This window comes from Paenibacillus sp. J22P15 (assembly GCF_056269345.1).
Map to the genome: position 1 here is coordinate 749,729 of NZ_JBWDNT010000002.1, position 57,671 is coordinate 807,399.

Consider the following 57,671-nt stretch of genomic DNA (forward strand, 5'->3'; position numbering starts at 1 on the left):
CTGACAGAAAAAGACTCAAACAAAATATTCCTTACTTTATTATGTTTATTCCTGTAATTTGTTATTTCCTTATATTCAAGTATGCTCCTATGGGAGGACTTGTTATTGCCTTTAAGGATTATAACTTTGCAGAGGGCATATTAGGTAGTCCATGGGTCGGATTCGGGCAATTCAAGACACTGTTTACTAACCCGCAATCATTTCAGATTATTAAGAACACGCTAGTGCTTAGCCTGATGAGTCTGTTTATCGGTTTTCCGTTTCCTATTATTTTAGCTATCATGTTGAATGAAGTACGCCGTGTCTGGTTCAAACGTTATGTGCAGACGTTAGTCTATATGCCGCATTTCCTTTCTTGGGTTATTGTATCCGGAATTGTAATAACAATCTTTGCAAATGAGGGTGTTATCAACGATCTGCTGACGGCGGAATGGATGCCGGAACCATTCGCTTTCCTATACAATAAAGGATCGTGGCTGGCGATTTTTATCGGGTCGGGTATTTGGAAAGGGGTAGGATGGAGCGCAATCATTTATTTGGCAGCGCTTTCTGCAATCGATACAAGCTTATACGAAGCGGCAAGCATAGATGGAGCAGGGAAATGGAAGAAAATATGGAATATTACGCTGCCTGGCATAACGCCGACTATTGTTATCGTTTTTATTCTTTCAGTAGGAAGCATCATGGAGGTCGGTTTTGATCAAGTTTACATGCTGCAAAATTCGGCAGTATATGATATTTCCGAAGTTATTAGCACCTATTCATACAAGATTGGATTGCTGCAGCTTCAATTCAGCCTTACCGCCGCAATGGGTTTCTTTGAATCGTTGATCGGACTTATATTGGTACTTATAACAAATTCAATTGCCCGGAAGTTCGGGCAAGGCATATGGTAAGGAGGTCCGGTTGCGATGAGAGCTTCGTTCGGTGAAAAAGTATTTTATACTTGCAATTATATCATGTTATTTCTTCTCAGTTTAAGCTGCGTTTTACCAATTATCCATATTTTCGCATTGTCACTAAGTGATGCGCAATCAGTCATTTCCAACAAAGTCGTATTCATGCCGATTAATTGGACGCTGGAGTCGTATCAGCAACTCATTTCCGGCAGTGACATTGTAAACGCATTCAAAAATAATGTCGTCATTACAGTTGTCGGTACCATGCTCAGCATGGCCTTCACGATAATGGCCGCTTATCCGCTATCTAGGAGAGACATGTACGGCAGGCGCTTCTTCTCATTGGCCATCGTATTCACGATGCTGTTCTCGGGCGGCATGATTCCAGGTTATCTTCTAATCAAGTCGCTTGGGTTGATCAATAGCTATTCCGCATTATGGCTGCCGGCGCTCGTTGGCGTATTCAATATGCTGGTACTAAAGACGTCCTTTGAAAGTATGCCAGCAGAAATGGAAGAGGCAGCCCGAATCGACGGTTGCGGGGAATGGAGATTGATATTTCAGATCGTGCTGCCATTGTCAGTACCGGTATTGGCCGCATTGACGCTGTTCTACGCGGTTGGTTTCTGGAATCAGTTTATGAGTGTACTGCTTTTTATGAACGAACCGAGCAAATATAATTTGACCGTCTTGGTGCAGCAAATGATTCGAAGCCAATCCATGATGCAAGAACTGACAAGCCTACAGCCGGAAGATATTATGAAAATGACCCCGGAAACGCTTCAATCAGCAGGCGTCATGATTATGGTAGCTCCCATGCTAGTGTTTTATATATTTGTTCAAAAGCATTTTGTTAAGGGTGTCATGATTGGAGCTATAAAAGGATAAAGAAATTAATCCATTAGGGGGATCTGTATATGTTAAAAATTTCTAAAGCAAAAAAAATGAGTGGTCTGCTGCTGGGCACTGCATTGCTGTTGAGCGCTTGCTCTTCAGGAGCAAACAACCCAGGCAACTCCGCAACGAATGCACCGGAAGCACCAGACAAAGTAGAATCAGAAAAACGCGGAAGCATCTCCGTCTCCATTTATGACCGGGGCTCAGTGCCGCCGGAGCAAGGCACCATCGACAAGAATAGTTGGACGAAGTGGGTCAACGATAATGGACCGGCCGATGTGAAATTTATTCCTGTTCCGCGCTGGGAGTCTAAGGAGAAGTTCAATGTGATGTTTGCTTCTGGAAACGCTCCAGATGTTATTTTCGAATATGACACATCTTATCGCAACGAGCTGATCAACCAGAAGCAACTAATGCCATTGAACGAGCTGATCGATGAGCATAGTGTTGAATATAAGGAATTACTCGATAAATACCCGATCATGCGTAAGGTTACGACCCGTCCCGACGGAAATATATATGAATTCGCGCGTTTAAACGGTCAGGGCATTAACCATCTATTTATCATTCGTACCGATTGGCTAGAGAAAGTTGGAATGGAAGCTCCGAAAACAACTGACGAATTGTATCAGGTGGCTGAAGCATTTGTCAAGCAAGACCCTGACGGTAATAACAAAGCCGACACATTGAGCATGAACGTAACCTTCGTGGGCGATCAAATGCTTACCAATATGTTTCAAGCTGTAAACTATAAAATTCAGGATGACCAACTCGTACCGACTTGGGAGAACAAAATAGCCAAAAATAACTTTGTTAAAAAGATGTATGATAACGGGTTGATCGATAAGGATTTTCTGACGGACAAAAATGGTGAAAAGTCTAAGCAAGATTTCATTAACGGCAAGTTGGGAATCTACGGCTCCAATGGAGGCGAGGCCTACGCTACCTTAAAGGCCCTTAGAGCCAATGATCCAAATGCGAAGTTCGCGGTAATCGGTTTGCCTGCCAGCGAGTTCGGGCAATTCGGACCGGTTGTCAACAACCCGATTCAGGCAATTGCTGCCGTAAACGCAAACACTAAAGATCCAGTCGCAGTCATCAAATATATGGATTTCCTCAACAAAAGATCAACCATGATGACACTTAATTTTGGACTGGAGGGCGAGCATTACAATCTAGATGGCGAAGGTGTTCCGATTCTCGTTGATCTGGAAAAAAGTAAAAAAGAGGTAGACTTTATGGGTGACTTACGTATGTCAACCTCTGCAGCTGTTCTTGGCGACATTAGTCACATACGTTACAAGTTGAATCTTAACGATCCTTTCGATGCGGAATATCTGGAGTTGTATACAGCTGCGGAGAAGCTTTATTTGAACCCAGACGCGCCAATGGCGGACTTTACGCATGGAGAGCATGCCCCTTCATTGCCAAAAGATCTTCAGTTGATTGTGACCAATACGTCAGAACAAATGACGAGCTACTCCCAGCAGGCACTGATTGGAGGAAGCAAATATACGGTTGAACAGGCGATTGCCGAATCCAAAGCTTTTTGGGAGAAGGCAGGCGGACTGAAGGTTGACGAGTGGTATGCCGACTGGTATGCGAACAATAAAGAGAACGCCATTCTGATGAAAGATATTTACTCAGTTAAAATTGATTAACACACGAAGCCGAACATTCGATTGAGATTTAAATCATTGGAATAGAGGGACAAAACATCCGTTGGTCCCTCTATTCCGTATGCACAGAAAAGGCATTCCGAAAGATTGAACTAAATAACATGTTTGGAGTGAGGACCAGGTATGAATTTGCATACGGAACGGGTTTGGCGGGAAATGTGGGAGCAGTTCGGCTGCATGCTCAGGTTAGAGGACGGTCTTGTGAATCTGGGCAAGCCGGGACATACGGCTGAAGGCTCCCAAGTTCAGGAAGCGCATGACGGGCGCTCCACCGCTGCGTATTATGCAATTGGTACTGCACTGGGAGTACTAGAAGAGGCGCAAGGATTGCAAATCCTCCAGTCGCTTGCTGAATTACAGATCACGGACAAGATGAGTCCGCATTATGGAGCCTTTCGTTGGTACCGAGAAGAAACAAGAGTCAACGACTCGAATGCAGCCTTCTTTATTCTAATGCCATTGGTTGTGCTACGGCTTTATATGGAAGAACAAGTTCCTGCCACTCATCGTGAGCTTCTGGATCAAATGCTGGATCACGGTGCAGATTGGTTCGAGCATGAGTTAAAGGAACCGAGCTTGTATTATTCCAATAAAATCGTGAGCGATGGCGCACTTTTGCTCGCTATTTCGAAAATCCGCAGCTTGCCACAACACTATCAAGCAGGCATAGCCTTCTTCGAGCGATGGATGGAATATACGTATCGCCGAGGCTGGGGCTGGGGCGAGAACATCAGCTTGATCTATATTCAGGTCATAATGAATGCACTTCAAATTGCCAAAGTTTCCTTGCATGCTAAGGACCATGGACTGCAGGATGGGATTCGAAGGGTGATGGACGGACTGGAGGATTACGTTCGTTTTCATGAGGGGTATGAGTTTGTGCCAACCATCCGTAGCTATAATGATCAAGGCGAGCTGCACCCAAGCAGCTTGATGTGGAGATTAGCCGGTTTGGAAACGAGCGAATCAGTCGAAGCGGAGACTGGCGGCAGTTTATGGAACGGCTTGTCTTATCTGTTATTCGAGGAGAAACTCTGGACGGAAAAGCCTAACTTGAAGCTGCCGACTTTGCGGAGTCGGACTGAACGTATCATGGATTCGAGCTATGCATATACATGGGTTGGTTTAACGGGGAGAATGGGCAGCGTGAACCGATTCCCGGTCATCGCAGGCTCCTATCAATACCCGACTTGGGGCTTAGCTTGGCAATCATATCCGGTATCGCTTGCTGTAGAAGGGCATCAGATCTCATACCTGCGCTGGTATGCTAATGAAGGTGAAAGCGTAAGAACCCATCCCGCTGCCTACCAGAAGGCGTATTTAGGACCAGCATTGTTTCGGGAATCGTGGTATCCGGATACCCAGCTCAGGTCGGTTCAGGAGAACCATGCTGTATTGGTCGTGCGCAGTATGAGCCGAATTCACAACAAAGTAAGCGAGCTTTCCGATGAGTGGGTCGTGAATCGCTGGACAGGCGAGCTGCGGACAGTACTAGGAGCAGATGGACGAGAATGGACGATCCTGCATTATCCTCAGTCGACAGTGTTGATAGCACCGCTGATCGGCATTGCATACGGTGATCTTACTCGCCGAATTCCTACACTTCATCCCGTGATGGACGGCGATACGCTTAGATTAAGGCAAGTACTTTATACCGGAGAATCGAAGCTCCTGCAGCAGCCGAGGCTGGAGTGCGGCTGGGCGATTTATTATGCGGACGGCATAAGCAGCTTAAGTGAAGCAACAGCTCTTGCAGCTAAACTGCGTCTTGTTGAGGCTTCTTATAAAGATGGAGAGGTTCCTCGAGAAAGTTATATGGAAATTAGATGTGCAACATTGTTCGAAGGAGACAGGAAGCTAGTAGAGCTTATCCTTGATCCCAATAAAATAGAAAGCGGTGAAGAGTAATGAATGAAACGATCGATCTTTCCAAGACAGAGGCTAATACCATAATCGAAAGAGTAATCGGACAGCTCAAGCATTTAAAAGGCGGCGTTGTAGAAGAAACTTGTCCGATCGGTATTATATCCATGGAGAACTGGGAATGGCCGCAGGGTGTGGGTCTGTTTTCCCTCTACTTATACTATCGAAAGACAAGCAGACAGGATATAAAGCAGTATTTAATTGATTGGTTTGACCGAAGAATTGCAGAGGGCCTTCCCTCCAAGAACGTGAACACGATGTGCCCGATGCTGACGCTAAGCTTCCTGGCCGAGGAAACCGGACGAGAGGATTATATGGAACTGTGCCGGGAATGGGCTGAGTATGCGGTGGCGGAGATGCCAAGAACAGTGGAAGGCGGCATTCAGCACGTCGTTTCAGGCCATTTAAACGAAGGCGAGCTATGGGACGATACGTTATATATGACTGTGCTGTTCGTTTGTCGGATGGGTCTGTTGCTTGAAAAGAAAAGCTACATTGATGAAAGCATTTATCAGTTCCTGCTTCATCTCAAATATTTAACTGACCGCCGCACGGGATTGTTGTTCCACGGTTGGACCTTTAACGGCCGTCATCACTTCGCCGAAGCTCTGTGGGCTCGCGGCAATTCTTGGTACACGGCAGGTCTCGTAGATTACTTGGAAATGATAGAGCTTCCTAAGCCAATTGAGCAGTTGCTTCTATCCGCATTGGAGCAGCAAGCGTCCAAGCTTGCTGAATTGCAGGCGGACGATGGCATGTGGCATACGTTGTTGGACGATCCGAATTCTTACACAGAAACGTCCGCAACCGCAGCTTTCGCTTATGGCATTTTAAAGGCAGTACGAAAAGGTTATTTGTCTGAATCCTATAGAGAGGTTGGTATGAAAGCGTATAACGCCGTCGTATCAAAGATCGATTCTGACGGCGTCGTACATGGCGTATCTTATGGCACCGGAATGGGCAGTACACTCCAACAATATCGCGACATTCCGATTTGTCCGATGCCTTACGGTCAATCGATGACACTGCTAATGTTAATTGAAGGATTGGAGCACTAGATTACAAATTGAACAGGAGTAAGGAATAGGCGTGCGCAGTGACACGCATCATCTATTTGGTGAAAGTCAAATCAAACTCATATTGTTGGCTTCGACTACGGAGGTTTGAAAGCAATCCCAAGCAGCGGGAAACAACTTATTAATTGGAGGTTTGAGATGAATAAAATCCTTATGAAAGCATTTAAATTAACAAGTGTCATTATGAGTTTATGTTTGCTCATTTCTTTGATTGCAATTTCTCCGGGGCAAGTAAAAGCAGCATCAGAGCAACCCGAAGTTGTACTGAATGACCAATTCGATGATTTAGAGGTAGGAAGCACACCTGCGGACTGGTCTCTTAACGGGAATGGTACTTTAACGGTGGAAGATAATAGTACTGCGACTGGCGGAGAAGGCAATGTCGCAAAAGCCTATCGCACGTTAGCTGAATCATTTGGGGCAAATAGAACTATAATTACATCCCTCGGGGATATCGTAACGGTGTCTGGAGACATATACGCGATGCAAACGAATGCCCTTGCATATTTCAATGTGAGATCCAATGACGGAAAAACTGTCGCAGAAATTAATATATATCATGATGGTAGGATTGTAATTAATGAGGGTACGGTAAAGGTGCTTTCTTCATATTCAGCTAAAAAATGGTATAAATTGGCATTGAAAATCAATACTGTATCAAAAAAATACGATGTTTATATCGATGGGGAATTAGTAGAGTCCCAGCGTAGTTTTAGAGACACAACAGCCACAAATGTCGGTGGTTTACAGATTGGTGTAGCGAAGTGGGGAACGCAGGGAGTCTTTTATTATGACAATATTAAAGTAGAGAGATTAGCAACTTCTTACGTACCTGTTACAGGTATAACACTAGACCAAACCAGTTTAACTCTTAATTTGCATGATATGGTACAGCTAACGCATGCCGTGCTGCCGAGTAATGCAAATAATCCCAATGTAATATGGTCTTCAAGTAATCCTGAAGTGGCTTCTGTAAGTGTAGGTGGCAAAGTGCTTGCTAAGAGCGTAGGCACGACAATCATAAAAGCGCAGACAGTAGAAGGAGCTTTTTCAGCAACCGCTGAGGTGACCGTGAAGGGTGTGCCAGTTGAAGGAATAACGATGAGTGAAGTATCCACAAACGTAACGGTAGGAACAAAAATACAGTTATCAGCGCAGTTGGTACCTGCAAATGCTTCTAATCGTAATATCACGTGGACATCCAGTCATCCTAATATAGCAGATGTTGATGGATCAACTGGATTGCTCGCAGGCGTAAGTCTAGGAACCGCAACAATAACGGCTACTACGGAAGAAGGTCATTTTCAAGCTCAAAGTACGGTTCAAGTTGTAGATCGTGTTGTACAGCAAAGTTTCTATGTAGCGCCAGATGGCAATGATTCTAACCCTGGCACTTTGGAACAACCCTTCAAAACGATCGTGAAGGCTCGCGATGCTGTTCGTTCCATAAACGCTACGATGACAGGAGATATTATCGTTTACCTGCGGGGTGGAACCTATTATCTTGCCGATACTGTTGCTTTTAACGAGGTGGATTCAGGAGCGAATGGTTATCAAATTGTGTATAAGGCATATGAAGATGAAAAACCGGTTCTAAGCGGCGGGAAGGAAATTCAAGGGTGGACGATGCATAATGCTGACCAGAATATTTACAAGGCATCCGTGGGCGGATCTCTCGAGACAAGACAATTGTATGTCAATGGAGAACGTGCCATCAGAGCTAGAAGTAATGGCGGTCTATCAAATGCAACCAAAAATGTAAACGGACATACGACAACCGATACATTCTTAGCATCATGGAAAAATATCAGTGATCTTGAAATGGTATATTTTGATAAATGGACGAACCCAAGAAGCGGGGTAGAATCTATCACAACAAACGGAAATATTGCTTCTATTAAAATGAAACAGCCAGGATGGTTTTATGCTACCAATAAAGGCTCATCATCCGCTACAACTCCGAAATATTATGAAAACGCCTATGAATTGTTAGATGCTGAGGGTGAATGGTATCTGGATCGAACAGGCGCCATTGACGGAACAGCCTATACGGTATATTACAAGCCTAAGGCGGGAGAAAATATGTCGACTGCCAATGTGGTAGCGGCCAAGCTGGAGCAGCTTGTTACGTTACAAGGCAGTTCAGTGGAAAATCCGATACTGAATTTGCGATTCGAAGGCATTACCTTTATGCATAGTACCTTCTTAAAGCCAAATGGCGATACTGGACACGCGGATGCGCAAAATAACGTCATTAGACAAGCACAGTGGGGTACTATCAAAGGAGGAGAATATATTGTTGATGCAGCTGTAGAGTTGAAATTTGCTAATTTTGTCACATTCGAAAGAACCAATTTCACTCATCTTGGCGGTAGCGGTATTAACATGTATGCAGGATCGCAGCATAATTTGATCAGGGGTTCTGTCTTCACGGACATCTCGGGTAATGGTGTTCAGGTTGGTGATTACACGGATATCAATATACTGGGAAGTGAGAATGATACACTGCATCCGGATGAGCGTTACTTGCTCAAAAACAATGATATAATAAACAATTACATTACTAATATTGGAGTTGAATATAAGTCTGCATCGGCGATTGGCGCTGCAACGCCGCAGGATATGGATATTCTTTATAATGAAATAGGGCATGTTCCATACTCTGGTATTCATCTTGGTTGGGGTTGGGTGAGTTATAAGACCGGTACAAAAAACAATCGAATCCAACATAACTATATCCATGACGTTACGAAGGAAGTGCCAGATGGCGGAGCGATCTATACATTAGGAGATCAGAAAGCTAATTCTATTAGTTCAATCATCTCTGATAACTATATTAAAAATCAAGTGAAAGTATATGGAGCATTATATTTGGATGAGGGATCGAATTACTATCAAGTTGAAAATAATGTGGTTGATAAAACGCCGTCCTGGCTTCTTGTCAAAGATGTCCGGAATACAATTAACAATACGTACACGAATGTATCCGCTTATGCAAGTCATCCTGCTCCGGGGTCTTCGAGCAAAGCTGTACCAACGAATACAGTTCTTGTAAGTGATGGCAATTGGCCGCAGGAAGCATTGGACATTATGAATAATGCAGGAATTCAAGCTGAATATCGGGATATCATTCCGCCGATAACATTACTCAGAATCACAGAGCCTGCTTCGATATCAGCCACCATAGGAACGGAAAAGACAGCGGCAGCTCTTGGATTGCCCGGAAAAGTAGCACTGGTTACCGATACGGGAAATGTGGATGCCAGTGTGACTTGGGATTTAAGCGACATTAGCTACGATCCGGCTATCAAGACGGTGCAGACCTTCACAGTACCAGGGACTGTAACCTTGCCAAGTTGGGTGTTAAATCCCAATAGCGTGCCTATGACAACAAGCGTTAGTGTATCAGTTGATAGGATCCCAACGCAGACCGCCACAGTTACCGCTTCATCGCAATACAGTGCCGATTATACTCCGGACAAAGCGTTCGATGGTATCGTAGGGCAAGCGGGCAGCGGCGAATGGGCGTCCAAGGGAGAGAAGAATCCGTGGATCCAGGTGAACTGGACGACGAGTCAAACGTTTAACAAGATTATCTTCAATGATCGGTCCAATTCAAGTGACTGGGCGCCAGGTGGAACGCTTACCTTCAGCGACGGAAGCACTATGACGGTATCAGGAATTCCGAATGACGGGAGCGATTATTCTGTAACTTTCCCTGACAAGACGGTGACATGGGTCAAATTCCAGGTATCCGGTGGAAGCGGGCCAAATGTCGGTTTGTCAGAAATGAAATTTGTGCCAGAATTTGTGCAAGCAGCACCTAAGTCTACATTGACAGGTGTAGAGCAGGTGTTCCTTGGTCAAACATTTGATGTAACGATGGGCTTGAGCAGTGTTACACAAAGTGTATACCAGCACATGTATGCGCAAGATGTGACGCTTCATTATGATTCGGAACTTTTGAAGTTTGAATCGGTTACATCGCTCAAAAACGGATTTGAAGTGATTGATCACAAAGAGGAAGTACCGGGACAAATCCGAATTGTTGCAGCTAGCGTAGCTGCAGCGCAAGACGTACTTGCCCAAGGCGATGTATTGTCATTCAAGTTTACAGCTAAAGCTGCAGCCGATACAGTGAATACGACAATCTCTGTGAGTGATGTGTTTATTGCTAACAAAGATGGGGATGAGCTCTCGATTGATGGAGCTTCAACCGAGGTTCAAATCAATATCCCAGTGGATAAATCGCTGTTGAATGCAACGATCGAGAACGCTCAGGCTAAGTATAATGCTGCCGTAGAAGGAAATAGTGACGGATTGTATGCGGCTGGCTCCAAAGCTGTTTTACAAGCGGCTATCGATGCAGCAGCTACGACAGCAAACGATTTGAATGCGACGCAGGAGCAAGTGGATACTGCCAAAGCAACATTAGCAACAGCCATAGCAGTGTTTGAAAGCATGAAAATAACTGCAGATGTTAATGGAGGAGGAATCACGGTAGGAGACTTGGCTATCGTTGCTGCAGCCTATGGCACACAACCAGGTCAAGCGGGTTGGAATGTGAAAGCGGATGTCAATAAAGACGGTAAGGTTGATATTGAGGATATGGCTATCGTAGCTAAAGCGATCCTGCAATAAAATAATTCAGAAGCAGTAATAAGGGGGAGTGTAAACTTCCCCTTATTTTTATTATCGAAAGGATGAATCAATCAATAATCAATGATCCGTAATTCACTTTTGTGTAGCTTAGCTTTGTTACTATACGTTTCCGTCTTGCCTCCGAAAGCTGCGTTCGCAGAGAAAGAGCCTGCCTTTTCACTATCAAACACGAATGCCAATCCAACGGTAAATCAAACCTTCCAAGATTATTATGACAATCCCGTCGCTCCGGAAATAATCGACATATAAGTTTCGATTGCCATGGGTAACATGCATTCCGGCTGGACCGTCAAATAAATACCGATTGGGAGTAGTGGAGCTCTACCTCTCACTATTCCTAAAAAAGTTTTTTGTCAAAGGTCTGGTGATGGGTTCAGTCAAAGAGTAACCTCCAATGCTCAGCTCTAAACTAGTATCATACTTTCATAAACAGAGGCACCTAGCATAGCGCTAGGTGCCTCTGTTGCACTTTATACAGTAGAAACCTGACATCAACCTCCAAACATTCCTCTACATTGCAAAAATACATCAGAATCACACTATATCAGCTAATCCGACCGTAATTTTCCCAATTCCATTGCACAAACTGCAATGTAGCGGAATAATTAACTGATCAAGCCCCAGTACGTTGCACAAACTGCAATGTAGCTTAACAAACGAGAGTAATGTACTAACGAAACGAAGCGCAGTGAAGCGAAGTGATGCGCTAACAGATGTTCTAACTGATGTTCTAACTGATGCACTATCTGCAACCAACCAGCAAGCGCGAAAAACCCCCAATTCATCATCTACATGAGATGACAAATCAGAGGTTGGTAGTAAAGTATCAAAAGGTAATCAGAGGTTTCGCACCTAACGTAAAGCGTGTCCCGCAGGGACGAAAGTGATCCAACGCCGATTGTTCTCACCAAGCGCATGATGAGCTGCAACGTTAGTCCAATTGCGGGTGTCCAGAGGGCGCAGCCCTTGGGGCCCTCCCTAGGCAAGGAGGGTTTGGGAGGGTTCGAAACGCCTTTGAAGGATTGGTAGAGGTTTCGCAGTGTCCCGCAGGGACGAAAGCGATCCAACACCGATTGTTCTCACCAAGCGCATGATGAGCTGCAACGTTAGTCCAATTGTGGGTGTCCAGAGGGCGCAGCCCTTGGGGCCCTCCCTTGGAAGGGAGGGTTTGGGAGGGTTCGAAACGCCTTTGAAGGTTGGTAGTATCTATCCACGTTCTCTTAAATGCTTTCTCTTCTTTGAGCTCACAACTTCATAAAGCTTATGAAGTAGAAATGCTGCATATATCGTAATGAAAGCCATTAAGAAGTAACCGTATCGTTCAAACGTAATGAATGGCAGCGAAGTAAATATGAAATATAGAATGGTTATTATCAAGATAGAAAGTTCTTTTCGTTTGCTTTTTAAAACAAAAGTCATCACCATCCCGATTATTCCGAGTAATAACAACGAGTAATGATAAATTTTCACTATGGGAGCCGAAATATGAAGTACAGGCTTCCAATAATAAGGTTTTTTGACCATATCAACTACCCGATCAATGGTGTAATGCCGAATATATCGATTACGATCCGTTTCAAATCCGTAATTTCTAATTTTTTTTGCAAGCATAACTTGAATTTCATTGGATTCAATTGTATTTTTCGCTTCGTCTAACCGCCTAAAGTCCTCTTTGAATTTTTCTTCTGCACCAGCAGGATATTTCCAATCGATCATAGCTCCTAATAAAGATGGATTACCTGACGAGAGCGTGAGCGGTATAAATTTATCAAATACAACAGCATTTCTTATCCACCAAGGGGATATGCAAATTAGTATTACTCCTGCTACAACAATAGCTGGTTTAACAAGCCCTTTTATTTTATATCCTCTATAGAGCATGTAGATCAAGAAAACGACTGGGAGTAATGCAAAGTTCGGTCTTGCATATATCCCGATACTTAGGCTTATTGCTGCGATGGCGAACCAAATCAATTTTTTCTTATCAACCGCTACAATCCCTGTATAAATAAACAACCATAAAAATAGCTGTCCGATTGATTCTGTCAAAATCAAATTTGCTGCCATATAATTAGGCGCATATAATGCAAACAGTATGATTGCAATTATTCCAATTCGTTCATGGAAAAAACGACGACAAACTTGATAAAGTAAGATCATAGTACCTGCCATCATTAGAACTTGAAGAATGCGGAATACGGTTATTCCATCCCAATAACCAAATATCTTCATACATAATGCTAATACCATCGTTAGGGCAGGCATAATGAATACAGTCGGATCCTTAATATCGTGATAAGTAAATATACCTTCATTAAGTAATGTCTCAGCACTTCGTATATATTTCACGTCATCATTATTATATTCTTCGAAATTTCCTAAATATAGCTCACTGCCTTGTTGAAACGTGATTAATGTTCCTATTGTAATGAAAAACAAAACGACTACTGCTAGAATAATGCGATAGGAAAGAGCTTCATTGCTTACTTTGTGAAAAATTTTCATTTGATTGCCCCGCTTTTCATGATAAATAGTTTAGATTAACTCCATTATAACGTGTTTAGTATGAAAAAAGTTCCAATCACATGGGAAAATGTTCCCAATTAGTATATTTGGTATCTATAAACATTCGTACAATTGCTAGAGTTCAGCTATTCATATAGTAATATGAGGTGAACTGCAGTGTACAAAAAAAAATATGCTAGTCGCAATATAAGAGGAAAGCTGCGTGTCTGCAAATACTTATCAGCTAATAAAAAGCTAAAGCAGCATGTACCGCATACCGTATCATTTAATCGAGGTCATTTGCAAATGATGCTTAATCGGTATAGCACGCTATATGTAAAGCCAGACGTGGGCTCGCTCGGAATGGGTATTTTCAAGGTGGAACGGGTGGATACGGGGTATGAGCTTTATACAATTATCAAGAAAGAACAAATTAAAACACATTATAATTCGGTTTCCGAGGTTTATGGACGAATAAAGAAAGCGAGTAAGAGTAAGCTTATTATTCAAAAGGGGATATCATTAGATCGCGTGAATGGCTGCCCCTATGATATTCGAGCGATGGTTCAGCGTAAGCCTAGAGGCAGCTGGGTTTGCACGGGCTTTATGGTAAAGGTGGGAGCACGCGGTAAAATTGTAACGAACTATTACCAAGGCGGAGCTATTTATTCGATGAAAAAACTTGGAGCAGAGCAAGGACGATCAGATGAAAAAAAGGCCGTCCAGATCGAAAGACTACGAAACATAGCACTGCAAATATCAAGAACATTAAGCAAGCGGCGTTCAGGGATGCATGAGCTGGGCATCGACTTTGCTTATGATAAACAGGAGAAGCTATGGGTGCTTGAAGTGAATTCTAATCATCCGCAATTTCACCCGTTAAAACAACTCGATCATACAGCCTATATGAAAATGAAACGTTTTGCCGCCAGTTATGGCAGACATGATGCTAAATAGAAGTGAAATGCAGATCGAGGCTACTCCTCGATCTGTTTTTTTATCATTATTAATGATTGCGCTTACTTTAATGATTGAAAAGTATCATTTTTAGTTGTTCAGTTGTCTATTAGTGCATTTGGTATCGCGATAGAATACGAGTAGAACAACAAGAGCAAGGGGGATTGAGTAGTGGCGCAACTATCCGTTAATGAACAATTATTGGAAAAACCAAAACCTAAAACTAAAAATGCGTTTCTACGTTTCGCAAAGCAATGGGATATTCAATTGATGGTATTGCCAGCATTGTTACTTATCTTAGTGTTTAGTTACATCCCAATGTACGGTATATTAATGGCTTTTCAAGATTACAGCATTTTCAAAGGTTTTATGGCAAGCGAATGGGTCGGATTGAAACATTTTGACATGTTCTTCAGCTCTCCGGAGTTTTTCAAGGTCATGCGAAATACGGTCATCATAAGCTTGTTGAAATTTTTCATAGGATTTCCGGCTCCGATTTTGCTGGCGCTTATGCTTAATGAAGTGAAAAACTTAATGTTTAAGCGACTGGTGCAAACGGTAAGTTACCTGCCTCACTTTATGTCATGGGTAATCGTTGCAGGACTCATTATGTCGATGCTTTCTACGGACAATGGAAGCATTAACATCGTACTTGAAAATATGAACTTTATCGATGAACCAATCAACTTCTTGTCACTTCCAGAACTATTCTGGTCCATCCTCGTTTCGACTGGGGTTTGGAAGGAAATCGGATTTGGCTCCATCGTATATTTAGCAGCAATAGCTAGTATTGATCCAAGCATGTATGAAGCGGCATCAATGGATGGTGCGAGCAAGTTTAAACAAATCTTCTTGATCACATTGCCTTCGATCATGCCGGTTGTCCTCATCTTCATGATTCTGGCGATCGGAAATCTACTGAATGCAGGCTTCGAAGACATTCTATTGCTTGCTGTTAACCCTGTTCTCAGGGATGTGTCGGATGTTATCGATACGTACGTGTATCGAGTCGGGATACAAAGCTCTAGATACTCATACGCAACAGCGGTTGGATTGTTCAAAGCCGTTATCAGCGTAGGACTTTTGACAATGGCTAACTTTCTGGCACGCAGAGCCGGCAGCAGCTTGTGGTAAACGATACAATCAGCCCAGAAAGGCGATGATGCAGTGATCAAACTTAGCTTCGGAGACCGCGTGATGACGGTCACCATCTACATCTTACTAACGTTATTGGCTTTTGTGACATTCTATCCATTCTGGAATGCACTAGTCATATCCTTCAACAGCGGAATAGACACCTCAATGGGTGGTGTAACCTTTTGGCCTCGTGATTGGACTTTGGAAAACTACGGTATCGTATTTAAGGATGAGCGATTGATAACTGCGTTTGCGGTTTCGATCTCTCGGACGGTTGTCGGTACAGTCGCATCCATATTTGTAACAGCTATATTCGCATACGGCCTTTCGAAGAAAGAGCTGATGAACCGCAAGTTTTACATGGTATTGTGTATCATTACGATGTACTTTAGCGGCGGACTAATTCCTTCTTTCTTGCTTATTCGTGAGCTGCACCTAATGAATACTTTCTGGGTATTCATTATTCCATCACTAGTCAGCGTATGGAACATGATCATTTTCCGCACATTCTTCCAAGGCTTGCCTGCAGGGCTTGAGGAATCGGCGAAGATTGACGGAAGCGGCAACTGGGGTATCTTTTTCCGAATTGTTGCTCCGCTTTCTGGTCCAGTTATTGCAACGTTGTCGCTTTTCACGGCTGTTTTTCATTGGAATGATTGGTTTGGTCCAAGTATCTACATTACCAATGAGAAGCTGCTTCCTATACAGACGATGCTTAAACAGATTTTGAACTCTAATATCGTATCGGATCAAATGTCGCAGCTTGATTCTGCTGCGCAGGGTCAATTAGCCAAAATGAGAACGGTAACAAGCAAGTCGTTGTCTATGGCAACGATGATGGTCGCCACGCTGCCTATCATTATGGTATATCCATTCGTTCAGAAATATTTCGTCAAAGGTGTTCTTGTAGGATCACTGAAAGAGTAGTTGGCAGTAACAGTCATGTGGTTTAGAGCGAAAGCTTTGAACATATAATAATGAGCTTGAAAGGGGATAATAAACAGATGAAGAAAAGTAAACTACTCGTCCCAATCGTCTCTGCTTTTATGGCCGTTTCTCTATTGGCAGGCTGTAGCGGTAATGCCGGTAAAACAGAAAACGGAGAAACAGGAAGCAAACCGGAGGAAAACAGCGGCAATAAGTCTGGATCGGTTTATGAACTTGGCAAGGAGCAGCTTGATTTCACCCTTTACGGCCATTATGATTGGTACACTATGCCAGCATGGGGCGGCGACATTACAAGTACTTGGATTAGAGATACAAAGAAAGTAAACGTAAAACCAATCCACTCCGGTGGTGCAGCTCCACAAAAGCTGAATACAATGATTGCAACTGGCGATCTTCCTGATGCGATCTGGCTTGAGCGCGTTGATGTTGAGAAATTGCGCACAGCTGATCTGCTTGTTCCATTCGATGACTATCTTGATAAATATCCGAACTTGAAAAAATGGTTGGGCGATGAAGGTATTAACATGCTTCGTTCGGAAGACGGCAAGCTTTATCAATTCCCTAACTGGTACACGAAACAACCTAACGGCAATGCTGGTTATGTTGTAAACAAAAAGATATACACAGAGCTAGGATCTCCTAAGCTTGAAACAACAGATGATCTTTACAGCTACTTGAAGCTCGTTAAAGAAAAATATCCAAATGTCGTTCCTTACGAGCCGCATTTAGCAAAAGATGGACAAGGTCTTGATGTATTGTACTCTGCATTCAAAGAGAACGATCAGAAGTTCCCGGGTATGCGTGCTGTGCCTAACGGTGACAAGCTGACTTCGATCTTCCTTGATCCAGAATACCGTGAAGCAATGCAGTACACTTCCAAGCTATTCCGTGAAAAATTGATTACGCAAGATGCAATGACTCAAACCGTTGACCAAATTACTGAAAAAGTAATGACTGGCCGTGTAGCTGTATTCGCAGCAGCAAGTCCGACTGAAATTGCAATGCAAGCGCATGCTGAGCTTACGAAAAACGATCCAGAAGCTGGATATTTCATGATCTGGCCGATTCATAAAGAAGGCGTTGACAAAAACAAAGTATTCCCTGGTACGTATGGTATGTTAGGCTGGAACGTAACTGTAATTACGAAAAAAGCTAAAAACCCAGAAGCCATCTTCGCTTTCTATGACTGGTTGACTGGCGCTGAAGGACAAAGCGCTTTGATGTGGGGACCTCCAGGAATCTATTGGGATGGCGTAGAATCTGACGGCGAAACACCAATTTTCACAGATAAATATACTTCTGATGCAAGTGGTCTTGCCAAGCTTCAAGCGATTACAACGAACCTGAACTGGGTTGGTAACACTGTATTCCTAGATACAACTAAAGCAAAATTTGAAGAGTCATTGCCGGTAGAGCAACAAAACTGGTCTACTCGTTACCAACGTGAAGTGACGTGGAAAACGCAATCAAATGCTACAGAATTCATTAACATCGATCCACAACCGGATACTGAAGAAGGTATTATTCGTCAACGTATCGAGGACTTGTTCCTAGAAGTTAGAGCAAAAGCATTGTTCGCTAAAGATGATGCCGAAGTACTAGCTATTCTTGATAAAGGCGAAAAAGATGCTCAAGCAGCAGGTTATGAAAAATTGCTAGCATTCAAAACAGAGAAATGGCAAGCTAATCTTGCAAAAATGAAAGCTGAGTAAACGATAGCTTTTCGTAAAAACGACGGGTATACTATGATTTTTAGTGTACCCGAGTTTTTTCGTTTTAATATGACAAGATATGCTCGATGTACGTAAAGCCTCTTCCTAACTGGAGCTGATAACATCATGTATAAAGTATTGCTAGCGGACGACGAAAAGCTGGATTTGGAAGGTATGCGTACTTTTATTCCGTGGAAAGACCTTGGTATGGAGATTGTAGCAGGTGTAATGAACGGGTTCGATGCGGTTAAAGTGCTAAATACTGAAAAAATAGATATCCTCGTTACAGATGTCCGTATGCCTAATATGACAGGACTTGAACTGGCTAGACGTGCACTCGAAATGTCGAAGGATATTAAAATTATTTTCGTAAGCGGATATCAGGATTTTAGCTATGTAAAGCAGGCATTATCGCTTAATGCTGTCAATTATGTATTGAAGCCAATGGACGATCAGGAGCTAATTGATTCTTTACTTAAGGTTCGAGATGATTTAGACCAGGAACAAGAAAGACAAAATGCATATGGACAGATGGTTCCGATCGTAAAAAATGAATATTTGCTGCAATTGCTTGAAGGGACAAGCAACGATCAGACCATAGAAGTGCTCAATCATGAATATGAGATGAGTGATTTTGTTTATCCCGGAACAGTAGCTGTAATTGAAATTGATGATCTATCTTGGAAATTAAACGACGAGACACGACCCGAGCAAGATGAGATTCAACAAGTGATATCGACCTGTAAGGAATTTGGTATTCAGCATATTTGTAAAATCAGCAAGTTCAGAGTCGCGCTTCTTATCCAGCAATTGGATGAATATAATTTGCCGCTAAGCATCGTAAATCGTGTAAATGAGCAGCATTCTTTCACTATAACCGCAGGTGTTGGTGAGCATTGCAGCTCGATGAACGAATTATCGTCATCTTATCGACAGGCAGTTGAGGCATTGGATTTAAAAATGTTCTATGGCAAAGGCAAAGTCATTGGTCATGGTGAAGTGAGAACAGCGGAGAAAGAGGATGTTAAACATCTTGATGCGAAGCTTGAATCGTTATTTGTAGCGATGTCCGGCTATGAGCTTGTTCAAATTCATGATGAACTCGACGATTTATTTCAGGTGGCCAAAAACTTGAAATCGAAGTTCACGCTGCGAAATTATGCGCTTTACATCGTCATGAAGCTCGATAATTATTTGCAAAGAACGAATGAAAACGTATTCCAGCTGCTGGGCATGGAGCTGAATAATTATGATATTATTATGCAGTTTGAAACCATCAATGATATCCATGTATGGCTGAGACGCAGAGTTTATGAAATTTCCGAGACGCTGCAGGCAAATAAACAAAAGAAAAATTGGAAGCTCATTAAACAAATGATTGATTATATGAAAGAACGTACGCACGATAATATTACGCTTCGTGATTTGGCTGAGCAATTTTCTCTTTCCCCAAATTATTTAGGACTTATATTTAAAGAGGAGACAGGAAAAAACTTCAGTGAGTATTTTATACAACTGCGTATGGAAAAATCATGCGAGCTGCTCAAAACAACAAATATGAAAATTTATGAGATAGCCGATCGCGTAGGCTATCGTCACTTACCATACTTCAGCAAACAATTTAAAGAAATGTACGGCATGACGCCATTGGAGTTCAGACGAAAATGAACATACACAAGAAGGAGCATCGTTACATTCCATTTGGCATCAAGATCATGCTTACATACAGCTTGTTTATTATGGTTCCGGTTATCCTTATCGGCTACGCAGCTAATACGATTTTTACAAGCTCTGTTCAAGAGCGAACAAGTGAAATCAATCAGGGAACGCTAGTACAGATGAAGGATAATATAACGTACAAAATGGAGGATGTCTCGCGTATTTCCGGTATGCTTTATTTTGACAGCAATTTAGCCTCTTACTTGCGGCATTATGAGGAAGGCTGGGTTAGCTATGAAGCTACGACGAAGCAGCTCATCCCAAAAATGTCAACAACGGTGGAAGCTGCAAGCAATAAAATGCGCCTTGCGGTTTATTTGCATAACAATACTTTGCCGGAGATTTATCACAATTATCATGATACCGATCCACTCAGTGCAGAAGGCCCCTTATTCGATTTGTATCATATTTCAAGAATTAAGGATCGAGACTGGTACGCGGATTATCCTGAGGAGAAGTATGGTGTGACAATGCAATGGAAGCAAGTAGAGGGGGATGTGAAGTTCGGACATATCTCCTTGCTCAGACGACTTGTTAATGTAAATAATCCACTGGAGCTTGAGGAGATTGGTTTCATTCGAATCAGCCTTAGACTTACGGATTTGCTTGAGAGTGTCGATTCAGAGAAAATCGGTATGGGAACTAAGATTTTTGCCATAAATGAGAATGGAAGAATTATGTTCTCCTCCGGTGATACGAAATATGAGCTTGGTGAATCGCTTAGTGATGCGGATATGGCCAATTATTGGGTCGTTGAAGAAGAAATTCCACAGTTGAACTGGAATCTTGTGGCACTTGTCCCGACCGATATTATAGAGAAGGCGACCAATAAGGTGAGAATGTGGACAATCCTTATTTGTTTGGCCTGTTATGTTGTATTCTCACTCGCAGGCTTGTTTATATCACGTTATTATTCCCGCAAGGTTATTAAGATCGTTCGCGTGCTGGATGCCTTTCAAGAAGGGAATTTTAAGAAAAAGATTCATTTTAAAGGGATGGATGAATTTACTCGCATATCCTTTGCGCTTAATGAAATGGGTCAAAACATCGATGAATTAATTCAAGAAGTATATATGACGAATATGAAGAAGAAGGAAGCAGAGCTAGAATCGCTTCAAGCACAAATCAACCCTCACTTCTTATACAATACGCTGTCCTCGATTAGCCGATTGGCTAAGTTTGGCGAGGTGGATAAGCTGCAGAGAATGGTACTTGATTTAGCAAAGTTTTACCGGCTTTCATTAAATGAAGGCAGAACGGTCATTCCGATTCGAAATGAGCTAGAGCAGATCAATGCTTACATTAGTATTCAGAAGACGAAGTTTGAGGATGGCATGCAAGTTCAGTTTGATATTGATCCTGACATTTTGAAATTTACGACGGTTAAGCTTATTTTGCAGCCTTATATCGAAAATGCGCTTGAGCATGCTTGGTATGGAGATCGCATTAATATTCGGGTCGTTGGGAAGCTGAAAGGTGACTTGATTACTTTCCAAGTTATTGATGATGGTGTTGGCATTAGTCCCGAAATACTGCGCCAATTGTCCGATCCTCGCGAGAGTATGAACGTAGGTTATGGAATTCGAAATGTAGACGAACGAATCAAGCTGCACTTTGGAGCAGAATACGGCGTGCGAATCGTGAGCAAAAGAGGAATGGGTACTTCCGTTTCGATTACAATACCAGCTAGAATAAAATAGAAGGGAATGTCTTAAGGGCAGCCCCATCTCGCTTAGTACCCAAAGTTGGGGAAGAAATTAAGGCAGCAGCTCTAAAAAGCGTTTAGCTGCTGCCGATTGAGGCACGCCGCGAAGCGTGGCGATGCCGACGCTTCGCGCTGGAATTGGCGGGAGCAGCGGGATTTCGAATAGCTCGCCTGATGCTAATTCGTCAGCAGCATAGCTGCGAATGAGGAAGGCAAGTCCGAAGCCGCTTCTTGCAAACTTTGCAAGCAGATCCATACTGCCAAGCTCCAGTTCAGGAACGAGCTTGATGCCGTGCTTGGCGGCATATTCGTCAAGAAAGCTGCGAGTACCCGCTCCTTTCTCTAGAAGCAATAAGGGGTACTTGCTAATATCTTCAAGCTTCATAGCACTCCCGCTAACTGACGAATAAGCGCTGCCGCAGACGAGGATATCCTGCAGCGGCATGCTAACTCGAAAGTCTAGCTTGCTATCCGAAGCCGGCATATGTACAATGCCAAAATCGAGTTTTCCCTCTTTTAGGAGTGCAATAGTCTCAGGTGTTGTTCGATTCGTCACACGGATGCGAATATCAGGATATTCCTTATGAAACTGTTCCAAATAAGGCATCAAATAATGCTTGCATAAAGTATCGCTGGCACCGATGCTAATTTCGCCGCTTTGCAGGTTATGCATTTCCGCGAGCATTTTCTCCCCTGTTTCCATGAAGCTATAGGCTTGCTCAATATACCGAAAGAGAACTTCGCCTTCTGTTGTAAGCTTAACCCCTTTGGCCATGCGAAAAAAAAGCGGTCCGCCTAATTTGGCCTCTAATTGCTTGATCGTATGCGTAACAGCTGGCTGAGTAATATAAAGCTGATCTGCCGCACGAGACAGGCTTCCTGTCTTGGCAGTCCAATAAAAGACGCGATACCACTCCATATTTACTATCATATCTATTACCTCACCTAATATCTTATATTAGTAATATCAATTATTTTAATACCATTTCTTACATTATAATAACGGAGTAGGGTAATAACAAGATCGGGAGGCGATTCGATTGACGGTAACCGCTATCGTGGGAGCAAATTGGGGAGATGAAGGCAAGGGGAAAATGACGGATGCGCTTGCTGCAAAATCCGCATATGTTGTGCGTTATCAAGGAGGCAGCAATGCGGGGCACACGATTATTAACAGCTATGGAAAGTTTGCGCTTCATATGCTGCCTTCGGGTGTTTTTTTTCCAGAGATTACGAACGTCATTGGACCGGGCACAGCTTTGGATATTGAAGTGCTGCTGCGCGAGAGGGAAGAGCTGCTATCCAGAGGGGTGCCAGAGCCTCGAATTCGAATATCTGAGCGGGCTCAAGTAGTGTTGTCTATTCATCGGCTATTTGATGAATTGGAGGAGGAACGGCTTGGATCGAACGGCTTCGGATCGACTAAGCGAGGGATCGCTCCATTTTATGCGGATAAATATGCGAAGCTTGGCGTTCAGGTTGCAGATTTGTTTGATGAGAAACGGTTGCAGCAGCGAATTGAGCAATCGTTAGCCGCCAAAAATGTACTTCTTGAGCAGCTGTATAACCGTAAGCCGATTAAGGCAGAGGAGCTTCTGCCAGAGCTGCTGGAGCAAGCAGAGAAGCTGCGTCCGTTCGTTTGTGATACGACCAAGCTGCTGAATGATGCTTATCGGAATGGTGAATCGATATTGCTGGAGGGACAGCTTGGAGCGCTGCGTGATCCGGATCACGGTATTTATCCGTATTCGACTTCATCCTCTACGCTGGCGGGTTTCGCACCTGTGGGGGCTGGTCTTCCACCCTATGCAATAACACGGATTATGGCAGTCGTTAAGGCTTATTCCAGCTGTGTAGGTGCAGGTCCATTCGTAAGCGAGCTGTCAGGAGAGGAAGCTGATCAGCTGCGCCGATTAGGCGGTGATGCTGGGGAGTTTGGCGCAACGACAGGACGTCCGCGGCGGATGGGCTGGTTTGATGCAGTAGCCACCCGCTACGGCTGTATGCTTCAAGGTGCTACGGAGGTAGCGTTGACCAATCTTGATGTACTCGGCTACTTAGACGAAATTCCAGTATGTGTTGGTTATGAGCTGGATGGACAAATTATAAAAGATTCCTTCCCGGTTACAGAGAAGCTTAATGCTGCAAAGCCGGTACTGGAGCGTATGCCTGGCTGGAGCTGCGATATTTCGCAAGTAACCACCTTCGAGCAATTGCCAGAAGCCGCACAGCAATATGTTAAGTTCGTCGAAGATAGCATTGGTGTAAGGGTAGCCAGTGTATCAGTAGGACCGCGGCGCGAGCAGCTTATTACACGATAAGCATAGGTGTGAAATGAAAGATGGATAGAGAATCAGATGCTCTCTGATCGCTCTATCCATTTTTTTCTTTGCGCGGCCACAGAGTGTAACTGAAGCTGATTAAAAAATCGATGCATAGAACGATTGACCATAGTCGAAGTGTATTGAATAATGCCTCTGTCCGCGCTGCATCGTCGACCATCATTATCATGCCATACAAAATGACGGAACCGATTACCCATGCGAGCAGGTGATGCAGCCAGCCATTGCGTTCGTAGCGTGCATGTTCTTTGCCATATTTAGGTTTGCCAGCTGGAGCTGGTCCGCCAGCAAAGCGGTGAGCGAATCGTTCATCAGCCCACTTGATCATCCGATGCCCGAACGCAATAGAAACACCGATATATACGGCGGCTACACTATGCGCGAACGTAGCTTCAGCACCCCCGCGCAGATCGTACACCGTAGCGATTACTAATGCGAGATCAATAAGAGGTGTGGCTATCAGGAATAAGGCCCCTAGCTTCTTTAAACGAAAAATATAACGGCATAATAAGCCTGCGAGTACAAATAACCAAAATCCGATTTCACAACCGATAATAAATGCGGTAATCATGTGATTGTTTGCTCCTTCTGCTAAAATAGTTACATGCACTTAAAAATGGAATCGTTATTTATTAGAGGAGATGGACGAACTATGAGTAAATTACTCGTTGTTGGAAGTATAAATATGGACATCGTTAGTCAAGTCGAGAAATTCCCACAACCGGGAGAAACAATTTCAAGTACTGGCACATCGTTTTTTCCTGGTGGGAAAGGCGCAAATCAGGCAGTGGCCGCCGCTCGTGCGGGCGCAAATTGTGAAATGATTGGAGCGGTAGGCGAGGACCCTTTTGCACAGACGCTCATTCGTTCATTACAAGATAATGGAATTTCCATAACACAAGTATTACGTAAAGAAGGAAATTCTGGTTTCGCTATTATTACAGTTAATGATGAAGGCGAAAACCATATTGTTTTATCCGAAGGTGCTAATGGTCAATTCTCGGTGCAGGATGCTGCATCAGGCTATGGGGATTGGTCAGACGTAACTGCGGTGCTGCTTCAAAATGAAATACCATGGCAGACGACGCTATCGGTTATGGCCAGTGCTAGCAGCAACGGAGTAAAAGTGTTTTACAACCCTGCGCCGGCGAGGTCCATTCCTGATGATGTTTTTCCGTTTATTGATACTCTGATCATAAACGAAACGGAAGCGGCTGTCGTTACAAGCTTAGACGTAAGCGATACAACCTCCTCTCAAGCTGCAGCGGAGTGGATACTCAGCAAAGGAACGAACAGCGTTATCGTTACATTAGGTGAGAAAGGCTGCTTCTATCAAAATAACGATGGATATTCGGTGACGATCCCTGCATTTAAAGTAAAGCCAGTCGATACGACGGCAGCGGGTGATACGTTCTTTGGCGCTTATGCCGCTGCACAAACCGCTGGTATGCATATTGAGCAGGCATTAACCTTTGCTGCTGCAGCAGCTGCACTCGCGGTTACTAAGGCAGGCGCTCAATCTTCCATCCCCGCTAAGGCAGAAATCGAGGCTTTCCTTCGAAGCGAAAAGAAATCATAAAATTAGGCTTGCTAAAACTAATGGTATTAGTTTATTATAAAACTAACATCATTAGTTTTATTTGAGGGGGCCAATAATAATGAGAATGACACGTGAGAAAACGATTGTGCAGCTAACCTATATGCCAAAGCTATTTCCGGTTAACTGTTATTTAGTTGAGGAGGAGGAGGGCTTGACACTAGTGGATGCGGCGCTTCCTAACAACGTCAAAGCAATCCTTGAAGCAGCGGAACAGCTAGGCAAGCCTATTAATCGTATTGTATTGACACATGCGCATGCGGATCATATTGGTTCCCTCGATGGTTTAAAGGCGCTTCTTCCGGAGGTGCAGGTGTATATATCCAAAAGAGATGCAAGACTGTTGGCAGGTGATCGGTCTCTAGAAGCGGGTGAACCTAATACACCTATTCGGGGCGGCGTACCTAAGAACGTTCGGACAAAACCTAATATTTTGCTTGCTGATGGTGATCGAGTGGGCTCGCTGCTTGCAATTGCAGCCCCCGGACATACACCCGGTTCGATGGCGTTCATGGACACAAGGAACCATATTTTAATCGTGGGGGACGCTTTTCAAACAAGGGCAGGGGTTGCTGTGTCGGGGCAAATGAAGCTGTTGTTTCCATTTCCAGCTATGGCTACTTGGGATAAACAAACGAGTCTTGATACGGCTCGGCGGCTGAGAGATTTGAAGCCTTCATTGCTCGCTGCCGGTCATGGCAACATGGTACTTGAGCCAAGACGCTTAATGGATAAGGCGATCGCCGATGCGGAACGGTCTTTGGCAAAATAGAAATTTGTAGAGGGAGTGTACTCCATGTCACCTAGAAGAGGACTTGATTTGGCGACAATCGTAGAGGCAGCAGCTGCTCTCGCGGATGAGCTTGGCATACAGGAAGTGACGCTTGCGACGCTGGCAAAGAAACTTGATGTACGATCTCCTTCATTATATAACCATGTGGATGGTTTGAACGCTCTGCGCATTCAGCTTGCTGTATACGGCTTGAAGAAATTAAATGCAGCTATAGATGAATCACTACAGCATAAAGAAGGTGATGAGGCAGTACATGCGATTGCTGCTGCTTACATCGCTTTTGCAAGGAAGCATCCCGGTGTATATGAGCTCACATTACGATCGCCTGATGCAGATGAAGTGGAATATGTGGATGCGGCGCAGCAGCTTGTCGATTTGTTGGTTCAGACACTAAGCTATTATGATCTTGATTATGAGACGGCGATTCACAGCGTTCGGGGGTTACGCAGCTTTCTGCATGGATTTGCCTCAATCGAGCAAAAGGGCGGCTTTGGCATGCCCCAAGCGGTTGATGAAAGCTTGAAAATTGTAATTCAGACCTATTTGAAGGGGCTTAGGTAGTTTGTCAGCTATTATAAAAATAAAGAAACAGTAAGAACACCATATGAACAGCTAAAAAAGAAGGAGCTGCCAATCAAGGTTTATAACCTTGACTGGCAGCTCCTTTATTTGTGTTCAATCCAATTAGTAAGCTTGTTGAATTAATGCGGCCGCACCGATCAGACCTGCGTCCTGCTGAAGCTGTGCTGGAACGATAGCAGCTTCTCTGCCTGAAGGATTAAGTGCATTTTTGGATACATAGTCTCTAACAGCTGCAAAAAGTGGCTCGCCAACTTGTGAGACACCGCCGCCGATTACGATTTTGTTTGGATCTAGTATATTGATGAGCGATACACAGCCCATACCGATCGTCGTAAATACGCGATTTACAAGCTCGGACATTTGCGGATCACCTTGGGCAGCAAGATCAAACGCTTCTTTGGAAGTAACGTCACGGCCGAGCAGCTCTGTTGCTTGACGGGCAACAGCTGTGCCGGAAGCGACTACTTCCCAAGGCGTACCCTCTCCATCCATTATCATAAAGCCTGCATCACCGGCATTGCCCGTAGATCCAGTCAGCAGCTTGCCATGCATAAAGATGCCTGCTCCTATACCTGTGCTTATCGTAATGAAAATGAAATGCTCAGAGTCTTGTGCAGCTCCGACCCATTTCTCTGCAAGCGCAGCTGCTGTAGCATCGTTCTCCATTTTTATCGGAAGCGGGAGATGTGCCTTCAATGTATCTACAACGGGGAAGCCCCACCAGCTTTTTAAGTTAGGCGGGCAAGTCAGCTCACCCTTCTGTGTATTAAGCGGGCCTGGCGCACCTACGCCGACTCCCTTTAAATTCTCGAGTGATAGTCCATTTTGCTCGGCAAGCTGCTTTACTGCGTCAGCTACCTTTGCGAGCATTTCGGCTGGAGCGATCTGTAAATCTGTTTTTAACGAACCTTTGGCAATCATGGTTCCTTGCTCGTCTACAAACCCAAATGCTATTTTTGTTCCACCAATATCAATTCCTATTGCTATACTCACGTAGTACCCTCCAATAATATAAGAAATGACTGTAACCGTTTGAGAAAAAGTCTATCATACTAACTGCATATTAGGAAGAACCGAATACAATAATGCTTTGCGAAGACATGAATTTTTTGCCTTCAACTAATGCTGTACAAAAAGAGAGTAGTGTAGTAATATCCAATCAAATGAAGCGCTAAAGCGAGGATCCTTTGCAGTGTAAGGGGTCCTCGCTTCGTTCATAATCAACATAAAGAAGAAGGTCGCTAACCAAATGGAATCCGAAGCCAAAGCAAGCTCCCGCATCATCAAGTTAGGTATGCCGATGACTGCAAACGTATGGAGAAATGCCCGTATTGATCTAGGGGCATCCTGTCTTTTCAGCTTATTCAATGTAGTTATGAATCAGTTCTATATCGCATTTGCGATTCAACAGGGTGCAAGCAATTTTCAAGTAGGCTTATTGTCAGCGGCACCTGCAGTGGGGCTATTGTTTTCACCATTTTGGGCGTCCTGGATTGAGAAAGCGAATAATCCAAAACCATTTGTTATCATACCTAATGCTATCGGAAGGCTTCTTCTCCTATTGCCTGCGATTTTTGCGTATCCATCCGTGTATGTAACTGCTGCTTTGCTATTTCAGCTATTAATGGGCATTCAAGCTCCTGCGTATGCAGCATTAGTATCGCGCATGTATCCTTCCGATTTACGCGGAAGATTGATGGGTTATGTGCGGGTTGCAATGGGTATTATTATGATTCCGCTTGCTTACATTGTCGGAAGCTGGTCAGATGCCTTTGGACCCTCAGGACCGCTCATCGCTGCTTCTATAGTTGGTATGGTCTCAATTGGACTTTTTAATACATTGAAGCTGCCTATTCAGAAGGCAGCGGATAAGCCGGCGGTAATAACAAAAACGAGTAAGTTCCCACTTCAAGAGCAATGGAAGCTCGTGAAGGAGAATCGGACACTCGCCGTATTTTTAGCCGCTACTACGTTTGCTGGCTTTGGCAATATGTTCGCGTATCCGTTATATCAGATTATTCAGGTTGATGTGCTTGAGCTGTCTAATGTACAGATAGGCTATGCTCGAGTCGCGTATTTTACAGCTTTACTCCTGACCTTCTGGATAGCAGGCTGGATGATTGATCGTATTGATATAAAATATACATTGCTGTGCGGCATTGCTGCTTATGCCATTGTGCCCATGTTATACGGACTTTGGGGAAGCTATGCTGCGGTCTTAACTGGGAACGCGATTCAAGGGATCGGGGAAGCGATTTGGGACATCGGTATACTAGCATTTGTATTTCGATTGGCACCTGGTCGGGAAGCGATGGTGTTTGGACTGCATTTGATGTTGTTTGGGGTTCGGGGAACGCTGGGCCCAATTCTTAGCTCATCGCTATCGAGCAGCGTGTCACTCTCGATCTTGCTAATCATTGCTTCTATTTGTGGATGGATTGGAACATTTCTATTCATTTCGGGCAATTGGAAGAGAAAACCATTATTTCGTCGAATCTAGTTTCTTCAATTAGGATTCATTCAGTTCCCGTTCATCTATCGTTCATATTCGAATGCTAGAATGGTATGAATATAAGGTATTCATTACATATTCGCAGGAGATGAACGATATGAACAAATGGAAAGTGATGCTTAGCGCTGTTGTTATCGCCGCTGCTTTGGCAGGCTGTGGTGCCCGGGAGGAACAGAGCTCTTCCGAAGTACAGGCGGATGCTCAGGGCAGAGGTCAACAGAATGGAGCTTCATTCGGCGGAACGGGCATGGGAATGATGGGTGCTCCAGCGGACTTGATGGGAAAAGTGAAATCGGTAGAGGGACAAACGATTACCCTTTATAAATCAGCTATGGGACAAGGTGGCCCTCCTCAAGGGGACGGCAAAGGCGGCATGCCTGCAGGCGGTGAAGGTCTGCAACCTTCGGATGGCAGCGAAATACCTGGTGAGGGAGAACCGCCACAAGCGCCTACTGGTGATGGGACAGCTCCTAATGGAGGCGGTCGCATGAATATGGGAGCTAAGTTCACTGAGGAGACGGTTGATATTCAGGTGACAGATACGACCAAAATAGCCACGATGACCTTTGAAAACGAACAAATGGTGGAGAAGGAAATCGCGTTAGCAGACCTCAAGGCGGATGATGTGTTGTCTGTTATGTTAAAAGACGATACTCAAATTGCTGAATCCATAACGATTCGTACAGGCGGCTTCGGCGGGGGTGCTCGCGGCGATAGACAGACGCAGCAGCAGACGACAACAACGAAATAATGAACAGACAAAAAGCAGGGGATGCACAACGGGTGTATTCCCTGCTTATTTTGTTACGTATTAGTAGGCGACGTAAACCTGAATATCTTGATCGTAATTTCCGAATTGCTTGCCAAACATGCTTAATCCCCCGCTATGCGTGGCGGTTTCAGGGGCGCTGATTCGGAATCTAATATCATCCCCGAAGCCTACTGCTAAATCGGCAATGGTCCGATCTGACATACGAATGCCATCAATGAAGGAGCCGCTCGAGTCGATGGTTATTTGTTTCAGCAAGCCATGCTGAGTCCCCATTTCCCACCATCCCGGCGTATATACACCTTTTACTGCGCCAAAGTCCCCCGGGCATGTCCATATACCTAAACAGATATCATTCAAATAAAAGGAAAGGTCAGAAGGCCAGTTTTCATTATAGTGGGGTGCTTCGGAGCATATCTCAAGTGAAATGGATATACTCTTTGCACATTGTTTTCCAACTAAATAATTAGGAATTCGATATTCAATATAGCCGCTGCCGAACCATAGATGGCATGCCTTAACATGCTCGGGATCGGAGAAGTAGCGGGGATCATCTACCATACCAATAATTTTTGTGTCTGACGTCAGTCCGCAGGTAGGCTTAATTTCATAGGAGGAATATTGACCGATCGGGATCGATACAACATACCGGTTTTGGTCGGATTGCTCCTTCACACGAAATTGCAGTGTAGCTGATTCGAGCGTCAGATGACAAATCTTCTGGCGACCTCTCGTGCTCGGGACGCTCTCTGTCGTAATAATCAATGCTTCCTCAAGCTTCTGAATATGCTTCGTAACAATTGCTGAGGATATGCCGAGCGCTTCAGCGATTTCTTTAATATTCATCGGTTTGTTATTTAACAATTCAATAATCTTTACTCTTGTATCTGATGCAAAGGACTCAAGAAATTTAATGTTTCGACTATTAACCTCTATGTTCATGGACAGATCCTCATTCCGTCATATTTGGTAACATTATATAACTCGAAAGTTAATTAGACAACTCAAATGTTTATCAAATATTTTGACCGGATGTCTATAAATAAAAAAAAAGATGTCCTTAAAGGCCAATATTGGCCTTTAAGGGACACCTTATTATTATGCTGCGCAACGAGTTTGTTTGCGCTAGTGTATGAGAATTTGAGATTAATAGAGAGAAATAGTCAGAGTATCTCGTTCGAAATAAGAATGAAGCGTTGCCTCACTGCCTACAATTTCTACGCTAATTAATGATTTAATACAAGTTTTAAAGGCGTTTTTGCCTGTTGTCAGCTTGCGATTTAGTACGGCGGACAGCTTCTCGATGGCTTGTTTATTTGTATCTGTTAAATAGACAGGTATCGTTTTATTTTGGAACATCAGCATTGTTTTCATGGTATGGCCTCCATCCCGGTAAGGATTTTTTTTATTAGTGTAACGTATAATTATTAAATAATTCTTAAAATTCGGTGAGTATTTGGTTACAAAGCTGTAACTTTTGCCGAAATCCCTTATCATATAACGACTTTTCTTATTATGGACGACGTTCCGAAGCTTCTAGTGACAGTCTAGAACGGGGACGCCAGCCTCTTCGTGTTCAATCCAATAATGCAATTATATCAGAATGTAAATAAAACCAGCTATACAATTAATTCGATGTAGGCCTTAAGCGATTGGAGTTTACAATTAATTTATAACGAATAAAGAGGAGGCTTTGTCATAGCCTGTTGCAGGCAAATGCAGCGCTTCTCCTGATTTTTCAAAGCTTAGATACAAGCATTGACCAAAATCGCATAAGAAAAGACTAATAAAACAGCTGTTTTTCGCATAAGACTGTCGATATAATAAAGGCAGAAACAAAATCAAATACATCAAATGAAAATATAAGGGAGTGCAGCGCACATGACAAGAATGAATATCGGTTTGCAGTTGTACACGTTAAGAGACGCTACAGCTCAAGATTTTGAAGGTACGCTTCGCAAAGTAGCAGCTATGGGTTATGAGGGTGTAGAATTTGCAGGTTATGGCGACATCAAAGCAGAAGATATGCGCGACCTACTGCAAGAGCTAAACTTGAAAGCAATCGGCAGCCACATTGGCTTGCATTTGCTGGAAGGAAATTTGGATGAGGAAATTGCTTACCTTCAAACCATTGGTGCAAAATATGCAATTTGTCCTTGGCTGCCGATTGAAGCTCGTGATACCGAAGCATGGGCCACGCATCTCGTGAATTTTGAAGCTTATGGGAAGCGTTTCCGCGAAGCTGGCATTTCTTTTGCATATCATAATCATGATTTCGAATTTGAAGTTGAAATGGATGGTCAAATCGTATTTGACGCTTTGTACGAGCGAATTGATCCGCAATATTTGCAAGTTGAAATGGACATTGGCTGGGTACAATACTCCGGTGTAGATCCGCTTGCTTACATTGCGAAATACGCAGGACGTTTGCCGCTTCTGCATCTGAAGGATTTCCGCGCAGGTGAGAAAGGCGAACGAATCGATACCGTAGAGCTGGGCCGAGGTGATTTGCCGCTTCTTCCTATTATTGATGCTGCGTCGAAAGCATCTGTTGAATGGATCATTGTAGAGCAGGATGTTTGTGCCAATCCACCGCTTGAAGCAGTTGCAGAAAGCATGGAATGGTTGAAAACGAATTTTTTGAGCAAATAAATTAATTTATAATAGAATGGGGAAAATATTCATGTCAAAAGTACGTGTAGCAGTTGTAGGTTGCGGTTCTATTTCAAAATATCGTCATGTTCCAGAATACGCAGCTCATGAGAACGTTGAGCTAGTAGCTTTCGTTGATCCAATTATCGAACGCGCAGAAGGCTTTGTAAAACTTCATGGCGGCAAAGCGTTTGCAGATTTTGAAACGATGCTGGCTGAAATTAAACCTGATGCAGTGAGCGTATGTACACCAAACGCATTGCATGCTTCAATGTCCATTACGGCAGCTAATGCAGGTGCTCATGTCCTTGTAGAGAAGCCAATGGCAGTTACAGACGAAGAAGCAGAAGCGATGATTGAAGCAGCTAAGAAAAACGGCGTTCACCTAATGGTTGGTCATAACCAACGTTTCATGCCGCCGCACGTGAAAGCTAAACAAGTATTGAAATCTGGAATTCTTGGCAAAGTGCTTACGTTCCGTACTTCCTTCGGTCACCCGGGACCTGACGGCTGGAGCGTCGATGGTGCGAAAAGCTGGTTCTTCCGTAAACCTGAAGCAATTATGGGCGCAATGGGCGATCTTGGCGTTCATAAATCCGATCTTATTCGCTGGATGCTTGACGATGAGGTTTCAGAGGTAGCAGGATTTGTAGGCACACTAGACAAGAAGGGTACAGATGTTGATGATAATGCATCCTGCTTGCTTCGTATGAAGAGCGGTGCAATCGGCACGCTTGTAGCTAGTTGGACTTACTACAAAGGCGAGGACAACAGCACGATTCTTTGGTGCGAGAACGGCGTTATGAAAATCGGTACTCATCCTGACGATCAAGTTATCGTTGAGCTGCGCAACGGCACAGTTGAGAAGCATAAAGTTGGCGCTATCTCAACTAATGATAAGCAAGAGACAAGCGGAGTAGTAGACGCTTTCTTGGAAAGCATTCTAACCAATACAACGCCTGCAGTAAGCGGCGAAGATGGACGCGCATCATTGAAAGTTATTTTGTGCGCATTCGAATCTCAAGCAACAGGCAAATTCATAAGCATAAATTAATGAATGAGAGTACCTTCGCTGGACGCGCAATAGCCGCTTCGTCGAAGGTATTCTTTTTTAAACACTATCTTGCATTATAGAATAGCATATGGTAAATTATCAAAGGAAGAAATAACTGCGCTTAACTATACTGTATTAATTAATAGCAAGTTATGATGAAGAGCAACGACTTCAATGATGGAGGACATGAAATGAACATCCAGTTTAAAAAAGGCGTGCTTGAAGTGTGCGTTCTTGTACTCGCAACTAGAGGTGATCGATATGGCTATGAGCTTGCTGTCAAAATTTCCGAAAAATTTGAGGTAGCAGTTGGCAGCGTGTATCCCTTATTAAGTAGAATGACACAGGATGGATATTTCTCAACATACTTGAAGGAATCCACAGAAGGTCCGCCTCGGAAGTATTACCATTTAACGCCGGAGGGCTGGACTCATATGCGCAAACTGATTGCAGAATGGGAAAGTTTCACGCAAGCTGTTAATGAAATTGTAGAGGAAGGTTTAAGACCATGACGACAAGAGATCGGTACATGCTGGAGCTAGAAAGTATGCTTAAAATCATACCTGAGGTACAGCGTAAAGAATGGCTGTACGATTATTACATCCATTTTCAACAAGCCGTAGAGAATGGTCAAAGTGAAGAGGACGCAGCACGTGAGCTTGGAGATCCGCGGGTGATAGCGAATGAGATGCTCCTTGGATACCGGGTCGACCAGGCTGAGACGAACAAAGGTTTCGGTAAGCTCTCACGAGCAGTATTTGCAACAGTAAGCCTAGGTTTATTTAATGTCATCTTCGTTCTGGGTCCTTATCTAGCGCTAGCTGGGGTTATTATCGCATTATGGGCGTCTGCAATTGGAATTGGCATTGGAGGTATTGGAATCATGGCAGAGAGCTTATGGAATGGGACATTCACTATGCCTCAGGCGTTAACAATAGGCTTGATTACGAGTTCCATTACGATTTTACTTATCATCGGCCTAAAAGGACTTACAACTTCCTTTTATAAAATGACTTTAAAATATTTGAAATTTAACACTAGAATTGTAAAGGGGAATAACAAATGAAAAAGTTGGCTGCTATCGCTCTAATTTTACTTGGTATTGGGGTGTTATGCGCGTTTTTCGTATTTGATCAAGATGAAATTGTTTCGAAGTTTAAGGGAGAGCCTTACTTGCAGGAAAAAACGATTGATGCGTCGTCCATTCGATCGATCCGCACGGAGACAGATACGTTTAATGTAACCTTCGTTCCTGGTACATCGGATGATATTAAAGTGAGGCTTGAAGGAGATGTAAGTGAAAAACTTGCTGGCGACGTCATCTTTACGGCTGCTCCTAAGGACGATACGCTTTATATTGAAGCAGATACGAAGGATCGTTTTTCAATCGGTATTTCTATCGTTAACTTGCAGCTGACGATTGAGGTTCCTGCAAAGCTATGGAGCTCTGTCGATATCGCAACCGATACAGGAAACATTGTAGTGGATCAGATGGAAGCTGACAAAATGAAATTAAAATCAGATACCGGCAATATAAAACTAACGAATTACGCAGCTCAGGAGCTCGTATTTAAAACCGATACTGGAAATATTAATATAACCGATGGAAAGGGCATCTTGAGAGCGGAATCTGATACGGGGAATATACGAGTAGAAACAGATGAATTGCGCAATGATCTTACATTTAAGACGGATACCGGGAATATTACCGTTAATGTAGATAAACAGCCTGCTTCGGCATTTATTAGCATCAAGAAGGATACCGGAAACAGCAAGGTGGACTGGGATGGCTTCTCGGTTAACAAGGAAACGGAAAGTTACATTGAAGGTGTAATCGGCAGCGGTGATATCAAGATAAACATGGAGTCGGATACAGGTAACTTCAAACTTAGCAGCAGATAAGTAGAAGTTCGTATATATAGAAGCAATTAAAATGATAAGCAAGCTGTGGGTGATTTTCCATGGCTTGCTTTTTATATATGCTTGCCGTTTCGATTCTTCTAATTGAAGCATATGATATATCAATTGTTTATTGAGAGGAAGCGATGCGATATGGTCGTAGAGCGTAAAAATTTCCGTAGGTTTACTTATGCAGAGTACGTTGATTATTTGAAACCGTTTGTCACGAAAGTGAAGTTTTCGCAGATTCACGTACATGGAACTTGGAAGCCAACCATCGTAGATTACCGTAAAGCAACCGATAAAATGAAAATCATTCAAGCAATGTGGCGTTTTCATGCGGTTACTCAAAAATGGGGAGATATTGCGCAGCATGCGACGATCGACCCTGACGGATTTATATGGGAAGGACGATCATTGCTGGAAGCTCCGGCATCTGCGGTAGGTTATAACGATCCCGATGATGATCGAATTCATCCCTTTATGTTCGAGATCATAGGCAACTTTGACATTGGAGCGGAGAAGCTTGATGGGGCACAACTAGCTACTGCCGTAAAGCTTACTAGTCAAATCAGTGCAATGTGGAAGCTCTCAGAGCAGCAAATTATATTTCATCGCGAACTGAATCCAGCAAAATCATGTCCAGGAAGCTCGGTTAACAAGACATCATTTCTAGAGCTTGTACGTGATTGGAAGAAAGATGCTATGAATGCGGAGGATGCGAACAAAATCATCTCTACTTGGCTCTCTCCGGCATGGTTCTCTGCTAGTACAAAAGCTGAACGGGATGAAATACATCGATTAGCAAATGAGCTTCGTAGAGTGAGCGGACAGCTCTAAAAACAGTGAAAAATCGTGATGAGCATATTCTCATAAAGCAGTAATGGTGCTGTTTTGCTAGCTATTTTTACACGTTTACCAGTTATTGTGTCATGAAACGGTCAAAACCCCATGATAAGATAAGTGGCGTCGGGAAGAACGATGCGCAAACAAAACAAATACGCTGCTGAAGAAAATTCAATCGTCAGTCGCGTTTTGTTAAAAACTTATCTTATAGGAGGAATTATTCATGAAGATGCAACCAATACGTGTAGGTGTCGCTAGCATAATAGCAGCAGCAGTGATCAGCACAGGCTTTACGGCTCCAACGGCAGGTGCAGCACCGGCTGTGAAAACATTCTCCACGTATCAACCATGTCTCATTAGCCCAGATACGATCAAACAGATCGCAGATAAATATGGTATTGATGTTAGTAAGCTTCTGGATGGCGTTATTATCAAATGGCCAGTAGGCGGCAATCCAATTACACCGAAACCAGATACTAAGCCAGATACAAAACCAGATACAAAACCAGATACAAAACCAGATACGAAACCAGATACGAAACCAGATACAAAACCAGATACAAAGCCAGATACAAAACCAGATACAAAGCCAGGTACGGGCAATGGTAATGGTACAACGACTCCCCCAGGCAATGGAGGCAACTCAAACACGGGCTCTTCTAATATGAGTGCATACCAATCTCAAGTTGTTGACTTAGTAAATAAAGAACGTGCAAAAGCTGGTTTATCCGCTTTGACAAGTGATTCCTTGCTTACGAAAGTAGCGACAGAGAAAGCAAGAGATATGGATGTCAACAACTACTTTAGCCACACATCGCCGACATATGGATCTCCATTTGATATGATGCGTTCTTTCGGAGTGAAATATTCCTATGCAGGTGAGAACATTGCTTCCGGTCAAAAAACGCCGCAAGACGTTATGACTGCTTGGATGAACAGCCCAGGTCACAGAGCAAACATTCTTAGCAATAATTTCACGAAAATCGGCGTTGGTTATGTAAACGGCGAGTGGGTACAAATGTTTATCGGCTAGTCCATCATATGGACTACAACAATATGTAGATTGAACGTTAAGGGCGGTCAGACGCCCTTAACAAGTTTTATAATAACGTGTTCGAAGTTGTGAAACTTCGGAAACGCACAGGAGGATTTACCCTATGTTTAAGAAACGTACTTTAGCAGCAGCAGTCATTGGATTATCCGTTATGATGGCGGCGGGCACGGTGGATGCAGCTTCAAAAACACATACGACGAACAACAATGATACATTCTGGAAGCTATCTAAGCAGTACAGTGTACCTCTAGATACACTGATGAAAGCTAATCCAAAGATTGATCCACTTAATTTATATAAGGGCTTAAAGCTCACTATACCAACCACTGGAGCTTCCGAAGAAAAGAAACCTGTTACAATGAACTCAACAACGGCTAATTCCTCACAAACCGTAACTGCAAAAAACGGTGAAGAGTACGCTTTCTCCAAAACGCTGCTCGTACAAGCTACTGCTTATACAGCTGCAGCGTCTGAGAATGGAAAATGGGGAGCTGTCGATTATTTCGGCAATAAGCTCAAAGTCGGGACGATTGCGGTAGATCCCAAAATGATTCCGCTTGGAACTAAGCTTTATGTAACAGGTTATTCCTATAACGGTCTGCCTCAAGGCGGTATGATTGCGACAGCAACAGATATCGGCGGCTCAATCAAAGGCAACCGAGTTGATATTTTTGTTCCAGGAACAACAAGTCAAGCGATGTCTTTTGGCATTCAAAACGTTAAAGTTTATGTTTTAAAATAATTAACTATACAAAAGAAGGCGACCCTCAGCGTGAGTGGATTGCCTTTTTTTGTATTGAGCGATCTTAACGAGCTTTGGATTGTCCTATAAGCTCAGGCAATGTGACGAGCTCATACCCTTTACTTTGCAGCAGTTGGATGAGCTGAGGAAGTGCATTTATTGTACCTGACAAGTTTTGACCGCTTCCTCCCCCTGCATGCTGCAAAATAATCGATCCTGGTTGAAGTGTCTTTTTTATATTGAAAAGAACCAGTTCACTGCTAGGATTGTTCTTCCAATCGACGGAATCCACATCCCAATTGACGATAATATAGCCCGCCTGCTTGCTCCATTTCACTTGCTGAGGCAGCAATTCGCCATATGGAGGACGAATAAAATGCGGGGAATAGCCGACTATGTTTTTTATAATGGTATCGGTTCTCCAAATTTGCTTTTGATAATTTGATAAAGTTAGCTTCGAAAAAACGGCATGGTCATAGGAGTGATTACCGATAATATGACCTTCGTTATGTATTCGTTTTACTAAAGAAGGGTATTTGGCTGCACGATTGCCTACTATAAAAAAAGTGGCACAAACATCGTATTTAGCTAAAATATCCAAGATTGCCGGTGTATATCTTGGATCAGGTACATCGTCGAACGTAAGTGCCACTTTTTTCTTATTACGAGGCCCATTAAGTAGAAAGTTATTGGGGAATTGCTTATGCAGTCTATCCCAAGACATATCAGCCGCTTGTCGTTTTTTTGTTCCTTTAGCTGGTTTGCTCTGTGCTATCCTCTGCGCGCTGGAAGCTGCTGCCAATGTATCAGTCGTTATGTTAAGCAGCAAACACCCGATCAAAGCGAGCCCCGCTACAGTCAGCCCCATATGATGTGGTGCTTTCCACATATCTCATCATTCCCCGCGATTGAATGTAAACAAGCTGTGCCGCTATTTTACCCCTGCCGCATTCTTTCATGCACTTTACAATAAAAAAAGAGAGGCTTAAGATAAATAAAGATCACAATTTTGTACAGGGAGGTGCGCTTAAGTGAAGCTATTACAATATAAGCATTTCAATCATTTGAAGCTTGGCTTGAAGACTGACTTAGGAATTATCGATATCAATGCGCTGTCTGATGCTATAGGAATTTCAGTACCTGGATCAATGGAAGAAGCAATTATTGGGGGAGATGCAGCGTTAGCTGAGCTTAAGGAAGCTATAAGAGCAGTAGCCGCAGATAGAAATCATGTGTATGTAAATGAGGATTCAAATTTCACCTATGCACCGGTCGTTACAAATCCACAAAAAATCATTTGTGTCGGTCTAAATTATCGTAAACATGCGGAAGAAACGAGGGCAGAAATTCCGACCTCCCCGATCTTGTTCAATAAGTTTGCCAATGCGCTTAGCGCTCATGGTGATAAGGTTGAGCTGCCGCTTACGAGCAATGAGGTGGATTATGAAGCCGAGCTAGCGATTATTATAGGAAAAAAAGCTAAAAACATCGAAGAAGCGGAAGCTCTCGATTACGTTTTTGGATATAGCTGCGCAAATGATCTGTCGGCTCGGAACTTACAGCGCCGCACATCACAGTGGATGCTTGGTAAAAGCTGTGACGGATTTGCGCCAATTGGACCTTATATCGTGACTGCAGATGATATTAGCGATCCGGATAAGCTCGCTATTTCTTGCAGTGTGAACGGCATCCAGAAGCAATTATCCAATACTGAAGATATGATTTTTTCTTGCCGATCCATCATTAGTTATATTTCCAAGCATATGACGCTGATGCCTGGTGATGTAATATTAACAGGAACGCCTGAAGGCGTAGTCATCGGCTATCCAAGGGATCAGCGCGTATATTTAAAATCAGGTGATGTTGTAACTGTGGAAATTGAGAAGCTCGGCAAGCTGACAACTACAATGACTAATTGCAATTGATAATCATTTTCGTCCGATGTATAATAGTAGATACCGTTTATTATTATTTATGCATGTTACGGAAGGACGAGAGCATCAATGAATGAAGCATTGTTGACGATGTTGGAGAACAACTACAGTTTAACTGCAACAAAGCGGGAAGATGTTGTATTTAGCTGCCCTATAATAGATCTGTTGGATGAGAATAAGTTGAAGCAATTATTGGATCTTTACACGACACTAGTTAAAGGCTTGGATCCTTCTGTAGGTGAAGTTTACATGGCAGGATGGTTTCGAGACCCCATGTTAGGCTTAATTCATACGTTATCTGCATCGAAACAAGCGCCAGACTTATCTCTAAATAATTTAACTGTTCAACTATATAAGGCTAGTTATAATAATCATGAATATTATGCTGTCAGTTTCTATCTACATAACTTTGAACTTGCATCAGCCGAAGTGGAACTGGAAGATCAGGATACATGGATGAAGGAAAAGCTCAGCGTTTTTTTTGAGCATACCGTTCGTCCTGTATTTGAAACCATTGCGAAGGTCGGAACACTCCAAGTGGGTATGCTGTGGGGTCAGCTCCCAACCTCGTTGGCTTATGGATATGACCATATGATGAGTGTCGAACAAAGTGATCAGGTGAAGCATCAAATTACGAAAAATTTCGAGCTAATCAGATCACTGGACGCGGGTATTTTCGGAAGAAATAAAAATCCTCTTGATGTAAAGATGCGTTATATAGAGTCTTTGGGTGACAAAGACAAACAGATTCGAATGAAATCATCATGCTGCCTGTATTATTTAGTGGACGGCGGATATTATTGCTATAGCTGCCCTAGACTTAAAGAAAGTGCACGCGAAGAGAAGCGCGATGCATATCGGAAAGAGCAGCAAGCCTAAAAAAAAGGACTATAATCAACCATTTTGTTATTGGTGAGATTATGGTCCTTTTGATTTATAACAAGCATTATTTCATTTTGAATACATTAATAGTTCTCAATAGCTGCGCAGCCATGTTACGCATTCGCTCAGTCTCTTCAACCACGGCTTGTACAGATGCAATTTGTTCATTCATAGAGGCAGAAACTTGCTCGGTGCCTGCTGCAGATTGCTGTGTTATTGCCGAAATATTTTGGATAGCGCCCGATATTTTACGAGCACTGTCGAGCATAACATCGCTTTCCTGGGAGAAAACAAATATTTTTTCAGTAATAAATTGGATACTTTGAACGATCTCGGAGAATACGAGTTCAGACTCCTTAATATGTTCCGTTTGAAGCTTAACAACCTCTTCATTTGTTTTCATATTGCTGATCGTTTGCTTGATACCTTCGTCAATGCTCTTCACGAGTTGGAATACTTCTTTGGTTGATGCACTGGATTCTTCAGCAAGCTTGCGAACTTCTTGTGCAACAACGGCGAAGCCTCTTCCATGCTCTCCTGCTCTTGCGGCCTCGATAGAAGCATTTAGCGAAAGTAAGTTGGTTTGCTCAGCTAAGTCAGAAATCGTTGTTGTAATTGCACTAATTCCCCGTGCTTTGCGAGCCAAATCCTCAATTGTTGCAGATACCTTCTCTGTTGCTGCAACGTTGCGGCGCATACCATCTGCTTGTACATCAAGAGCTTTCATACCTTTATCTACTAACTGAAGTGTTTGTTCAGAGCGTGTGTTCATTTCTTTTGTAGAGGTCGCGTAGTCGGATACCTTTTCTTCGATCTCATTAATGGACTCGCTCATCTCCGAAACATCCTCGGAAATCTCATTAGCGCCAGTTGCCAGTTCGTTCGCGGAAGCGGCAACCTGCTCCATGGCAATTTGAATATTGTTGTTTTTGTCAAATATGCTGTGGCTTGTATCGGATACATGACGGATAATATTAGACGTTTCCGTTAAAATATCGCGAAGTTTATCAATCATACTGTTAAACGAATGTCCTAGCTCGCCTAAAGCTGATGAAGAGGTTGTGTCAATTTTTTGTGTAAAGTCTCCTTTGGAAATTCGAAGCGCTGTTCCTTTAATTTCATCAAATGAGTTATTAATCGATCTCTCGATGAAGGAAACTAACGGGTAGGTGGCGATTGCCATAATGATAGTAAAGATAATACCAGCAATGATCGAGCCGCCTGATACCGATAAAATGAGAATCATAATGAGAGCAAACACTGCTAAATTAATATACGAAGTGATCAGCAGCTTATTTCGCACGGATAGCGTATAGTACCATTGGATCATTATGTAAGCGCTCCTTTTATGAGAATATCCATATTATAGCACCCGTTGCGAAATTGGTCTATAATTGTCGATTCATATAAATTAGAAATAAACACCGCAATCAAACACCGCAATCAGCTATTCGGAAAATACTAATGATGTTTTCGGTGTTACAATAAATAGAAAATGATAAAATTAAAGGCAATTAAAACATAAAAAAACTGAGTGATTTAATAGTTCATAAGTTTCATTTTATTTTATTATTTTTTTTGAGTAGCCTTATTTAATTGTGTAAAAAAGGTATTTAACCAAAAAAAGCAGTATAATATTATTAAATACTTATAAAAAATGTTAAATAATATATTGATATTGATAGTAATGGACTATATAATATGCGTTGAGACCTATATGGAAACTCACACCTAATAAATCATGAAGGAGGATAACTAGTATGCAAATGGAATCTGCTCTTGCTCGTCAAGTGGAATTTGTATTTCGTCAGCTTGAGGGTGAACTAACTAACGCAACTGCTGGTACAGTTTTAATCCATGTTCGAAACAATGCAGTGGGGAAATTTGGGATTAAACATCATCCGATCGAAAGCAAAAATGGGAATTTTGAGATTGGAGATAAGGGACTGACAGCTGCTCAGGTGCAGGCATTTAAACGAATGGCAATTGAGTCGCTCAAATACAGGAAGGATTGGTCGCATGGCGAAATCTTATACGATTTTTCCGTCCGTTCAAACGCTAATTCTTGGTCAGCCAGCATCATGTTCGAATCAAATTACAATATGGCCAATTGGAATTCGCGCTATTATCCGAAAAGAAATGATTTATGGGATTCACAATAAACAGACATAACAACTACAAAAAAAAGCTGGCGCGGAATACGTCAGCTCTTTTTGTTTATAAGCCAAACTCAAGATCAGGATACACATAAGGAGATTCAGGCATTTTGATTCGTTCGAGCTGCTCTGCTTCCAACATCACGATAGCATGATTCATATAAGTTGAACGTGTTAATTTACCTTTTACAGTTACCCACTCATCGTCGATGTAATCCATCGCGTTTGGAGAAGAAATCATAAGTCCATATGGCAAAGCGTCGGCGGAAGAACAGCAATTCATTGAAAATCTGCTGACAGCAAAACTCTCCTCCCCCATACCTGCTTCGCGGAAAACAAAACCTGAGATTTCTACTTCTTTACCCATTAAATCATCTTGAAAAAGATCAAGTGTCGTCAAGGTCTCGATAAATTGATGAGCAGTTACTTTGATTATAGGCTCCATGTAAAGTTTTTTAGCGTATGCGGCATGTGTTTCCAAGTATTCATCAAAGGGGAGCAGCCTGTCGGTGCCAATTCTAGAAGTTTCTAGTGTGGAGTTTCCGCTCAGGCTTATCCCTTTTTTGGAGGCCAAGTTGCTGCCTAGCGTTCCAGTTGGGACAAGAAAACCGAGAAGTAATGGCAGGATGAACAATCCATAAATAAAGATGTTTTTAAATAGTGACGGTGAAGGCTCATGCTCGCAATCGCAGCTCGGTGTTTGATGGCCGATCCTTTTCTGAATAGCTGCGTACACTTGATAAATAGCAGTGGCATAGAGCCCAAGCGCCGCTAGCTTAACATACAGCTCCATCCTTGGAGCCATGTAAAGAGTCAGTTCACCTGTACGATCTAAATAGAGAATGAACAAAGCAAAGCCGGTCAATATAGCTGCTCGTATAAGATGATGAGTCATAGCAGAACCTCCGTAATCCAAGCACCGATGAAAGTTAACACCGCGGTTAGTAAAATGAGTATAAGTACAATCTTAATACGGAATGTCGTTAACAGCATCATTGTGTTCTTTAGATCAATCATAGGACCAAATACAAGAAATGCGAGCAGTGGGCCAAAATCAAACATCCCGCTGAATGAGGAAGCAATGAATGCATCCGATGTAGAGCAGATTGATAGAATAAAAGCAAAGCCCATCATGAATGCGTATGAAAATAAAGGCTGATCGGCGAATGCCACAAATGTGCTGCGGTCGACAACGATCTGAATAATTGCCGTTAAAAAAGCCCCGAAAATAAAATATTTGCCCATTTCAAAAAACTCATCTGAGGCATGAGACAACGTAGAGGCGACTCTTCTGCCTAATTCACGGCCGTTTGTCCCATGTTCATGATTATGTGAGTGATTATGGCTATGTGAATGAGCGTGGTGTACCATCTGAAAAGGTTGTGCCGGCTTGAGCGGGCTTTTTCGCATAAATTTAAAGAGAAGCAAGCCTATGACCACAGAGATTACAAAGGCTAGTCCCATTCGAGAATAGGCCATTTCAGGAGTTGTCCGAAAAGCAGTGAATGTAGAAACATAAACAATCGGATTGACTATCGGTCCTGCTAACAGATATACGATTCCGATGTAAGCAGGCATGCCTTTGCGAATAAGACGACGGACAACCGGTATCATGCCGCATTCACATAATGGGAATAGTATGCCAAGCGAAGCCCCGAATAGAACGCCTAGAATGGGGTTTTTGGGTGTGAATTTTTGGATGTGCTCATCCGTAACGAATACTTGCAGCAGAGCAGAGAACAATACGCCAAGCAGTATAAATGGAAAGGCTTCTAATATAATGCTTATAAATAATATTTTGAATGATTGCAAATTGGCGATGGTAAAAATATGGGTGGGTAGTTCACGATTGGTCACGATGAGCGCAAGCATAATAAGGCAGCCTACTCCTAGCAAGGGAGTTCCTATGCGATACAACCATTTGGTCATAGTAAAGTATCCTTTCTCTGTGTAAGGATTACGATTATCACTATAGCTTATGCTGCTGTGATGCGGGATAGGACAACTTTCGTACCCCTTGACTTTGACGAATACACATGTATAATCGTCTTAAATGCAATGATGGGAACAAGTAAGCTCGAATGAATTGCGCACAGAGAGCCGGTGGTTGCTGCGAGCCGGTGCAAACTTCGATGCTGAATGGGACCCGGAGCCTATGAACGGAAACTGGCGGCGACTGCTGCCGAAGATGTTTGTACGGAAGCTCCCCGTTATGGAGCATAAGGCTTATGGGATTGTTATGCGCTTCGTTATGATAAAAGAGCGTACCATAAGCGAATTAGGGTGGCACCACGGTCCCTCGTCCCTTGCGGCGGGGGATTTTTTGCGTTTTTTTAAAGCAAAATTAAAATGAAAAGAGGTTGAAGAATGATGAAAAAAGTACTTTCTGGCATACAGCCAAGCGGGCAGCTTACACTTGGAAATTATATTGGCGCTATGCAAAACTTTGTAAAACTGCAGCATACGGAAGAATGTTTTTTTATGATCGTCGACTTGCATGCTATATCGGTTCCTCAGGAGCCGGCTGCGCTTAGAGAACAAACAGAAGCAGTGGCAGCTTTATTTATCGCAGCAGGTATCGATCCGCTCAAAGCGAATGTATTCGTACAGTCGCATGTTCGTGCACATGCTGAGCTAGGATGGTTGTTTACGACGCTTGCAAATATGGGTGAGCTGGAGAGAATGACGCAGTTCAAAGATAAATCAGCGGGTAAAGATTCTGTTGGTGCGGGGTTGTTTGTATATCCAACTCTTATGGCTGCTGATATTCTTGTTTATAATGCGGATCTAGTTCCTGTTGGTGATGATCAGAAGCAGCATTTGGAGCTTACTCGTGATTTAGCTCATCGCTTCAATACAAGGTTCGGCAAATACTTCACGATACCAGAGCCTTATATCCCGCAAGTTGGCGCTAGAGTGATGTCGCTGGACGACGCAAGTAAAAAAATGAGCAAAAGCAATCCGAATGTCGGCAGTTTCATCGCATTGCTTGATCCGCCAGCTGTCATTCGCAAAAAAATTAGCAGAGCAACGACTGATTCAGGACGCGAAGTTAAATTCGATCCGGCAAATAAACCGGAAATCAGCAATCTAATAAGTATTTACGCTCATTGTGCGAATATGAGTATTGGAGAAATTGAAGCGCGTTATGAAGGGCAAGGATATGGCCCGTTCAAGAAGGATCTTGCGGAGCATGTCGTGGCGGTTATTGAACCACTGCAAGCGAGATATAATGAAATTCGCAGTTCAGGTGAGATTCATAACATTTTGAAGCAAGGCGCAGAACGGGCATCCATCGTTGCAGACCGTACACTAGCGGACGTGAAGGAACTTATGGGTTTTCTACCGCCTCGCGGTTAATTTGTTATTTAAGCTACAAGGCTGACGCCTCGCGTCAGCCTTGTTTTTTTCTGCGTAAACGTGCTTTCGTAATAAACCCTGCTCCTATGGTAAAGAGACTTAATAAACCGAATAATAATACGAGCCAACCATTATAGCTGATGGAGACTGCCATAGCACTCATAAATACGATAGCAAGCACGGAAAAGAACAAAGAAAGCGGTTTGGACATGGTGTTTTCTCTCCTTCACAATACGTAAATATATTTTATTAGTTTTAGAATAGATTCTTTTAGGGAGCACATAATAAGCTTGCAAGCTTGCAACACACATCAAAGTGCAGAGGACGAAAGGAGAAATACATCATGGCAGGAAGCAGAAATCAACTTGTTGTTCCACAGGCGACTGCAGCATTACAACAAATGAAACTTGAGGCAGCACAAGAGCTGGGCGTGCAAATTCCTCAAGATGGCTACTACGGTAATGTTTCAACTCGCGATGCAGGTTCCCTAGGCGGTTATATTACGAAAAAGCTAGTCCAAATTGCTGAACAACAGCTGTCTGGCGGCTCCCGTTAATCGCTTCTAATACACAATGATAAAATGAAGCCCAAGGCTTGCCTTGGGCTTTTTTTATAATTCTAAATCTTATTTTAACATATCGAACATTATCGTGTGACTATCTTTATTTCAAAAAAAAGAAAGCCCGTCTATTTTGCGACATGGGCTTTCTAACGTCAATACTAAAAGGTATCCATACGCAATCTCTTTATTAAACGCTCATCGCTGAGCCAGCCTACATAAGATCCGATCGTCTCATATTTTTTATTCATAAGCAGCACACCGACAAATGGATACTGCTTGCGATGGCGGTAACGCACATCACACCATCTAACTTCGAAGCCCCATGTATGCTCACGTACATCTGCGCAAGCAAAGCTTGTGAAATATAGAAAGGATCGAATCGCCGGATCATTTTTTGACTTGGCTACTGCGGGATGATCAGAGCATTGCACATAATCGAGCCATACTAAGTTGCTGTTCCGCAAATTACCGATTGCGAAACCGCCATCTTTTACTTGTTTGACGATATTCCAAACGGAGAGCGATATCGTTGGAATGACGATATATACATCGCCTTCATGGTATTCGGTATCCAACGTTTTCATTTTCTGTAGCGTGCTTCTGGATGTAATGGTTCGCCACACAAAGTAGATGGCTAGAAACGCATAGAGAAGTGGAAATATAAATGTAGGATTTACGAAGCCGCCTGCCCACAGTAGAATAGCAATAACATGCATCGTGAAAATGATCGGATCGAATATGTGTATGATATTCCAAGAGATCCATTTGTCTGTAAAGGGGCGCATTGCTTGTGTGCCGTAAGTATTAAACAAATCGGTGAACACATGCACACATACAGCGAGCAGCACCCAGCCTCCAATATGCAGCCAAGGCAATGATCCTCGATAAAACAGCTGGATGATACCGGTAATGAGAATCGTCCATATGGCTATTGCTGGCAAGGAGTGAGATATGCCGCGGTGGTTGCGAATATATATAGCGTTTCCCTTAAGGCGAAGCAAACCATCCAGATCGGGTGCTTGCGATCCGATAACCGTTCCGAGCAGGACGGCAGTTTGAATGGATTGATCTGCTGCTACCACGGGATCGATTGTCGCAAGTCCCGCTAATGCGATGCCCATGACAAGATGTGTTCCTGTGTCCATGACAAGTCCTCCTCAATCGATGATTAGATGTAGTATCGACTGAGATAGGGAACTTTATCAAAGTAAACAAAAGGAGACTGAAGGTAAATGTACATTTGTTTTGCAGAATATCGTATTATTCCAGAATGCCGGGAGCAATATCTTGCACATACCGCTAAGCTGCTGAAGCAAGGCAATGCGGTGCAATTATATGAAGGAACAGATCAGCCAGCCTTATTTGTTGAGGTATGGAGCGCATCGACTTTTGAACAAGCAGAGCAAATCAAAGAGGAACGCTGCAGTGAGCGTTCCTCTTGGTTTGAAATTTCAGAGTGGATTGTCGGAGGTGCTGCCAAAATGCATATCTGGACATTCAAGCCGGCGCATCCGAGCGGTTAGAAAGGTTTAACGGCTGGAATTAGCAGTTCCTAATGTGGCCATACCGAGCGGTGTTGATGAGCTAACCGTAGTGCCCTGGAACGGATACTCATACGCGATTGGCCCATCGAAGGTTACGTAATCGAGATTAAGAGTCAAAAGTAAGTAACGCATACCGGTCGTTGGATCGCTAATAATGATGTGATCACGTCCAGCAGCTTCGATGATGCCTTTGAAAATTTTGGCATTCCACTCGCGATTGTTCTCGTAGGTCATATAAAAAGTTCCCATTTTGCCGCGGTTAAGGCGCAAAATGTTTTCTACATAAGACTCCTCCATAGCGGGAACTACAGATTGTGTAACAAAAGCTCCGCTTGGTACGCCAGGCGGCATCATTTGTGCTTGCTGTGCTTGGAAATTAGCTGGAAGCGTCATTGGCTGCTGCGCTGGAAGCGTCATTGGCTGCTGCATGCCCATTGGATATTGAGGGTGACCATAACCACCATAGCCGAACCCTTGAACAGGAGCTGTACTTGCTGGACTTACCTGGTTTTTGTAGCCGTAACCGTTAGACATTTAGAATTTCCTCACTTTCACACTTTAGAAATATTTTTAATAAACAGCAGGGCAATCCTCTTGTGTCGGAACGAAGAAACAATGCTTTTTATACCTGCCGCTCACTTCCTTTCGCATACTGTAGGGTGATTTGATACGTTGATCGGAATGGGCTTCAAACTACATAGTTATTGTATTGAGCGCCCACCCATTTGGTTACTAAATGATTTGTCACAATTTGCGTGGCAAAATGATGAACAAAACCGTCGAACGTTGTCATCGCGGTTTTTTTTCGGTATGATTGTAAACGATTCATCAATGGATGATAGACGCATTTAGCGTCTTGTCGCATAACTTGGGAGGCTAGCTTCGTGCTAAAAGACTTGATTGCATTAACAAAACCGCGGCTACTTCGACTTAATGTGTTCGCTGCACTAGGTGGTTTCTTGGTTGCATCCAAATGGGACATTAACGTTCTACTGCTTATATGGGCGCTTATCGGTTCAACTTTGACAATAGCGTCAGCCACCGTCATTAACAATTATTGGGATCGGGAATTGGATTTGAAGATGGAACGCACGAAGGATCGCGCGCTTCCTACCGGCCGGATGAAGCCAGGTTTCGTTTTGGCTTACGGTATTATTTTGGGGATTGTCGGACTAGCTGTCTTGTTCTTGCTAGTGAATCCATTGTCTGGCTTGCTTGGAATGCTCGGATGGTTTGTTTACATCGTTATCTATACGATGTGGCTGAAGCGGACCTCCACATGGAGTACTTCAGTAGGTGGAATCTCAGGGGCGATGCCGCCGGTTATCGGCTATTGCGCGGTAACGAATGAGGTTGATGCAGGCGCTTGGATATTGTTTGCTCTACTGTTCCTCTGGCAGCCGGCTCATTTCTGGTCGCTGGCGATTCGCAGAGTAGAGGAATATCGTGCAGCAGGTTTTCCACTGCTGCCTGTTGTGAAGGGGATCAAACGTACTAAGCTGCAAATGATTCCTTACATCGTACTTCTTTTGCCAACAGGGATATTATTTTATACGTACGGATATGTTGGTATTTATTTCTTAATTATTTCCGTTCTGGGCGGACTTGTATGGCTTGTCCATACTTTGCGCGGAACAAAAGCCAAGGATACTGAGAAATGGGCAAAAACTAATTTTCTCATCTCGGTCAATTACTTAATGGTTGTATTCATCGTTATGATTCTGAATACGACAGGATCATAATCATCGTTTAAGGAGTGACTTTCGTGGGTTTTGTCAAAAAGCATAGCTTCAAAATAGCAGTGCTCTCGCTTTGTGCAGTGATGGGGATTTATTTATTTATAACGTATGGTATGCCAGAGAAGCAGACACTCCCAGTTGAGATGGCTGCACCAGCCTTTGAACTGACGGATCTGGATGATCAGAAGGTGACGCTTGAATCAACAAACGGCAAGGCGCGTATCGTATATTTTTACTTCGCTAACTGTCCTGATGTATGCCCGCCAACGACTTTCTTGCTCTCTCAAGTACAAGATCAGTTGAAAGAAGAGGGCAAGCTTGGCACGAAAGCAGAGCTTATCTCGATTACGTTCGATCCCGTACGCGATACACCGGAAGTCATTCGTGATTTTGCAGAGCGGAATTTTGCTGATCTTAATGGATGGCGATTCCTGCGCGGCAACGAAGAGAACACACTGCAAATTGCCAGAGATTTTGGCGTAGGTGTCATTAAAAACGAGGACGGCTCCTTCTCGCATTCAAATGTCATTACGATTGTGGACAAGGATGGACAGATTCGTAAATGGATCGATGGCAGCAAAGAAGAATTGACTGCTGAAGAAATCGTCAATCAATTAAACAAGGTACTTTAAAATTCATCTTTATTCCAGATAGAAGCGGGACTCTGCGCAGGGTAAACGATATGCGCATCGAGACCCGCTTTTTCTAATTGTTCGATTAAATATTCTTCCGGAGTATGCTCGACGCCCAAATAGCCTTTCCGGGTATAGATATGTTCGGCATCTGGAAAAACGTCACGCAGTAAGAAACGAATTCGTTTGCCAGAGGAATCATTGTCGGTGAAAATATAGGCTTGATTATAGCCCACCTGTTTTCTAAGCTTGTCCATTTGCTCGGAGCCAGGCGTGCCGAAAGTGCAAAAAATCGGTACATCATCGCTAAGTACGCGTTTTAGTCTTGCTTTATCATTTTTTCCTTCTACGATAATGGCAATATCCATTCAAGTCACCTCGATTTGTAATAATATGAGTAGGTGTAAGCAGTGTAGCTATAGTTTACCACTGATTATTGATTTTTAAGACAACGAATATTAGGGATTATAAACTGTGAAACGGCCTGCAGCCTGCAGGCCGTTTCTTTTTTTAAACTAGTAGAGGCAAGAACACACTATGATCACGAGTAAGATAAACAACACAAGGATGATGCCAAGGTTTGAGACACCGCCGTGTCCACAACCATGATTTACGGAACCCACATGTCCAGACATTTATGAAGTCACCCCGTTTCTTTTACACTCGAGCGATGAACGCCATTAGCTGCTGGGAGCTGATCTGACTGGTCATCTGTCATAATGTATCATATGTCATGGGGGGAGATTAGCCCTGTGCATATACCCATGCCTACGAAAAATGGGTGCGGGAGGAAAGCAAGCGGGAAATACGCAGCGGCAGCAGCGTCACTGCTATCATCAAAGCAATAAAGGCGATGTAATATGGTGAAATGTAATCACGAAGCTGTCCCGCTGCCATAGGCCCGATAAACGCGCCAATTGAGAATGCAATGGATAAAACGGAAAAAGTACGGCCATAACGGGCTCCGCCGCTAAGCTCAATTAATAAGGTGGAGAGTGCTGGTAAAATGACCCCTTTTGCCATCCCCACAAACAGCAGCATCAATGTTAGCGGTACCGGTATGTTGGAGGCAATGCCAAAATAGATGATGGCTAGAATAAGTGATCCCCATAATGTTCGGAGATAAGATGACGTTCGGTTCAAGAACAGCATGCTGAGCGTAACGAGAGCGCCGATACTGACTACAGAGAACAGCAGGCCAGTCGTCATCATCGCTTCCTGTGTCTTCGCTAGAAGAGGCAGCTCAAACGACAGGATGCCTTGAGCGCAGCTTAACGCAACGGGAAGCAAGTAGACGAGCCAAGGAATAGAAACGGCTTGCTCAAGCGGCAGCTTCGTTTTCTTTTTTCCTTGCAGGCTTTCATTAGGCATTTGCTCGGCTTGCATGCGGATTTCTTTAATAAAGAATAGGGCGCAGACCGATGTAACGATCAATACCCAGCCAAGCAGCGTAAAGGCGGTCGCAAATCCGATTTTTGCAACGAGATAGGCTCCTGCTGCAGGCGATACGACAGCTGCAAGTGTATGAATGAGACCATTGCCCGCCATAAGCTTCCCTTGCTCCGTGCGATCACTTGTTATTCTAGCGAGCAACGACAGGCATGCCGGAGAGAGAAACGCAAGCACAAAGCCGCTAATGGAGCGGATGATGAGAAGCTGCCATGGGTTCGTCACATGCGACTGGAAGAGGAGTAGAATTCCCGCTGCCATAAGACTGAACACGATAAATAATCTGCTGCCATATCGGTCAACGCCAAAACCAGCAATGAGATTACCAGGCAAGTGAGTAATGGAGTACATCCCCATCATAAGCCCGATAAAGGAAGGCGCCGCACCTAAGGAAATAGCAAAAGGTGTCAAAACAGGGTATTGCGCGTGCAAATCAAACATGGCAATAAATAAAAATAAATAAAGCCAAACTGCGGTTTTCACAGGGGGTGTCCCTCCTTGCCAATTACAATCTTATATACTTGTACGTTTACTTGGGACAGGATATGTCTGCTTAAAAAGGATACGAGCGTTTACGCCCTATATTTAGTAGGTTATAATATTTTGTAATGGGATTTAGTACGAGGTATAATGGAGGGGATCATAAATGGATTTTTTGAATTTTTCGACCTATGATTTGGACACATGGACAGCTTTCTTCAAAGAACATTGGCTTGTGCTTGTCATTGCACTCATCGTGCTATTACTTATCGTCCGCATCGTGAAGACGGTTGTTAAATGGGCACTCGTAGTGGCAATCGTACTTGGTATTGTCGTATATAGCGGATACACCATGGATGATTTGAAGGTGATCGGGACGAAGGTTGCGGATACTGTAAAGCAGGAAGCTGTTAACGCGATGGTCGGTGAAGCAAAGGATGCTACTTTCGTGACGAACGGTGATGGAACCTTTACGGTAAAAACCAAAAATGTAGAGCTTACCGGCGAGCCGGGCGCAAACGAAGTTGCGATTTCATTCCGCGGAACAGAGCTTGGCAAGTGGGCGCTGGATAGCACGATACAGACCTTCATTGAACAAGCGAAGCAGAACGGGTAGCGCATATGACAAGCTGGGTTCAATTATTTCGTGAGCTGGAGCCTGTTGCTGTAATTGTGCTAATCGTGCTGTTTTGCTCTCTTATACAGGGGATGAGGAGAGGCGCATCGGGTTCTGCGAGGCGTCTTTTCTTTTTTGTTTGGGAAGGCGCAGTTATTATCGTATGTTTGGTATTGGCAGCACAACTTACGAATAGAATATCTCCGATCATAGCGGATTGGCTGACAAGCAAGGTGAAGGTGCCTCTACGTGAGATGAACGGTGTGGAGCAAGCATGGTTCACGCTGCTTACGAGTGTTAGAGATTTCGCCTTGCTGCGATATGCCGTCTTATTTCTGCTCAGTTATTTCCTGCTCCGAGCATTGGCAGCTTTGGCAGAGCCCTTGTTAGAGCGTACAGTTGAAAAAGTATTGCGCAGAGGCAGGGATGAGCCTATTGCTGGCTTGCAAGGCAGGAAAAATGCAAGCCGTGCTGTTGGGGCTATAATAGGTGCTGTCCACGGGGCAGGGAGATCATTTCTATTCATTGTTATATTGTTCGTCTATGTGTCACTCGTGCCAAATGGCTGGTATGTCGACAAAATATCCAAATCATTGGTCTATACCGAGGCGGCCGCGTGGCTTAGTCCGGTTGCGGGAGAGGTTTTATCCGAGCAAGGGCCTGTGCTCGCCAAAGCGGTTGAAGCACAGTTCAAACAGATTTTGCAGCGCAAGTATGAGATTATTGATTACGCCATCCCAGCGGATATTGAGCAAGCAGCTCTATTCGTGACAAAGGATGCGCAAACGAAAGAAGACAAAGCGAGAAAGCTGTACGACTATCTTGGCACAAGAATTGCTTATGATTGGGACAAAGCTGATAATTATGTGGAGCAAGGCATTTGGAAGGAACAGACACCTCCAGAGACATTTGATACGCGCAAAGGCGTATGTATAGATATAGCTCGTTTATATGCCGTAATGGCCAGGTCAGCAGGTCTTGAGGTACGGGTTGTAACGGGAATGGGAGCTGACGGCCGGGGAGGCTTCGGCCCGCACGCTTGGAATGAGGTGCAAATCAGCGAGGGTGATGCTGGCTGGATACCGCTAGATGCTACCTGGGCGAGTACCGGAGATTGGTTTAACCCGCCGGAATTTAATGACACACACATACGTGAAGCATAATGGGATGACAAGAGGATATGAGGTGATTAAACGTGCAAGATGATCCACAGAAACGGGAAATTATTAATCGACGTCATTTTTCGTTTCGATTGAACTTATTTTTCTTTATTACGTTCGCATTGTTTAGTGTATTGATTGTAAGATTAGCCATTTTGCAGTTTGTAGAGGGACCGACCCTTAGCGCGGAAGGACTTGGCAAAAGTACCCGAAGCGTGAAGATTCCACCAATTAGAGGTAATATTTACGATTCATCCGGTCATCCGATTGCTTATTCGACTTCGACCCAGTCCATCTATTTTACGATTCAGCCTGAGCTTAAGCTGGAGGATGCCAAAGCCAGCGCAAGAGAGATGGCAGAGGAACTGCATAAGGTGTTCACGAAGTACGGAGATGCTTCAAAGGTAATGACGGTTGATGATATTATAAGGCAAATGGACCTTGATTTTAGACGGAATACAATCTCGACTCCAAGACGGATTAAATCCGGTTTGACGAATAAGGAAGTCGCTTATTTCATGGAAAATCGTACTGCTTATAAAGGTATAGATATCATGGAGGAAAGTGTTAGAAATTACGACAAGGATTCGATTGCTGTTCAGCTTGTCGGTTATTTGAAGAAGTATAACACGGTTCGCGAGGATGTAGAATTTTATAAGGAAAAGATGACAGAGAAAGAACCGACCCTCAGATATTTGGACGAAGAGGATGTTGGCTTCGATGGGCTGGAGCGCATGTATCAGGATGTACTGCGCGGGAAAAACGGCTTGAAAACATATCCGGTTAATAATGCAGAACGTATTATCGGACCTATGGAAATTACGAACCCGACAAAGGGATCTGATCTGTATTTAACCATTAACAAAAATGTTCAATTAAAAACAGAAGAAGCTATTATGGATCAGTTGAAAAAGATTTCTACATCCCAAAATAGATATGAACGCGCCAAATATGCACAAACCGGATTCGCGGTTGCGATGGAAGTGGATACGGGTAAAATTGTATCTATGGCGAGCATGCCGGATTACGATGCTAATATTTGGTCTGGCGGACGAATTAGCAAAGAGGATTACGATAACTTCCAAAACGTCTTATCAAACGGAACGATTCGAACCGTTTATGGCAAGTATACCGATGAGCAGCTTAAAGAGCATCCTTCATCCATCCTGCCACCAGGATCGGTATTGAAGCCTTTATCTGTATTAGTCGGACTGAATGAGAAGTTATTTACGACGTCAACTACCTATAATGATACTGGGAGATTCTCGTATGGTAGAGCAGGGCACGAGACCTATATCCGTAACTCCCAATTCAAATCGTATGGCTACATTGATGGAGCCGAGGCCATTGAACATTCTTCCAATACGTTTATGGCAAAGATGATCGGCAATGCGCTCTACATGAGACCTACGAAAAATGGCGAGAGCAGTGTTGAGCTTTGGGACAGTTACATGAAGCAGTTTGGTCTTGGTGTACTGACAGAAAGCGGTTTGCCTAACGAAACAAAGGGCATTATCGAGTATTTTAGTGAGGCAGAGAGAGGTAGTGCGCAGTCTGCACTTGTTCAAGCCTCATTCGGTCAGCAAGGGCGTTATACGACCTTGCAGCTCGCGCAATATACAGCTATGCTTGCCAATCGCGGTAAACGCATGAAACCACAATTTGTTAATGAAATTAAGGATTCGGATGGAAATGTCATTCAAAGCTATAAGCCTGTTGTTTTGAATGAGGTAAATTTCGAAGATGCTTATTGGAAAGAAATTGAACTGGGTATGTCTCAGGTTAAATCGCAAGGCTTTGAGGGTGTGGATTACACCTACAATCGGAAGACAGGAACCTCGCAGCAATCTGTAAAGGGCAGAACAGCAGAGAATGCGGTGTTTATTGCTTATGCCCCTGCCGATAAGCCGAAGCTTGCTGTAGCCGTTGTTGTACCAGATGGCGGATTTGGGGGTTATGGTGCCTCTCCAATCGCACGTCAAATTTTCGATGCGTATGACGAGGAAGTTGGTTTATACGGCGTGCCTAAGAAGAAGACGCCGCCTATCACGACGGATGGCGAAGGTACTACCGGCGGAACCACTGACACTGATGCGACTAATGCTGCAGCAGGAACGAATGAATAATTGACTAAATGGCAGGCCAGAGCGGAAGCTCTGGCCTGCTTTTTTTATGCTTAAGCGCCCATTTTAAAATAAATGTTGCACTAGAGAAACATTTTTGTGTATTATTAAAAAAAAGGCTTTAGGTAAACTAAGATTCATAAGGGCAAACTATTTTGCATATAACAAAGAGATGGAGGAGGTTACTCATATGCGTAAAGTGTACAAGACGAATTCTGCTCTTCGGAGATTCATTATGGCCATTGTTTTTTTGGCGGTGACAGCAATTGTAACTTCGGCCTGCGGTCAGCAAGAATCACCTAGCGATCATGGGAAGCTGAAAATTACGACGACAACGGGGATGATCGCGGATATTGCGCAGAATGTAGGTGGA

General features: G+C 43.4%; 53 protein-coding genes and 1 other annotated feature (1 of these 54 cut by a window edge). Of the genes, 38 read left to right on the top strand and 15 right to left on the bottom strand.

Features of this window, described 5'->3' with window-relative positions:
* Nucleotides 1–41: 41 nt before the first annotated feature.
* From AC0YN6_RS07925 to AC0YN6_RS07950, 6 genes are all read left to right on the top strand, one after another.
* Nucleotides 42–896, top strand: a complete 855-nt coding sequence (locus AC0YN6_RS07925; RefSeq protein ID WP_475746299.1) for an ABC transporter permease — start codon at nucleotides 42–44, stop codon at nucleotides 894–896.
* Between the two features lie 15 nt (nucleotides 897–911).
* Nucleotides 912–1,787, top strand: a complete 876-nt coding sequence (locus tag AC0YN6_RS07930) for a carbohydrate ABC transporter permease (RefSeq protein WP_475746129.1) — start codon at nucleotides 912–914, stop codon at nucleotides 1,785–1,787.
* 29 nt (nucleotides 1,788–1,816) lie between these two features.
* Nucleotides 1,817–3,457 (top strand): extracellular solute-binding protein, encoded by a 1,641-nt coding sequence (locus AC0YN6_RS07935; RefSeq protein WP_475746130.1) that lies wholly within the window; start codon nucleotides 1,817–1,819, stop codon nucleotides 3,455–3,457.
* Between the two features lie 141 nt (nucleotides 3,458–3,598).
* Nucleotides 3,599–5,383, top strand: coding sequence for a hypothetical protein (locus tag AC0YN6_RS07940; RefSeq protein ID WP_475746131.1), 1,785 nt, complete (start codon nucleotides 3,599–3,601; stop codon nucleotides 5,381–5,383).
* On the top strand, nucleotides 5,383–6,456 hold the full coding sequence (gene bglB, locus AC0YN6_RS07945) for a beta-galactosidase BglB (protein WP_475746132.1): 1,074 nt from the start codon (nucleotides 5,383–5,385) through the stop codon (nucleotides 6,454–6,456). The genes AC0YN6_RS07940 and bglB overlap by 1 nt, the downstream gene beginning before the upstream one ends.
* Nucleotides 6,457–6,612: 156 nt before the next feature.
* Nucleotides 6,613–11,115 (top strand): DUF7402 domain-containing protein, encoded by a 4,503-nt coding sequence (locus AC0YN6_RS07950; RefSeq protein WP_475746133.1) that lies wholly within the window; start codon nucleotides 6,613–6,615, stop codon nucleotides 11,113–11,115.
* A 1,227-nt stretch (nucleotides 11,116–12,342) separates the two neighbouring features.
* Here the strand turns inward: AC0YN6_RS07950 and AC0YN6_RS07955 are convergent.
* Nucleotides 12,343–13,641 (bottom strand): glycosyltransferase family 39 protein, encoded by a 1,299-nt coding sequence (locus AC0YN6_RS07955; protein ID WP_475746134.1) that lies wholly within the window; start codon nucleotides 13,639–13,641, stop codon nucleotides 12,343–12,345.
* Nucleotides 13,642–13,818: 177 nt separating this feature from the next.
* On the opposite strand from AC0YN6_RS07955, the gene AC0YN6_RS07960 reads away from it, so the two are divergent.
* The 6 genes from AC0YN6_RS07960 to AC0YN6_RS07985 all read left to right on the top strand — a co-directional run bounded on the left by AC0YN6_RS07960 (nucleotide 13,819) and on the right by AC0YN6_RS07985 (nucleotide 21,814).
* On the top strand, nucleotides 13,819–14,598 hold the full coding sequence (locus AC0YN6_RS07960) for a YheC/YheD family protein (RefSeq protein ID WP_475746135.1): 780 nt from the start codon (nucleotides 13,819–13,821) through the stop codon (nucleotides 14,596–14,598).
* 171 nt (nucleotides 14,599–14,769) lie between these two features.
* The gene (locus AC0YN6_RS07965; RefSeq protein ID WP_475746136.1) at nucleotides 14,770–15,732 is read left to right on the top strand and encodes an ABC transporter permease; all 963 of its coding nucleotides are present in this window, start codon (nucleotides 14,770–14,772) and stop codon (nucleotides 15,730–15,732) included.
* A gap of 33 nt (nucleotides 15,733–15,765) precedes the next feature.
* A complete protein-coding gene (locus AC0YN6_RS07970; RefSeq protein WP_475746137.1) occupies nucleotides 15,766–16,662 on the top strand; it encodes a carbohydrate ABC transporter permease in 897 nt (298 codons plus the stop codon).
* A gap of 77 nt (nucleotides 16,663–16,739) precedes the next feature.
* Nucleotides 16,740–18,395, top strand: a complete 1,656-nt coding sequence (locus AC0YN6_RS07975; protein ID WP_475746138.1) for an extracellular solute-binding protein — start codon at nucleotides 16,740–16,742, stop codon at nucleotides 18,393–18,395.
* Between the two features lie 126 nt (nucleotides 18,396–18,521).
* Nucleotides 18,522–20,063: a response regulator gene (locus AC0YN6_RS07980; protein ID WP_475746139.1), complete on the top strand. Its 1,542-nt coding sequence runs from the start codon at nucleotides 18,522–18,524 to the stop codon at nucleotides 20,061–20,063.
* Nucleotides 20,060–21,814, top strand: coding sequence for a sensor histidine kinase (locus AC0YN6_RS07985; RefSeq protein ID WP_475746141.1), 1,755 nt, complete (start codon nucleotides 20,060–20,062; stop codon nucleotides 21,812–21,814). The genes AC0YN6_RS07980 and AC0YN6_RS07985 overlap by 4 nt, the downstream gene beginning before the upstream one ends.
* Before the next feature lie 57 nt (nucleotides 21,815–21,871).
* Here the strand turns inward: AC0YN6_RS07985 and AC0YN6_RS07990 are convergent, their stop codons facing one another.
* On the bottom strand, nucleotides 21,872–22,750 hold the full coding sequence (locus AC0YN6_RS07990; protein WP_475746142.1) for a LysR family transcriptional regulator: 879 nt from the start codon (nucleotides 22,748–22,750) through the stop codon (nucleotides 21,872–21,874).
* Between the two features lie 109 nt (nucleotides 22,751–22,859).
* Here AC0YN6_RS07990 and AC0YN6_RS07995 point away from each other — a divergent pair, with 109 nt between their 5' ends.
* Complete coding sequence (locus tag AC0YN6_RS07995) at nucleotides 22,860–24,140, top strand: adenylosuccinate synthase (protein WP_475746143.1); 1,281 nt, start codon at nucleotides 22,860–22,862, stop codon at nucleotides 24,138–24,140.
* A 52-nt stretch (nucleotides 24,141–24,192) separates the two neighbouring features.
* Here the strand turns inward: AC0YN6_RS07995 and AC0YN6_RS08000 are convergent, their stop codons facing one another.
* Entirely contained in the window at nucleotides 24,193–24,732 is a 540-nt protein-coding gene (locus tag AC0YN6_RS08000) for a hypothetical protein (protein ID WP_475746144.1), read from the bottom strand.
* An 81-nt stretch (nucleotides 24,733–24,813) separates the two neighbouring features.
* Between AC0YN6_RS08000 and rbsK the strand changes: the two genes are divergently transcribed.
* The 3 genes from rbsK (at nucleotide 24,814) to AC0YN6_RS08015 (ending at nucleotide 27,112) form a co-directional block, all read left to right on the top strand.
* Entirely contained in the window at nucleotides 24,814–25,740 is a 927-nt protein-coding gene (gene rbsK / locus AC0YN6_RS08005) for a ribokinase (protein ID WP_475746145.1), read from the top strand.
* Between the two features lie 79 nt (nucleotides 25,741–25,819).
* Nucleotides 25,820–26,530, top strand: coding sequence for an MBL fold metallo-hydrolase (locus tag AC0YN6_RS08010; RefSeq protein ID WP_475746146.1), 711 nt, complete (start codon nucleotides 25,820–25,822; stop codon nucleotides 26,528–26,530).
* Nucleotides 26,531–26,554: 24 nt separating this feature from the next.
* Entirely contained in the window at nucleotides 26,555–27,112 is a 558-nt protein-coding gene (locus AC0YN6_RS08015; RefSeq protein ID WP_475746147.1) for a TetR/AcrR family transcriptional regulator, read from the top strand.
* A 123-nt stretch (nucleotides 27,113–27,235) separates the two neighbouring features.
* Here the strand turns inward: AC0YN6_RS08015 and AC0YN6_RS08020 are convergent, their stop codons facing one another.
* Complete coding sequence (locus AC0YN6_RS08020) at nucleotides 27,236–28,126, bottom strand: ROK family protein (protein WP_475746148.1); 891 nt, start codon at nucleotides 28,124–28,126, stop codon at nucleotides 27,236–27,238.
* A 256-nt stretch (nucleotides 28,127–28,382) separates the two neighbouring features.
* Between AC0YN6_RS08020 and AC0YN6_RS08025 the strand changes: the two genes are divergently transcribed.
* On the top strand, nucleotides 28,383–29,633 hold the full coding sequence (locus tag AC0YN6_RS08025) for an MFS transporter (protein WP_475746149.1): 1,251 nt from the start codon (nucleotides 28,383–28,385) through the stop codon (nucleotides 29,631–29,633).
* A 109-nt stretch (nucleotides 29,634–29,742) separates the two neighbouring features.
* The gene (locus tag AC0YN6_RS08030) at nucleotides 29,743–30,396 is read left to right on the top strand and encodes a hypothetical protein (protein ID WP_475746150.1); all 654 of its coding nucleotides are present in this window, start codon (nucleotides 29,743–29,745) and stop codon (nucleotides 30,394–30,396) included.
* Nucleotides 30,397–30,456: 60 nt separating this feature from the next.
* Here AC0YN6_RS08030 and AC0YN6_RS08035 read toward each other — a convergent pair whose 3' ends face one another.
* Both AC0YN6_RS08035 and AC0YN6_RS08040 read right to left on the bottom strand, forming a co-directional pair.
* On the bottom strand, nucleotides 30,457–31,356 hold the full coding sequence (locus AC0YN6_RS08035) for an ArsR/SmtB family transcription factor (protein WP_475746151.1): 900 nt from the start codon (nucleotides 31,354–31,356) through the stop codon (nucleotides 30,457–30,459).
* A 204-nt stretch (nucleotides 31,357–31,560) separates the two neighbouring features.
* Complete coding sequence (locus AC0YN6_RS08040; protein WP_475746152.1) at nucleotides 31,561–31,788, bottom strand: 3-dehydroquinate dehydratase; 228 nt, start codon at nucleotides 31,786–31,788, stop codon at nucleotides 31,561–31,563.
* 507 nt (nucleotides 31,789–32,295) lie between these two features.
* Here AC0YN6_RS08040 and AC0YN6_RS08045 point away from each other — a divergent pair.
* From AC0YN6_RS08045 to AC0YN6_RS08080, 8 genes are all read left to right on the top strand, one after another.
* The gene (locus tag AC0YN6_RS08045) at nucleotides 32,296–33,066 is read left to right on the top strand and encodes a sugar phosphate isomerase/epimerase family protein (RefSeq protein ID WP_475746153.1); all 771 of its coding nucleotides are present in this window, start codon (nucleotides 32,296–32,298) and stop codon (nucleotides 33,064–33,066) included.
* Nucleotides 33,067–33,097: 31 nt separating this feature from the next.
* Nucleotides 33,098–34,120 (top strand): Gfo/Idh/MocA family protein, encoded by a 1,023-nt coding sequence (locus AC0YN6_RS08050; RefSeq protein WP_475746154.1) that lies wholly within the window; start codon nucleotides 33,098–33,100, stop codon nucleotides 34,118–34,120.
* 191 nt (nucleotides 34,121–34,311) lie between these two features.
* Nucleotides 34,312–34,632 (top strand): PadR family transcriptional regulator, encoded by a 321-nt coding sequence (locus tag AC0YN6_RS08055; RefSeq protein WP_475746155.1) that lies wholly within the window; start codon nucleotides 34,312–34,314, stop codon nucleotides 34,630–34,632.
* Entirely contained in the window at nucleotides 34,629–35,186 is a 558-nt protein-coding gene (locus tag AC0YN6_RS08060) for an HAAS signaling domain-containing protein (protein WP_475746156.1), read from the top strand. The genes AC0YN6_RS08055 and AC0YN6_RS08060 overlap by 4 nt, the downstream gene beginning before the upstream one ends.
* Nucleotides 35,183–36,022, top strand: coding sequence for a DUF4097 family beta strand repeat-containing protein (locus AC0YN6_RS08065; RefSeq protein ID WP_475746157.1), 840 nt, complete (start codon nucleotides 35,183–35,185; stop codon nucleotides 36,020–36,022). The genes AC0YN6_RS08060 and AC0YN6_RS08065 overlap by 4 nt, the downstream gene beginning before the upstream one ends.
* A 150-nt stretch (nucleotides 36,023–36,172) precedes the next feature.
* On the top strand, nucleotides 36,173–36,859 hold the full coding sequence (locus AC0YN6_RS08070) for a peptidoglycan recognition protein family protein (RefSeq protein WP_475746158.1): 687 nt from the start codon (nucleotides 36,173–36,175) through the stop codon (nucleotides 36,857–36,859).
* Between the two features lie 229 nt (nucleotides 36,860–37,088).
* Nucleotides 37,089–37,898 (top strand): CAP domain-containing protein, encoded by an 810-nt coding sequence (locus tag AC0YN6_RS08075; RefSeq protein ID WP_475746159.1) that lies wholly within the window; start codon nucleotides 37,089–37,091, stop codon nucleotides 37,896–37,898.
* Nucleotides 37,899–38,022: 124 nt separating this feature from the next.
* On the top strand, nucleotides 38,023–38,661 hold the full coding sequence (locus tag AC0YN6_RS08080) for a 3D domain-containing protein (protein WP_475746160.1): 639 nt from the start codon (nucleotides 38,023–38,025) through the stop codon (nucleotides 38,659–38,661).
* Nucleotides 38,662–38,725: 64 nt separating this feature from the next.
* Here the strand turns inward: AC0YN6_RS08080 and AC0YN6_RS08085 are convergent, their stop codons facing one another.
* The gene (locus AC0YN6_RS08085; protein ID WP_475746161.1) at nucleotides 38,726–39,550 is read right to left on the bottom strand and encodes a polysaccharide deacetylase family protein; all 825 of its coding nucleotides are present in this window, start codon (nucleotides 39,548–39,550) and stop codon (nucleotides 38,726–38,728) included.
* Between the two features lie 142 nt (nucleotides 39,551–39,692).
* Here AC0YN6_RS08085 and AC0YN6_RS08090 point away from each other — a divergent pair, with 142 nt between their 5' ends.
* Together AC0YN6_RS08090 and AC0YN6_RS08095 are read left to right on the top strand one after the other, a co-directional pair.
* On the top strand, nucleotides 39,693–40,586 hold the full coding sequence (locus tag AC0YN6_RS08090; protein ID WP_475746163.1) for a fumarylacetoacetate hydrolase family protein: 894 nt from the start codon (nucleotides 39,693–39,695) through the stop codon (nucleotides 40,584–40,586).
* A gap of 78 nt (nucleotides 40,587–40,664) precedes the next feature.
* On the top strand, nucleotides 40,665–41,474 hold the full coding sequence (locus AC0YN6_RS08095; RefSeq protein WP_475746165.1) for a (2Fe-2S)-binding protein: 810 nt from the start codon (nucleotides 40,665–40,667) through the stop codon (nucleotides 41,472–41,474).
* A gap of 67 nt (nucleotides 41,475–41,541) precedes the next feature.
* Here AC0YN6_RS08095 and AC0YN6_RS08100 read toward each other — a convergent pair whose 3' ends face one another.
* Nucleotides 41,542–42,804 (bottom strand): methyl-accepting chemotaxis protein, encoded by a 1,263-nt coding sequence (locus tag AC0YN6_RS08100; protein WP_475746300.1) that lies wholly within the window; start codon nucleotides 42,802–42,804, stop codon nucleotides 41,542–41,544.
* Between the two features lie 433 nt (nucleotides 42,805–43,237).
* Between AC0YN6_RS08100 and AC0YN6_RS08105 the strand changes: the two genes are divergently transcribed.
* Nucleotides 43,238–43,639: an O-methyltransferase gene (locus AC0YN6_RS08105; protein ID WP_475746167.1), complete on the top strand. Its 402-nt coding sequence runs from the start codon at nucleotides 43,238–43,240 to the stop codon at nucleotides 43,637–43,639.
* A gap of 55 nt (nucleotides 43,640–43,694) precedes the next feature.
* Here the strand turns inward: AC0YN6_RS08105 and AC0YN6_RS08110 are convergent, their stop codons facing one another.
* Nucleotides 43,695–44,528, bottom strand: coding sequence for a TIGR03943 family putative permease subunit (locus AC0YN6_RS08110; RefSeq protein ID WP_475746169.1), 834 nt, complete (start codon nucleotides 44,526–44,528; stop codon nucleotides 43,695–43,697).
* Nucleotides 44,525–45,562 (bottom strand): permease, encoded by a 1,038-nt coding sequence (locus AC0YN6_RS08115; protein ID WP_475746171.1) that lies wholly within the window; start codon nucleotides 45,560–45,562, stop codon nucleotides 44,525–44,527. The genes AC0YN6_RS08110 and AC0YN6_RS08115 overlap by 4 nt, the downstream gene beginning before the upstream one ends.
* A 120-nt stretch (nucleotides 45,563–45,682) precedes the next feature.
* Nucleotides 45,683–45,943 (top strand) — a binding site (T-box leader).
* A gap of 60 nt (nucleotides 45,944–46,003) precedes the next feature.
* Here AC0YN6_RS08115 and trpS point away from each other — a divergent pair.
* Nucleotides 46,004–46,993 (top strand): tryptophan--tRNA ligase, encoded by a 990-nt coding sequence (gene trpS, locus AC0YN6_RS08120; RefSeq protein WP_475746301.1) that lies wholly within the window; start codon nucleotides 46,004–46,006, stop codon nucleotides 46,991–46,993.
* Nucleotides 46,994–47,027: 34 nt separating this feature from the next.
* On the opposite strand, the gene AC0YN6_RS08125 is transcribed toward trpS, so the two are convergent.
* Nucleotides 47,028–47,204 (bottom strand): DUF5325 family protein, encoded by a 177-nt coding sequence (locus AC0YN6_RS08125; RefSeq protein WP_475746173.1) that lies wholly within the window; start codon nucleotides 47,202–47,204, stop codon nucleotides 47,028–47,030.
* Between the two features lie 132 nt (nucleotides 47,205–47,336).
* Here AC0YN6_RS08125 and AC0YN6_RS08130 point away from each other — a divergent pair, with 132 nt between their 5' ends.
* Nucleotides 47,337–47,549 carry an alpha/beta-type small acid-soluble spore protein gene (locus AC0YN6_RS08130; protein ID WP_054023438.1) on the top strand — a complete coding sequence of 71 codons (213 nt, stop codon included), beginning with the start codon at nucleotides 47,337–47,339 and terminating at the stop codon, nucleotides 47,547–47,549.
* 164 nt (nucleotides 47,550–47,713) lie between these two features.
* Here AC0YN6_RS08130 and AC0YN6_RS08135 read toward each other — a convergent pair whose 3' ends face one another.
* Nucleotides 47,714–48,700, bottom strand: a complete 987-nt coding sequence (locus AC0YN6_RS08135) for a metal-dependent hydrolase (RefSeq protein ID WP_475746175.1) — start codon at nucleotides 48,698–48,700, stop codon at nucleotides 47,714–47,716.
* A gap of 87 nt (nucleotides 48,701–48,787) precedes the next feature.
* Between AC0YN6_RS08135 and AC0YN6_RS08140 the strand changes: the two genes are divergently transcribed.
* Entirely contained in the window at nucleotides 48,788–49,078 is a 291-nt protein-coding gene (locus tag AC0YN6_RS08140) for a hypothetical protein (RefSeq protein ID WP_475746177.1), read from the top strand.
* A 6-nt stretch (nucleotides 49,079–49,084) separates the two neighbouring features.
* Here the strand turns inward: AC0YN6_RS08140 and gerQ are convergent, their stop codons facing one another.
* Nucleotides 49,085–49,633: a spore coat protein GerQ gene (gene gerQ / locus AC0YN6_RS08145; protein WP_475746179.1), complete on the bottom strand. Its 549-nt coding sequence runs from the start codon at nucleotides 49,631–49,633 to the stop codon at nucleotides 49,085–49,087.
* Nucleotides 49,634–49,983: 350 nt separating this feature from the next.
* Here gerQ and cyoE point away from each other — a divergent pair, with 350 nt between their 5' ends.
* A complete protein-coding gene (cyoE, locus tag AC0YN6_RS08150) occupies nucleotides 49,984–50,841 on the top strand; it encodes a heme o synthase (RefSeq protein ID WP_475746181.1) in 858 nt (285 codons plus the stop codon).
* Between the two features lie 23 nt (nucleotides 50,842–50,864).
* Nucleotides 50,865–51,470 carry an SCO family protein gene (locus tag AC0YN6_RS08155; protein ID WP_475746183.1) on the top strand — a complete coding sequence of 202 codons (606 nt, stop codon included), beginning with the start codon at nucleotides 50,865–50,867 and terminating at the stop codon, nucleotides 51,468–51,470.
* Here AC0YN6_RS08155 and AC0YN6_RS08160 read toward each other — a convergent pair.
* Together AC0YN6_RS08160 and AC0YN6_RS08165 are read right to left on the bottom strand one after the other, a co-directional pair.
* Nucleotides 51,467–51,838, bottom strand: coding sequence for a ribonuclease M5 (locus tag AC0YN6_RS08160; RefSeq protein WP_475746186.1), 372 nt, complete (start codon nucleotides 51,836–51,838; stop codon nucleotides 51,467–51,469). The genes AC0YN6_RS08155 and AC0YN6_RS08160 overlap by 4 nt on opposite strands.
* A 400-nt stretch (nucleotides 51,839–52,238) precedes the next feature.
* A complete protein-coding gene (locus AC0YN6_RS08165; protein ID WP_475746188.1) occupies nucleotides 52,239–53,402 on the bottom strand; it encodes an MFS transporter in 1,164 nt (387 codons plus the stop codon).
* A gap of 163 nt (nucleotides 53,403–53,565) precedes the next feature.
* Between AC0YN6_RS08165 and AC0YN6_RS08170 the strand changes: the two genes are divergently transcribed.
* From AC0YN6_RS08170 to AC0YN6_RS08185, 4 genes are all read left to right on the top strand, one after another.
* Nucleotides 53,566–54,015, top strand: a complete 450-nt coding sequence (locus AC0YN6_RS08170; protein WP_475746189.1) for a hypothetical protein — start codon at nucleotides 53,566–53,568, stop codon at nucleotides 54,013–54,015.
* A gap of 5 nt (nucleotides 54,016–54,020) precedes the next feature.
* The gene (locus AC0YN6_RS08175; RefSeq protein WP_475746191.1) at nucleotides 54,021–55,178 is read left to right on the top strand and encodes a transglutaminase domain-containing protein; all 1,158 of its coding nucleotides are present in this window, start codon (nucleotides 54,021–54,023) and stop codon (nucleotides 55,176–55,178) included.
* Between the two features lie 32 nt (nucleotides 55,179–55,210).
* Nucleotides 55,211–57,301 carry a peptidoglycan D,D-transpeptidase FtsI family protein gene (locus AC0YN6_RS08180; RefSeq protein ID WP_475746193.1) on the top strand — a complete coding sequence of 697 codons (2,091 nt, stop codon included), beginning with the start codon at nucleotides 55,211–55,213 and terminating at the stop codon, nucleotides 57,299–57,301.
* Between the two features lie 187 nt (nucleotides 57,302–57,488).
* Nucleotides 57,489–57,671, top strand: the 5' end (the start) of a protein-coding gene (locus tag AC0YN6_RS08185; protein ID WP_475746195.1) for a metal ABC transporter solute-binding protein, Zn/Mn family. It continues 777 nt past the right edge of the window; 183 of the gene's 960 nt are visible here — the first part of the coding sequence; the start codon lies at nucleotides 57,489–57,491; its stop codon lies off the right edge, out of view.

Excerpts from the sequence above, each read along its gene's own strand:
- AC0YN6_RS08080 (WP_475746160.1), top strand. The coding sequence starts at position 38,023 with ATGTTTAAGAAACGTACTTTAGCAGCAGCAGTCATTGGATTATCCGTT.
- AC0YN6_RS08105 (WP_475746167.1), top strand. The coding sequence starts at position 43,238 with ATGCAAATGGAATCTGCTCTTGCTCGTCAAGTGGAATTTGTATTTCGT.
- AC0YN6_RS07950 (WP_475746133.1), top strand. The coding sequence starts at position 6,613 with ATGAATAAAATCCTTATGAAAGCATTTAAATTAACAAGTGTCATTATG.
- AC0YN6_RS08140 (WP_475746177.1), top strand. The coding sequence starts at position 48,788 with ATGTACATTTGTTTTGCAGAATATCGTATTATTCCAGAATGCCGGGAG.
- AC0YN6_RS08040 (WP_475746152.1), bottom strand. The coding sequence starts at position 31,788 with ATGAAAACAATGCTGATGTTCCAAAATAAAACGATACCTGTCTATTTA.
- AC0YN6_RS08070 (WP_475746158.1), top strand. The coding sequence starts at position 36,173 with ATGGTCGTAGAGCGTAAAAATTTCCGTAGGTTTACTTATGCAGAGTAC.
- bglB (WP_475746132.1), top strand. The coding sequence starts at position 5,383 with ATGAATGAAACGATCGATCTTTCCAAGACAGAGGCTAATACCATAATC.
- AC0YN6_RS08075 (WP_475746159.1), top strand. The coding sequence starts at position 37,089 with ATGAAGATGCAACCAATACGTGTAGGTGTCGCTAGCATAATAGCAGCA.
- AC0YN6_RS07990 (WP_475746142.1), bottom strand. The coding sequence starts at position 22,750 with ATGATAGTAAATATGGAGTGGTATCGCGTCTTTTATTGGACTGCCAAG.
- AC0YN6_RS08130 (WP_054023438.1), top strand. The coding sequence starts at position 47,337 with ATGGCAGGAAGCAGAAATCAACTTGTTGTTCCACAGGCGACTGCAGCA.
- AC0YN6_RS08060 (WP_475746156.1), top strand. The coding sequence starts at position 34,629 with ATGACGACAAGAGATCGGTACATGCTGGAGCTAGAAAGTATGCTTAAA.
- rbsK (WP_475746145.1), top strand. The coding sequence starts at position 24,814 with ATGAGTAAATTACTCGTTGTTGGAAGTATAAATATGGACATCGTTAGT.
- AC0YN6_RS07930 (WP_475746129.1), top strand. The coding sequence starts at position 912 with ATGAGAGCTTCGTTCGGTGAAAAAGTATTTTATACTTGCAATTATATC.
- AC0YN6_RS08015 (WP_475746147.1), top strand. The coding sequence starts at position 26,555 with ATGTCACCTAGAAGAGGACTTGATTTGGCGACAATCGTAGAGGCAGCA.
- AC0YN6_RS08010 (WP_475746146.1), top strand. The coding sequence starts at position 25,820 with ATGAGAATGACACGTGAGAAAACGATTGTGCAGCTAACCTATATGCCA.
- AC0YN6_RS08175 (WP_475746191.1), top strand. The coding sequence starts at position 54,021 with ATGACAAGCTGGGTTCAATTATTTCGTGAGCTGGAGCCTGTTGCTGTA.
- AC0YN6_RS07985 (WP_475746141.1), top strand. The coding sequence starts at position 20,060 with ATGAACATACACAAGAAGGAGCATCGTTACATTCCATTTGGCATCAAG.
- AC0YN6_RS08045 (WP_475746153.1), top strand. The coding sequence starts at position 32,296 with ATGACAAGAATGAATATCGGTTTGCAGTTGTACACGTTAAGAGACGCT.
- AC0YN6_RS07925 (WP_475746299.1), top strand. The coding sequence starts at position 42 with ATGTTTATTCCTGTAATTTGTTATTTCCTTATATTCAAGTATGCTCCT.
- AC0YN6_RS08085 (WP_475746161.1), bottom strand. The coding sequence starts at position 39,550 with ATGTGGAAAGCACCACATCATATGGGGCTGACTGTAGCGGGGCTCGCT.
- AC0YN6_RS07940 (WP_475746131.1), top strand. The coding sequence starts at position 3,599 with ATGAATTTGCATACGGAACGGGTTTGGCGGGAAATGTGGGAGCAGTTC.
- AC0YN6_RS08035 (WP_475746151.1), bottom strand. The coding sequence starts at position 31,356 with ATGAACATAGAGGTTAATAGTCGAAACATTAAATTTCTTGAGTCCTTT.
- AC0YN6_RS08170 (WP_475746189.1), top strand. The coding sequence starts at position 53,566 with ATGGATTTTTTGAATTTTTCGACCTATGATTTGGACACATGGACAGCT.
- AC0YN6_RS08115 (WP_475746171.1), bottom strand. The coding sequence starts at position 45,562 with ATGACCAAATGGTTGTATCGCATAGGAACTCCCTTGCTAGGAGTAGGC.
- gerQ (WP_475746179.1), bottom strand. The coding sequence starts at position 49,633 with ATGTCTAACGGTTACGGCTACAAAAACCAGGTAAGTCCAGCAAGTACA.
- AC0YN6_RS08160 (WP_475746186.1), bottom strand. The coding sequence starts at position 51,838 with ATGGATATTGCCATTATCGTAGAAGGAAAAAATGATAAAGCAAGACTA.
- AC0YN6_RS08135 (WP_475746175.1), bottom strand. The coding sequence starts at position 48,700 with ATGGACACAGGAACACATCTTGTCATGGGCATCGCATTAGCGGGACTT.
- AC0YN6_RS08095 (WP_475746165.1), top strand. The coding sequence starts at position 40,665 with ATGAATGAAGCATTGTTGACGATGTTGGAGAACAACTACAGTTTAACT.
- AC0YN6_RS08030 (WP_475746150.1), top strand. The coding sequence starts at position 29,743 with ATGAACAAATGGAAAGTGATGCTTAGCGCTGTTGTTATCGCCGCTGCT.
- AC0YN6_RS08055 (WP_475746155.1), top strand. The coding sequence starts at position 34,312 with ATGAACATCCAGTTTAAAAAAGGCGTGCTTGAAGTGTGCGTTCTTGTA.
- AC0YN6_RS08000 (WP_475746144.1), bottom strand. The coding sequence starts at position 24,732 with ATGATTACCGCATTTATTATCGGTTGTGAAATCGGATTTTGGTTATTT.
- AC0YN6_RS08050 (WP_475746154.1), top strand. The coding sequence starts at position 33,098 with ATGTCAAAAGTACGTGTAGCAGTTGTAGGTTGCGGTTCTATTTCAAAA.
- AC0YN6_RS08110 (WP_475746169.1), bottom strand. The coding sequence starts at position 44,528 with ATGACTCATCATCTTATACGAGCAGCTATATTGACCGGCTTTGCTTTG.
- AC0YN6_RS07935 (WP_475746130.1), top strand. The coding sequence starts at position 1,817 with ATGTTAAAAATTTCTAAAGCAAAAAAAATGAGTGGTCTGCTGCTGGGC.
- AC0YN6_RS08025 (WP_475746149.1), top strand. The coding sequence starts at position 28,383 with ATGGAATCCGAAGCCAAAGCAAGCTCCCGCATCATCAAGTTAGGTATG.
- AC0YN6_RS08065 (WP_475746157.1), top strand. The coding sequence starts at position 35,183 with ATGAAAAAGTTGGCTGCTATCGCTCTAATTTTACTTGGTATTGGGGTG.
- AC0YN6_RS08125 (WP_475746173.1), bottom strand. The coding sequence starts at position 47,204 with ATGTCCAAACCGCTTTCTTTGTTCTTTTCCGTGCTTGCTATCGTATTT.
- AC0YN6_RS07955 (WP_475746134.1), bottom strand. The coding sequence starts at position 13,641 with ATGAAAATTTTTCACAAAGTAAGCAATGAAGCTCTTTCCTATCGCATT.
- AC0YN6_RS07975 (WP_475746138.1), top strand. The coding sequence starts at position 16,740 with ATGAAGAAAAGTAAACTACTCGTCCCAATCGTCTCTGCTTTTATGGCC.
- trpS (WP_475746301.1), top strand. The coding sequence starts at position 46,004 with ATGAAAAAAGTACTTTCTGGCATACAGCCAAGCGGGCAGCTTACACTT.
- AC0YN6_RS07980 (WP_475746139.1), top strand. The coding sequence starts at position 18,522 with ATGTATAAAGTATTGCTAGCGGACGACGAAAAGCTGGATTTGGAAGGT.